Origin of the sequence: Azohydromonas australica DSM 1124, from assembly GCF_000430725.1 — a bacterium.
GTDB classification, from domain to species: domain Bacteria; phylum Pseudomonadota; class Gammaproteobacteria; order Burkholderiales; family Burkholderiaceae_C; genus Azohydromonas; species Azohydromonas australica.
This window is the reverse complement of the sequence record NZ_KE387203.1, coordinates 3,134-60,488: the sequence shown is the minus strand read 5'-3', so window position 1 is coordinate 60,488 and position 57,355 is coordinate 3,134. Positions and strand designations below refer to the sequence as shown.

Annotated in this window: 44 protein-coding genes and 1 tRNA gene (1 of these 45 only partly in view); 23 read left to right on the top strand and 22 right to left on the bottom strand. The window is 69.6% G+C overall.

The window, feature by feature from the left end; genetic code table 11:
* The 4 genes from dnaG to argA all read right to left on the bottom strand — a co-directional run.
* Window positions 1-122: the beginning of a DNA primase gene (gene dnaG, locus H537_RS0119385; protein WP_028999143.1), read on the bottom strand. The gene continues 1,738 nt to the left of window position 1, outside the view; only the first 122 of its 1,860 coding nucleotides appear in the window; its start codon is at window positions 120-122; its stop codon lies beyond the left edge, outside the window.
* Between the two features lie 189 nt (window positions 123-311).
* The gene (locus tag H537_RS0119380) at window positions 312-641 is read right to left on the bottom strand and encodes an H-NS histone family protein (RefSeq protein WP_028999142.1); all 330 of its coding nucleotides are present in this window, start codon (window positions 639-641) and stop codon (window positions 312-314) included.
* A gap of 252 nt (window positions 642-893) precedes the next feature.
* The gene (locus H537_RS0119375; protein ID WP_028999141.1) at window positions 894-1,166 is read right to left on the bottom strand and encodes an oxidative damage protection protein; all 273 of its coding nucleotides are present in this window, start codon (window positions 1,164-1,166) and stop codon (window positions 894-896) included.
* A 25-nt stretch (window positions 1,167-1,191) separates the two neighbouring features.
* Window positions 1,192-2,541, bottom strand: coding sequence for an amino-acid N-acetyltransferase (gene argA / locus H537_RS0119370; protein WP_043459303.1), 1,350 nt, complete (start codon window positions 2,539-2,541; stop codon window positions 1,192-1,194).
* Between the two features lie 203 nt (window positions 2,542-2,744).
* Between argA and hrpA the strand changes: the two genes are divergently transcribed.
* Window positions 2,745-6,794 (top strand): ATP-dependent RNA helicase HrpA, encoded by a 4,050-nt coding sequence (hrpA, locus tag H537_RS0119365; RefSeq protein WP_169517054.1) that lies wholly within the window; start codon window positions 2,745-2,747, stop codon window positions 6,792-6,794.
* Between the two features lie 79 nt (window positions 6,795-6,873).
* Window positions 6,874-7,722 (top strand): archaetidylserine decarboxylase, encoded by an 849-nt coding sequence (gene asd / locus H537_RS0119360; RefSeq protein ID WP_028999138.1) that lies wholly within the window; start codon window positions 6,874-6,876, stop codon window positions 7,720-7,722.
* 22 nt (window positions 7,723-7,744) lie between these two features.
* On the opposite strand, the gene H537_RS0119355 is transcribed toward asd, so the two are convergent.
* The gene (locus tag H537_RS0119355) at window positions 7,745-8,227 is read right to left on the bottom strand and encodes a hypothetical protein (RefSeq protein ID WP_156901861.1); all 483 of its coding nucleotides are present in this window, start codon (window positions 8,225-8,227) and stop codon (window positions 7,745-7,747) included.
* Window positions 8,228-8,915: 688 nt separating this feature from the next.
* Here H537_RS0119355 and nirB point away from each other — a divergent pair.
* From nirB to H537_RS0119330, 4 genes are all read left to right on the top strand, one after another.
* Window positions 8,916-11,465 (top strand): nitrite reductase large subunit NirB, encoded by a 2,550-nt coding sequence (gene nirB / locus H537_RS0119345; RefSeq protein WP_028999136.1) that lies wholly within the window; start codon window positions 8,916-8,918, stop codon window positions 11,463-11,465.
* A 32-nt stretch (window positions 11,466-11,497) separates the two neighbouring features.
* On the top strand, window positions 11,498-11,833 hold the full coding sequence (gene nirD, locus H537_RS0119340; protein ID WP_028999135.1) for a nitrite reductase small subunit NirD: 336 nt from the start codon (window positions 11,498-11,500) through the stop codon (window positions 11,831-11,833).
* Window positions 11,834-11,875: 42 nt separating this feature from the next.
* On the top strand, window positions 11,876-12,688 hold the full coding sequence (locus H537_RS0119335; protein WP_028999134.1) for a formate/nitrite transporter family protein: 813 nt from the start codon (window positions 11,876-11,878) through the stop codon (window positions 12,686-12,688).
* Between the two features lie 73 nt (window positions 12,689-12,761).
* Window positions 12,762-14,495, top strand: coding sequence for a bifunctional protein-serine/threonine kinase/phosphatase (locus tag H537_RS0119330; protein WP_028999133.1), 1,734 nt, complete (start codon window positions 12,762-12,764; stop codon window positions 14,493-14,495).
* Between the two features lie 19 nt (window positions 14,496-14,514).
* Here H537_RS0119330 and H537_RS0119325 read toward each other — a convergent pair whose 3' ends face one another.
* From H537_RS0119325 to mfd, 3 genes are all read right to left on the bottom strand, one after another.
* Window positions 14,515-16,347: a sensor histidine kinase gene (locus H537_RS0119325; RefSeq protein ID WP_028999132.1), complete on the bottom strand. Its 1,833-nt coding sequence runs from the start codon at window positions 16,345-16,347 to the stop codon at window positions 14,515-14,517.
* A gap of 241 nt (window positions 16,348-16,588) precedes the next feature.
* The gene (serB, locus tag H537_RS0119320; protein ID WP_028999131.1) at window positions 16,589-17,308 is read right to left on the bottom strand and encodes a phosphoserine phosphatase SerB; all 720 of its coding nucleotides are present in this window, start codon (window positions 17,306-17,308) and stop codon (window positions 16,589-16,591) included.
* Between the two features lie 52 nt (window positions 17,309-17,360).
* Complete coding sequence (mfd, locus tag H537_RS0119315; RefSeq protein WP_028999130.1) at window positions 17,361-20,807, bottom strand: transcription-repair coupling factor; 3,447 nt, start codon at window positions 20,805-20,807, stop codon at window positions 17,361-17,363.
* Window positions 20,808-20,875: 68 nt separating this feature from the next.
* Between mfd and ispF the strand changes: the two genes are divergently transcribed.
* Window positions 20,876-22,147, top strand: a complete 1,272-nt coding sequence (gene ispF, locus H537_RS56555; protein WP_028999129.1) for a 2-C-methyl-D-erythritol 2,4-cyclodiphosphate synthase — start codon at window positions 20,876-20,878, stop codon at window positions 22,145-22,147.
* A 45-nt stretch (window positions 22,148-22,192) separates the two neighbouring features.
* Here the strand turns inward: ispF and H537_RS0119305 are convergent, their stop codons facing one another.
* Complete coding sequence (locus H537_RS0119305) at window positions 22,193-23,668, bottom strand: sensor histidine kinase family protein (RefSeq protein WP_238446736.1); 1,476 nt, start codon at window positions 23,666-23,668, stop codon at window positions 22,193-22,195.
* The gene (gene ompR, locus H537_RS0119300) at window positions 23,640-24,374 is read right to left on the bottom strand and encodes an osmolarity response regulator transcription factor OmpR (RefSeq protein WP_028999127.1); all 735 of its coding nucleotides are present in this window, start codon (window positions 24,372-24,374) and stop codon (window positions 23,640-23,642) included. The genes H537_RS0119305 and ompR overlap by 29 nt, the downstream gene beginning before the upstream one ends.
* A gap of 177 nt (window positions 24,375-24,551) precedes the next feature.
* On the opposite strand from ompR, the gene H537_RS0119295 reads away from it, so the two are divergent.
* Window positions 24,552-25,265: an SIMPL domain-containing protein gene (locus H537_RS0119295; protein WP_028999126.1), complete on the top strand. Its 714-nt coding sequence runs from the start codon at window positions 24,552-24,554 to the stop codon at window positions 25,263-25,265.
* A 55-nt stretch (window positions 25,266-25,320) separates the two neighbouring features.
* Here the strand turns inward: H537_RS0119295 and H537_RS0119290 are convergent, their stop codons facing one another.
* Window positions 25,321-26,091, bottom strand: a complete 771-nt coding sequence (locus tag H537_RS0119290) for a 3-hydroxybutyrate dehydrogenase (protein WP_028999125.1) — start codon at window positions 26,089-26,091, stop codon at window positions 25,321-25,323.
* 51 nt (window positions 26,092-26,142) lie between these two features.
* On the opposite strand from H537_RS0119290, the gene H537_RS0119285 reads away from it, so the two are divergent.
* The 3 genes from H537_RS0119285 (at window position 26,143) to H537_RS0119275 (ending at window position 29,510) form a co-directional block, all read left to right on the top strand.
* Entirely contained in the window at window positions 26,143-27,012 is an 870-nt protein-coding gene (locus H537_RS0119285) for an alpha/beta fold hydrolase (protein WP_028999124.1), read from the top strand.
* Between the two features lie 68 nt (window positions 27,013-27,080).
* Window positions 27,081-29,261, top strand: coding sequence for a RelA/SpoT family protein (locus H537_RS0119280; RefSeq protein ID WP_238446735.1), 2,181 nt, complete (start codon window positions 27,081-27,083; stop codon window positions 29,259-29,261).
* Window positions 29,262-29,433: 172 nt separating this feature from the next.
* A tRNA-Val gene (locus H537_RS0119275) sits at window positions 29,434-29,510 on the top strand.
* A gap of 108 nt (window positions 29,511-29,618) precedes the next feature.
* On the opposite strand, the gene H537_RS0119270 is transcribed toward H537_RS0119275, so the two are convergent.
* Window positions 29,619-30,482: a lytic transglycosylase domain-containing protein gene (locus H537_RS0119270; protein ID WP_028999122.1), complete on the bottom strand. Its 864-nt coding sequence runs from the start codon at window positions 30,480-30,482 to the stop codon at window positions 29,619-29,621.
* Between the two features lie 267 nt (window positions 30,483-30,749).
* Here H537_RS0119270 and H537_RS0119265 point away from each other — a divergent pair, with 267 nt between their 5' ends.
* Complete coding sequence (locus H537_RS0119265; RefSeq protein WP_028999121.1) at window positions 30,750-32,315, top strand: UbiD family decarboxylase; 1,566 nt, start codon at window positions 30,750-30,752, stop codon at window positions 32,313-32,315.
* Window positions 32,316-32,522: 207 nt separating this feature from the next.
* On the opposite strand, the gene H537_RS0119260 is transcribed toward H537_RS0119265, so the two are convergent.
* Window positions 32,523-33,320, bottom strand: a complete 798-nt coding sequence (locus tag H537_RS0119260; protein WP_028999120.1) for a YdcF family protein — start codon at window positions 33,318-33,320, stop codon at window positions 32,523-32,525.
* A 68-nt stretch (window positions 33,321-33,388) separates the two neighbouring features.
* Between H537_RS0119260 and H537_RS0119255 the strand changes: the two genes are divergently transcribed.
* The 3 genes from H537_RS0119255 to msrA all read left to right on the top strand — a co-directional run bounded on the left by H537_RS0119255 (window position 33,389) and on the right by msrA (window position 39,266).
* On the top strand, window positions 33,389-37,144 hold the full coding sequence (locus tag H537_RS0119255; protein WP_028999119.1) for a DUF748 domain-containing protein: 3,756 nt from the start codon (window positions 33,389-33,391) through the stop codon (window positions 37,142-37,144).
* Between the two features lie 217 nt (window positions 37,145-37,361).
* Window positions 37,362-38,603 carry a PQQ-dependent sugar dehydrogenase gene (locus H537_RS0119250; protein WP_238446756.1) on the top strand — a complete coding sequence of 414 codons (1,242 nt, stop codon included), beginning with the start codon at window positions 37,362-37,364 and terminating at the stop codon, window positions 38,601-38,603.
* Window positions 38,604-38,732: 129 nt separating this feature from the next.
* A complete protein-coding gene (gene msrA, locus H537_RS0119245; protein ID WP_028999117.1) occupies window positions 38,733-39,266 on the top strand; it encodes a peptide-methionine (S)-S-oxide reductase MsrA in 534 nt (177 codons plus the stop codon).
* 95 nt (window positions 39,267-39,361) lie between these two features.
* On the opposite strand, the gene pdxH is transcribed toward msrA, so the two are convergent.
* Window positions 39,362-40,000: a pyridoxamine 5'-phosphate oxidase gene (gene pdxH, locus H537_RS0119240; protein ID WP_028999116.1), complete on the bottom strand. Its 639-nt coding sequence runs from the start codon at window positions 39,998-40,000 to the stop codon at window positions 39,362-39,364.
* Between the two features lie 136 nt (window positions 40,001-40,136).
* Here pdxH and H537_RS44290 point away from each other — a divergent pair, with 136 nt between their 5' ends.
* Window positions 40,137-40,787: a nucleotidyltransferase family protein gene (locus H537_RS44290; protein WP_064736003.1), complete on the top strand. Its 651-nt coding sequence runs from the start codon at window positions 40,137-40,139 to the stop codon at window positions 40,785-40,787.
* Between the two features lie 83 nt (window positions 40,788-40,870).
* Here H537_RS44290 and H537_RS0119230 read toward each other — a convergent pair whose 3' ends face one another.
* Window positions 40,871-41,488, bottom strand: coding sequence for a gamma-glutamylcyclotransferase (locus H537_RS0119230; RefSeq protein WP_028999115.1), 618 nt, complete (start codon window positions 41,486-41,488; stop codon window positions 40,871-40,873).
* 113 nt (window positions 41,489-41,601) lie between these two features.
* On the opposite strand from H537_RS0119230, the gene edd reads away from it, so the two are divergent.
* Both edd and eda read left to right on the top strand, forming a co-directional pair.
* Window positions 41,602-43,410, top strand: a complete 1,809-nt coding sequence (edd, locus tag H537_RS0119225) for a phosphogluconate dehydratase (protein WP_028999114.1) — start codon at window positions 41,602-41,604, stop codon at window positions 43,408-43,410.
* Window positions 43,401-44,033: a bifunctional 4-hydroxy-2-oxoglutarate aldolase/2-dehydro-3-deoxy-phosphogluconate aldolase gene (eda, locus tag H537_RS0119220; protein ID WP_028999113.1), complete on the top strand. Its 633-nt coding sequence runs from the start codon at window positions 43,401-43,403 to the stop codon at window positions 44,031-44,033. Before edd ends, eda begins: the two co-directional genes overlap by 10 nt.
* Before the next feature lie 4 nt (window positions 44,034-44,037).
* On the opposite strand, the gene gloA is transcribed toward eda, so the two are convergent.
* On the bottom strand, window positions 44,038-44,439 hold the full coding sequence (gene gloA, locus H537_RS0119215) for a lactoylglutathione lyase (RefSeq protein ID WP_028999112.1): 402 nt from the start codon (window positions 44,437-44,439) through the stop codon (window positions 44,038-44,040).
* Between the two features lie 68 nt (window positions 44,440-44,507).
* Window positions 44,508-45,296, bottom strand: coding sequence for an SDR family NAD(P)-dependent oxidoreductase (locus H537_RS0119210; protein ID WP_028999111.1), 789 nt, complete (start codon window positions 45,294-45,296; stop codon window positions 44,508-44,510).
* Between the two features lie 397 nt (window positions 45,297-45,693).
* Here H537_RS0119210 and H537_RS44285 point away from each other — a divergent pair, with 397 nt between their 5' ends.
* From H537_RS44285 to H537_RS51400, 3 genes are read left to right on the top strand one after another with little or no spacing between them, the layout of a single operon-like run.
* On the top strand, window positions 45,694-46,911 hold the full coding sequence (locus H537_RS44285) for a cyclic nucleotide-binding domain-containing protein (protein ID WP_169517053.1): 1,218 nt from the start codon (window positions 45,694-45,696) through the stop codon (window positions 46,909-46,911).
* A 56-nt stretch (window positions 46,912-46,967) separates the two neighbouring features.
* Complete coding sequence (locus H537_RS0119200; protein ID WP_028999110.1) at window positions 46,968-47,732, top strand: flagellar motor protein; 765 nt, start codon at window positions 46,968-46,970, stop codon at window positions 47,730-47,732.
* Window positions 47,733-47,776: 44 nt separating this feature from the next.
* The gene (locus tag H537_RS51400; RefSeq protein ID WP_441293980.1) at window positions 47,777-48,583 is read left to right on the top strand and encodes an OmpA/MotB family protein; all 807 of its coding nucleotides are present in this window, start codon (window positions 47,777-47,779) and stop codon (window positions 48,581-48,583) included.
* A gap of 41 nt (window positions 48,584-48,624) precedes the next feature.
* Here H537_RS51400 and H537_RS0119195 read toward each other — a convergent pair whose 3' ends face one another.
* Genes H537_RS0119195 through H537_RS0119175 form a run of 5 tightly spaced genes read right to left on the bottom strand, consistent with a single transcriptional unit; the run spans window position 48,625 to window position 52,106 of the window.
* Window positions 48,625-49,587, bottom strand: a complete 963-nt coding sequence (locus H537_RS0119195; protein WP_051242997.1) for an MBL fold metallo-hydrolase — start codon at window positions 49,585-49,587, stop codon at window positions 48,625-48,627.
* 43 nt (window positions 49,588-49,630) lie between these two features.
* Complete coding sequence (locus H537_RS0119190; RefSeq protein ID WP_051242994.1) at window positions 49,631-50,053, bottom strand: ExbD/TolR family protein; 423 nt, start codon at window positions 50,051-50,053, stop codon at window positions 49,631-49,633.
* Window positions 50,054-50,077: 24 nt separating this feature from the next.
* Entirely contained in the window at window positions 50,078-50,512 is a 435-nt protein-coding gene (locus H537_RS0119185; RefSeq protein ID WP_028999107.1) for an ExbD/TolR family protein, read from the bottom strand.
* An 18-nt stretch (window positions 50,513-50,530) separates the two neighbouring features.
* Window positions 50,531-51,331: a MotA/TolQ/ExbB proton channel family protein gene (locus tag H537_RS44280; RefSeq protein WP_084150823.1), complete on the bottom strand. Its 801-nt coding sequence runs from the start codon at window positions 51,329-51,331 to the stop codon at window positions 50,531-50,533.
* A 58-nt stretch (window positions 51,332-51,389) separates the two neighbouring features.
* The gene (locus H537_RS0119175) at window positions 51,390-52,106 is read right to left on the bottom strand and encodes an energy transducer TonB (RefSeq protein WP_028999106.1); all 717 of its coding nucleotides are present in this window, start codon (window positions 52,104-52,106) and stop codon (window positions 51,390-51,392) included.
* A 186-nt stretch (window positions 52,107-52,292) separates the two neighbouring features.
* On the opposite strand from H537_RS0119175, the gene H537_RS49510 reads away from it, so the two are divergent.
* Entirely contained in the window at window positions 52,293-56,186 is a 3,894-nt protein-coding gene (locus H537_RS49510; protein WP_051242992.1) for a PAS domain-containing hybrid sensor histidine kinase/response regulator, read from the top strand.
* Between the two features lie 56 nt (window positions 56,187-56,242).
* A complete protein-coding gene (locus H537_RS0119165) occupies window positions 56,243-57,190 on the top strand; it encodes a sigma-70 family RNA polymerase sigma factor (protein ID WP_028999105.1) in 948 nt (315 codons plus the stop codon).
* The last annotated feature ends 165 nt before the right edge of the window (window positions 57,191-57,355 follow it).

The following is a 57,355-nucleotide window of genomic DNA, read 5'->3' as shown; positions in this document are numbered from 1 at the left end:
CCGTGGAAGGGACACAAACCGACGTAGTTGGCCCCCGTCTTCCTGAGCTGGACCTGGCGCCCGATGAGCTCCACGAGGTCCACGCGCGACAGCAATTCCTGAACGAAGCCGGGTGGGATCATCCGGCGAGTCTAGCCAAGCCCCGCGGCCTGCCGCCGCGATGGTCTCGCCCGCGCCGCGCGGGCTGCCCGCATATCCGGCACGCTTGTGAAAAATTTATTGCATTTGCGTGAAAAAGCCGCCTCGCGGGCGGCTTTTCAGGCGCAGTGGAACTGCAGCGCGAAGAACTGCAATTAAACGGCGTCGCGTTCTCAGGCCGGCTGGGTAATCAGGAAATCCGACAGCTGCTTGCCTTCGGCGAGCGCGGCCTTGAGCCACTTGGGTTGCAGGCCACGGCCGGTCCAGCTTTCGCCGGTGGCGTCATTGCGGTATTTGGCCGCTACCTTGGCGCGCTTGCCTTCGCCATCATTGGCGGAGCGCAGGCCGCCACGGCCGGCCGTCAGGTCCTGCGCCGTCAAACCATGGTCGCTCATCAGCTGGCGGATCGTGGCAATGGCTTCGTCACGTTCCTGGCGCTGGGTTTCGGCAATTTGGCGCTCCAGCTCGGCGCGCTGGTTCAGGAGTTCCTGCAGGCTGCTCAATTCAAGCTCCTCATTTGAATGATGCTGAGGCCGGAATATATCACTTCCAAACAGTTCGGCGGTTACTGCGCAATTGCCAGGTTATTGAAAGCAAAACCGGGACAAACCGGGTTGCGCGAGATGCAAGGGAATGACCGAGAAAAGCCGGCGCGGTCTTGGCGCAGCCCGGTACGTCTGCACGCCCGGGATATAAGCCCGGCGCCGGCACTATTGGAGCGGGAGAAGGCGGCCGCGCGGCCGCCCCTGGAAAACTCAGGCCGAGGGCGGCACGAAGCCCGTGGGCTGGTCGGCGCCTTCGCCGAAAAAGAAGCGCTCCATCTGCCGCGCCAGGTACTGGCGGGCGCGCGCGTCGGCCAGGTTCAGGCGGTTCTCGTTGACCAGCATGGTCTGGTGGCGCTTCCAGAGCTCGAAGGCTTCCTTGCTGACGTTGTCGTAGATGCGCTTGCCCAGCTCGCCGGGGTAGGGCGCGAAGTCGAGGCCCTCGGCTTCTTTCTTCAGGTAGATGCACTGAACCATGCGTGCCATGTCGGTTCTCCTTGGGGAATGGGTTTCAGGTGAGTTTCTTGACCAGCACGAGCGAGCGCCGGTCCCAGTTGTACTTGCGCTTGCGCGCCTCGGGCAGCCAGTCGGGGTCCACCTGCTGGAAGCCGCGCTTGACGAACCAGTGCTTGGTGCGCGTGGTGAGCACGAAAATGCTCTCCAGCCCCAGCGCCCTGGCGCGCTGCTCCACGCGCTTGAGGATGCGCTCGCCGTCGCCCTGGCTCTGCACCTGCGGCGAGATGGTCAGCGCGGCCATCTCGGCCGTGCGCGCCTCGGGGTACGGATACAGCGCCGCGCAGCCGAAGATCACGCCGTCGTGCTCGATGACGGTGTAGTTGGCGATGTCGCGCTCGATTTCCGTGCGCTCGCGCCGCACCAGCGTGCCGTCGCGCTCGAAGGGCTCGATGAGCTGCAGAATGCCGCCCACGTCGTCGCTGGTGGCCTCGCGCAGGCTCTCCAGCTTCTCGTCCACCACCATGGTGCCGATGCCGTCGTGGGTGAAGACCTCCATCAGCAGTGCGCCGTCCACCGAGAAGGGCAGGATGTGCGAGCGCTCCACGCCGCCGCGGCACGCGCGCACGCAGTGCTGCAGGTAGAACGCGGTGTCGGTGGGCAGCGTCGGGCGCGGCAGCGAGGCCGTCAGCCGCTCGGCCTCGGCCACCGACAGCTCGGTGTCGATGGCGCTCTCCGGGTCGTTGAGGTCCTCGCGGATGCCGGGCATCTCGGTGAGGAACAGCAGCTTGTCGGCCTGCAGCGCGATGGCGGTGGCCGTCGCCACCTCTTCCATGGCCAGGTTGAAGGCTTCGCCGGTGGGCGAGAAGCCGAAGGGGGAGAGCAGCACCAGCGTCTCGGAGTCGATGGTGCGGCGGATGGCGGCGGCGTCCACCTTGCGAACGAAGCCGCTGTGCATGAAGTCCACGCCGTCCACGATGCCCACGGGCCGCGCGGTCAGGAAGTTGCCCGAGACCACGCGCACCGTGGCGTTGGCCATGGGCGTGTTGGGCAGGCCCTGCGAGAACGCGGCCTCGATCTCGAAGCGCAGCTGCCCCGCAGCCTCCTGCGCGCAGTCCAGTGCCACCTCGTCGGTGATGCGCATGCCGTGGCTGAAGCGCGAGGCGTGGCCCTTGGCAGCCAGCTGCTCGTTGACCTGCGGCCTGAAGCCGTGCACCAGCACGAGCTTGATGCCCATGGCGTGCAGGATGGAGAGGTCCTGCACGAACTGGTTGAGCTTGCCCGCGGCGATGGCCTCGCCGGCCAGGCCGATGACGAAGGTCTTGCCGTGATAGGCGTGGATGTAGGGCGCGACCGCCCGGAACCAGGGAACGAAGGTGTGCGGAAAAACGAGGTCCACGGTGGGCATCAGCGGGAGGGCGGGTAGGGGCGGACGGGGCCGGCGTGCAATCCGGAATTCTTGCATGGCGCTGAATCCGGACACCCGTCACGGGGTGCCCTTCATGCCACCGCGCACCGCTTCGGGCGCTTGACAGGGGCGCTTGCGCTTCCAGGGACTTCCGGCGCGCGCGCGGGCCACGACGAGGCGGCTGGGGATAATCCCGCCCCGCGATGCCCCCCATGCCCGATTCCGATACCCGCTCCTCCGCCGCGCCGGCACCCGCCCGCGCTGACGCCCCGGCGCCCGCGCCGGCCCGCGGCGCTGCCGCCGCCCCTTCCGCGCCCGCGGCGCAGCGCCGTCCCGAGGCCCAGCGCCGCCCCGAGACCGGCCCCCGCCGCGGCGAAGCGGCGCCCGGCGGCGCCCGCGCCCCGGCCGCCCCGCGCCCGGCCACGCCGATCCCGCCCATCACCTTCCCGGAGAGCCTGCCCGTCAGCGCCCGGCGCGACGAGATCGCGCGCGCGATGCGCGAGCACCAGGTGATCATCGTCAGCGGCGAGACCGGCTCGGGCAAGACGACGCAGTTGCCCAAGATCGCGCTGGCCCTGGGCCGCGGCCGGGGCAACGGCGGGCGGCTCATCGGCCACACGCAGCCGCGGCGCATCGCCGCCTCCAGCGTGGCCAAGCGCATCGCGCAGGAGCTGAACTCGCCGCTGGGCGACGTGGTGGGCTACAAGGTCCGCTTCCAGGACCGGCTGCAGCCCGGCGCCTCGGTCAAGCTGATGACCGACGGCATCCTGCTGGCGGAGACCCAGGGCGACCCGGACCTGCGCGCCTACGACACGCTGATCATCGACGAGGCCCACGAGCGCAGCCTCAACATCGACTTCCTGCTGGGCTACCTGCGCCAGCTGCTGCCGCGGCGGCCCGATCTCAAGATCATCGTCACCTCGGCCACCATCGACGCCGAGCGCTTCGCGAAGCACTTCGAGTCGGCCAAGGGGCCGGCGCCGGTGATCCACGTCTCCGGCCGCCTGTACCCGGTGGAGCAGCGCTGGCGCCCCTTCGAGGACGGCAAGGACTTCGACCTCAACGACGCCATCGCCGACGCGGTGGACGAGCTCTGGCGCCAGGGCCCGGGCGACGTGCTGGTGTTCCTGCCCGGCGAGCGCGAGATCCGCGAGGCCTCGGAGCACCTGCGCAAGCACCACCCGCCCGGCGTCGAGATCCTGCCGCTGTTCGCCCGGCTGTCGCAGCAGGAGCAGGACCGCGTGTTCGAGACCGGCGCGCGCCCGCGCATCGTGCTGGCGACCAACGTGGCCGAAACCTCGCTGACCGTGCCCGGCATCCGCTACGTGGTGGACTCGGGCCTGGCGCGGGTCAAGCGCTACAGCTACCGCAACAAGGTCGAGCAGTTGCAGATCGAGGCGGTGAGCCAGGCGGCGGCCAACCAGCGCGCCGGCCGCTGCGGGCGCGTGTCCAACGGCGTGTGCATCCGCCTCTACGACGAGGCCGACTTCGCCGGCCGCCCGCGCTTCACCGACCCGGAGATCCTGCGCAGCTCGCTGGCCGGCGTGATCCTGCGCATGAAGAGCCTGCACCTGGGCACGGTGGAGGATTTCCCGTTCCTGGAGCCGCCGCCGCGCAAGGCCATCGCCGACGGCTACGCGCTGCTGGCTGAGCTCAACGCGGTGGACGATCGCAACGAGCTCACGCCCGTGGGCCACGAGCTGTCCAAGCTGCCGCTGGACCCGCGCATCGGCCGGATGATCATCGAGGCGCGCCAGCGCCATGCCCTGACCGAAGTGCTGGTGATCGCCAGCGCCCTGAGCGTGCAGGACGTGCGCGACCGGCCCCTGGAGCAGCAGCAGACCGCGGACCAGCGCCACAAGCCCTTCGACGACGAGAAGTCCGAGTTCAGCGGCTACCTGAAGCTGTGGAAGTGGCTGGAGACCTCGCGCGGCGGCGACGGGACGGCGCACCGGCTCTCCGCGCGCAAGCACGAGGCGCTGCTGCGGGAGAACTTCATCAGCCCGCGCCGCGTGCGCGAGTGGCGCGACATCCACTCGCAGCTGCACACGGTGGTGGCCGAGCACGGCTGGCGGCTCAACGACGGCCCGGCGACCTACGAGCAGGTGCACCTGTCCATGCTGGCCGGGCTGTTGGGCAACATCGGCCTCAAGAGCGACGAGGATGACTGGTACCTGGGCGCGCGCGGCATCAAGTTCTGGCGCCACCCGGGCGCGCACCTGAGCAAGAAGCCCGGGCGCTGGATCGTCACGGCGGAGCTGGTCGAGACCACGCGGCTGTTCGGCCGCGGCATCGCCGCCATCGAGCCGCAGTGGATTCCGGGCATCGCCGGGCACCTGCTCAAGACGCAGCTGCTGGACCCGCACTGGGAGAAGAAGGCCGCCGAGGTGGTGGCGCTGGAGCGCGCCACGCTCTACGGCATCGTCATCTACAACAATCGGCGCGTGAACTACGCCAAGCTCGACCCGCTGGGCGCGCGCGAGATCTTCATTCGCCAGGCGCTGGTGGCGGGGGAGTGGGAGACCAAGCTCCCGTTCCTGGCCCACAACCAGAAGATGGTGCGTCAGGTGCAGGAGCTGGAGCACAAGTCCCGGCGCCAGGACGTGCTGGTGGACGAGGAGCTGATCTACGCCTTCTACGACCGGCACCTGCCCGCCGACGTGCACAGCGGCACCACCTTCGAGCGCTGGTTCCGGCACGCGGGCCGGGCCGACCCGAAGCTGTTGCAGATCAGCAAGGAAGAGCTGATGCGGCACGAGGCCGCCGGCGTCACCAGCGAGGCCTTCCCGAAGGTGATCCGCCTGGGCGGCATCGACTGCGCCGCGGCCTACCTGCACGAGCCCGGCGACCAGCGCGACGGCGTGACGGTGACGGTGCCCATCTACGCGCTGAACCAGGTCAGCGAGGACCGCTGCGAGTGGCTGGTGCCCGGCATGCTGCCGGCCAAGGTGCAGGCGTTGCTCAAGAGCCTGCCGCAGCGCCCGCGCTCGCGGCTGGTGCCGCTGCCCGAGACCTCGGCGGAGTTCGTGGAGCTCACGCCGTTCGCGCAGGGCGGCCTGACCGAGGCGCTCTTGAAATTCGTGCGCGAGCGCACCCAGCTGGCCGTGCAGCGCGCGGACTTCAAGCTGGACATGCTCAGCCCGCACCTGTTCATGAACTTCAAGGTCGTGGACGAGCACGGGCGCCAGCTCGGCATGGGTCGGCACCTGCCCACGCTCAAGGCGGAGCTGGGCGGCCAGGCGCGCTCGGCCTTCCAGAAGCTGGCGGCGCTGAAGGTGCAGAAGGCGCCGGAGCCGGACGCCGGCGCACCGGCGCCCGCGCCGGCGGCAAGCCCGGGCCAGGCGGTGCGCGTCGAGCGCCAGGCCGCCAAGGCCCCGGCGGCCGAGGCCGCGCCGGCCACGCCCGCGGCCTACACCGCCTGGACCTTCGGCGAGCTGCCCGAGCTGATGGAGCTGCGCAAGGGCGGCCAGACGCTGGTGGGCTTCCCGGCGCTGATCGACAAGGGCGCGCACGTCGAGATCGAGGTGTTCGACGAGCCCGAGGTCGCGGCGGCGAAGCACCGGGCGGGCTTGCGCCGGCTGGTGGCGCTGCAGATCCGCGAGCCCTTGAAATACCTGGAGAAGAACATTCCGGACCTGCAGAAGATGGCGGTCCAGTTCATGCCGCTGGGCACCCAGGAGGAGCTGCGCGCGCAGATCATCGACGTGGCGCTGGACCGCGCCTTCCTGGGCGAGCCGCTGCCCACCGACGAGGCGGGCTTCAGGCGCCGCATCGACGAAGGGCGCAGCCGCTTGAACCTGATTGCGCAGGAAGTGGCGCGCCAGGCCGGCCTGGTGCTGACGGAATACGCCGCCGCCCTGCGCAAGCTCAAGGACGCGCGCAACCTGCCCAAGGAGGCGGCGGACGACGTCCAGGCGCAGCTGCAGCGGCTGGTCGACAAGCGCTTCATCGCGCGCACGCCCTGGACGGCGCTGCAGCACCTGCCGCGCTACCTGAAGGCCGTGGTGCTGCGGCTGGACAAGTGGCGCGCCGATCCCGCGCGCGACGCGCAGCGGCTGGCGGAGCTGCGCCCGCTGGAGCAGCGCTACCTGCGCCGCGTGGCCGATCTCAAGGGCCAGCACGACGCGCGGCTGGACGAATACCGCTGGCTGCTGGAGGAGCTGCGCGTGAGCTTCTTCGCGCAGGAGCTGCGTACGCCGCAGCCGGTGAGCGTCAAGCGGCTGGACAAGGCGTGGGGGCAGCTGTCGAGCTGAGGCAGGCCCGAAGGCTGCTCCTGGGCCAACCGAAACCCCTCGCTACACTTTCCGGTTTGCCTGCCAAGGGACCATTGCCTTGATCGACCGCCTCTCCGTCCTCATCCAGTACCTGCTGCCCAAGCGCGCGATGACCGTGTTCGGAGGGCGGGTCGCCTCATGGGAGGGCGGGGCGGCGACGACGCGGATCATTCGCTGGTTCGTCAAGCGCTACGGCGTGGACATGTCCGAGGCGGTCAACCCCGACATCACCAGCTACCGCAGCTTCAACGAGTTCTTCACCCGGCCCCTGAAGCCCGGCGCGAGGCCGCTGTCGGTGGCGGACCTGATCTGCCCCGTGGACGGCGCGGTGAGCCAGTTCGGCGACGTCAACCAGGGCCAGATCTTCCAGGCCAAGGGCCACGAGTACAGCGCCACGGCGCTGGTGGGCGGCGACGCGGCGCTGGCCAGGACCTTCGAGAACGGCAGCTTCGCCACGCTGTACCTCAGCCCCAAGGACTATCACCGCATCCACATGCCCTGCGACGGGCGCCTGGTGCGCATGGTCCACGTGCCCGGCGACCTCTTCTCCGTGAATCCGGTGACCGCGCGCGGCGTGCCGGGGCTGTTCGCACGCAACGAGCGCGTGGTGTGCGTGTTCGAGGGCGCGCACGGCCCGTGGGTGCTGGTGCTGGTGGGCGCCACCATCGTGGGCAGCATGGCCACCGTGTGGCATGGCGTGGTCAACCCGCCGCGTCCGGGCCAGGTGCGGGAATGGAGCTACCGCGACGGCGCGCCCATCGAGCTCAAGCAGGGCCAGGAGATGGGCCGCTTCCTGCTCGGCTCCACCGTGGTGATGCTGTTCCCGCAGCGCGGGCTGACATGGAACCCCACCTGGAAGCCGCTGCACTTCATCAAGCTGGGCGAGCCGATGGCGGCTCGGCGCTGAAGCCGGCCAGCGGCAGCCGCGCTCAGCGGTTGGACAGCCGGGGGTCGTGCTTGACCGCCGCGCCGTAGGCGCCGCGGTGCGCGTGCCGGCGCGCCTGCTTGAAGGTCTCGCGCACCGCCCGGACGGCCAGCACCAGGCCGCTGAAGCCCTGGAACATGATCAGCAGGTTGGCTGCCAGCGTGTGCTCTTCCAGTGCCCCCAGGGAGTAGTGGGCCAGGCTCGACAGGCCAAGCAGGCCGTACAGCGCCAGGACGAACGCCGCCATCACGCCCAGGCTCAGCATGTAGAAGGGCACGACAGCCAGCCCGACCACGGTCAGCCCCATCCACGCCAGATAGACGACCTCGTGCGTCATCTCCTCCGGCATGTTCGGGTAATAGGCCAGGAACTCGGCGTTGTGTACGCACAGCCCGAAAGTGGCCAAGCCGTACACCGCCGTGAGGGCCCAGAGGTACTTGGGAAACTGCAATTCCCGGAGAAGGAAGGGCCGATGTTTGTGGTTCATGGAAATGACGGTTCCCCGCTGCGAAAAGCGCCTTTCCGCGCGTGGCCCGCCGGCAAGCAAATGAAGGGTCGAACCAAGGGGCAAAGCTCCCGATCTCACAAGGTTCTTCGGGAACGCATCTTTTGGTTTTACACGGGCAGCTGTCTCCATAACGTGACGGATTTCACGATTCGTCGTGTTTGCTGAACCCGCCAGCCGGCTTGGCCGAAGCACTTGCCATCAGCGCGCGCCAGGGGCCCGGCGCGGCGTCGCGGTGCCTTGGGCTGAAGCGGGTCCGCGCGGCGCCATGTTCGTGCGTGTCCCGTCGGCTGCGCGGACGCCGCTTGCGTCGCATTGGTGCGTTGCGGGCGGCATTGGTGCGCTTGAAGCGGGTTTCACAGGGATCTCCCCCTTGAATCCTGCTGGCATGGCTATTGCGAAAGGTTGAGCACTCTCAACGCAATGCACCGGGGCGCGGCATTTGTCAGCCGGTCAGCCCCCAGGCCACAACGAGGTGCGCCTGCTGCAGCGTCACGACGACGCGAGGCATTGCAATTCCCCAACCCCCAATTCCCTCCATGACCGGCCCGGATGGGTCGTCAGGCCGCTGCATGGGCTGTTTCCGGAATTGGCGCGTTCGGGGCCTTATTCCCTTTTCGCAGTGCCTGCCCCAGGCGGGTGCACTTGAAACCCTCGCATCGAGAAGCCCATGAAGATCCTCGTTATCGGCCACGGCATGGTGGGACAGAAATTCCTGGAAAGCCTGTTCGACGCCGGCATTCACCACGCGGAAATCACCGTGCTGTGCGAGGAGCCGCGTCCGGCATATGACCGCGTGCACCTGTCCGAATTCTTCGCCGGCAAGGCCGCGGAGGAGTTGTCGCTGGTGCCGCCCGGTTTCTTCGACCGCGACAACCTGCTGCTCAAGCTCAATGCCCGCGCCACCGCCATCGACCGCGAAAACAAGACGGTGACGGTGTCCAGCGGCGACGTGCTGCCCTACGACAAACTCGTCATCGCCACCGGTTCCTATCCCTTCGTGCCGCCCATTGCGGGCAAGGACCGCGACGACTGCTTCGTCTACCGCACCATCGAGGACCTGGAGGCGATGCTCGAATGCGGACGCCGTTCCACCAGCGGCGTGGTGGTCGGCGGCGGTTTGCTGGGCCTGGAATGCGCCAAGGCGCTGCGCGACATGAAACTGCAGACGCACGTGGTCGAATTCGCGCCGCGCCTGATGGCGGTGCAGGTGGACGACGCCGGCGGGCGCGTGCTGCGCAACAAGATCGAGGACCTGGGCGTGCAGGTGCATACCCAGAAAAGCACGGTGGAAATCATCGCCGGCGAAAACGCCCGGCACCGCATGGTGTTTGCCGACGGCACGCACCTGGAAACCGACATGATCGTGTTTTCCGCCGGCATCCGTCCGCGCGACGAGCTGGCGCGACAGTGCGGCCTGAATATCGGCGCCCGTGGCGGCGTCGTGATCGACAACCAGTGCCGCACCAACGACGCGGACGTTTTCGCCATCGGTGAGTGCGCCTCCTGGAACGGCCAGGTTTTCGGTCTGGTGGCCCCGGGCTACGACATGGCGCGCGTGGTCGCGAAAACGCTGGCCGGCGAAGAGGCCGATTTCAACGGCGCCGACCTGAGCACCAAGCTGAAGCTCATGGGCGTGGACGTGGCCAGCGTGGGCGATGCCCTGGGCAATACCAAAAACAGCCGCGCCTACCAATTCACGGACGAGCGCAAGCAGGTCTACAAGAAAATCGTCGTGTCCGAGGACGGCAAGCAGCTGCTGGGCGCGGTGCTGGTGGGCGACGCCGGCGAATACGGCACCCTGCTGCAGATGATGCTCAACCGCATCGAATTGCCCAAGGACCCGGAATTCCTGATCCTGCCGCAATCCGACGGCCAAGCCAAACCCGCCCTGGGCGCGGACGCGCTGCCGGATTCCGCGCAGATCTGCTCGTGCAACAGCGTGACCAAGGCCATGCTGTGCCAGGCTGTGGCCAGCGGCGTGAATACCATCGGCGAGCTGAAAAGCTGCACCAAGGCCGGCATGACCTGCGGCGGCTGCGTGCCGCTGGTGACCCAGGTGATGAAGGCCGAGATGAAGAAACTCGGCGTGGCGGTGAACAACCACCTGTGCGAGCACTTCGCCTATTCGCGCCAGGAGCTGTTCCACCTCATCAAGGTTGGCAAGATCAAGACCTTCGAAGAGCTGCTGGCCAAGCATGGCCAGGGGCTGGGCTGCGACATTTGCAAGCCGGTGGCCGGCAGCATTTTTGCCTCGGTCTGGAACGATTTCGTGCTGAAGAAGGAGCACGCCAGCCTGCAGGATTCCAACGACTATTTCCTGGGCAACATCCAGAAGGACGGCACCTATTCCGTCGTGCCGCGCATGGCCGGTGGCGAGGTCACGCCGGACGGTTTGATTGCTGTGGGCCAAGTGGCCAAGAAATACGGTCTCTACACCAAGATCACCGGCGGCCAGCGTGTGGACCTGTTTGGCGCCCGCGTCGAGCAGCTGCCGCTGATCTGGGAAGAGCTGATCGCCGCCGGCTTCGAATCCGGCCATGCCTACGGCAAGTCGCTGCGCACGGTGAAATCCTGCGTGGGCTCGACCTGGTGCCGTTATGGCGTGGACGACAGCGTCGGCCTCGCGGTGGAATTGGAGAACCGGTACAAGGGCCTGCGTGCGCCGCACAAGATCAAATTCGGGGTTTCGGGCTGCACGCGCGAGTGTGCCGAGGCCCAGGGCAAGGACGTGGGCGTGATTGCCACGGACAAGGGCTGGAACCTTTATGTGTGCGGCAACGGTGGCATGAAGCCGCGCCACGCCGAATTGCTGGCCTCCGATTTGTCCAAGGCCGATTTGATCCGCTATATCGACCGTTTCCTGATGTTCTACGTGCGTACCGCGGACCGGCTGCAGCGCACCAGCGTGTGGCGCGACAACCTCGAAGGCGGGCTGGATTACCTGAAGCAGGTCGTGCTCCAGGACAAGCTCGGCATTGCCGCGGAGCTGGAGGCCGACATGCAGCACGTGGTGAATACCTACCAGTGCGAATGGAAGAGCGCGGTCACCACGCCTGAAACCCGCAAGCGTTTCCGCCAGTTCGTCAACAGCGAGCAGGGCGATCGCAACGTGATTTTCATCCAGGAGCGCGGCCAGATCCGTCCGGCCACGCCGGAGGAGAAGTGGGAAAAATTGTCCAGCCGCTCCGAAAATGCCGCGGCGGGCGAGACGGCTTGAGCCACGAATCTGAATACTTGAGGAACCAGAAAATGGAAAACACCACCTGGACCCCCGTGTGTGCCGTCGAGGACATCGTGCCCAATACCGGCGTCTGCGCCCTGGTGCAGGACCGGCACGTGGCGGTGTTCCGCGTCGAGGACGACGTTCAGCGCCTCTACGCCATCGACAATTTCGATCCCAATTCCCAGGCCAGCGTGCTTTCGCGCGGGCTGGTGGGCAACCTGGGGGCGCGCATCGTCGTGGCCTCGCCCATCTACAAGCAGCATTTCGACCTCGCCACCGGCGAGTGCCTGGAAATGCCCGAAAACTCCGTGAAAGCCTATCCCGTGCGCCTGCAGGGCGGCACGGTCTGCGTCGCCGCCTGAGCGGGCGCCTGGCACAAATATTGGACAGCCTGAGGAAGTACCATGGCTTATATCGTTCCCTCGGAATTCGTGACCAAGATGGTCGATGCCGGTGAATCCAAGATTCACATGGCGACGCGCGATGCGCTGATCCGCGCCTACATGGCCGGCGCCATTCTGGCGCTGGCAGCGGTGTTTGCCGTGACTGTGTCGGTGCAGACGGGCTCGCCAATTTTTGGCGCCATGCTGTTCCCGGTGGGTTTCTGCATGCTGTACCTGCTGGGCTTCGACCTGCTCACCGGCGTGTTTGTGCTCACGCCGCTGGCGCTGATCGACAAGCGCCCGGGCGTCACGCTTAAGGGCGTGCTCAAGAACTGGGGCATCGTGTTCCTGGGCAATTTCCTGGGTGCGCTGACCGTGGCGGTGCTGATGTCCATTGTCTTCACCAACGGATTCCAGACCGAGCCCAGCAAGGTGGGACATACCATCGGCGTGATTGGTGAAAACCGTACGCTGGGTTATGCCCAGTACGGTTTCTACGGCATGCTGACCCTGTTCGTGCGCGGCATGCTCTGCAACTGGATGGTGTCCACCGGCGTGGTCGGCGCCATGATTTCCACCACCGTGGGCGGCAAGGTCGTCGCGATGTGGATGCCCATCATGCTGTTCTTCGCCATGGCTTTCGAGCATTCGGTGGTGAACATGTTCCTGTTCCCCACCGGCCTGCTGCTGGGCGGTCATTTCTCGCTCATGGATTATCTGATCTGGAACGAGATTCCCACCGTGCTGGGAAACCTGGTGGGCGGCCTGGCCTTCACCGGCCTAACGCTGTACGCCACCCACATCAAGACCGCACCGAAGCGCAAGCTGGCCTGACCGTTCATCAAAAGAAATATTCCACACCCCACGCATGAAGCCTCAACCCGGCCCGGGTTGAGGCTGTTTTTTTATGCAAGCACAGCTCCAGGTCGCCATCGGCCAGTATTCGGACAAGGGCCGCAAGCCCACGAACCAGGATTTCCACGGCGCCTGCCTGCCGCGCGAAGCGCAGCGGGCGAGCAAAGGCGTGGTGATGGCGATTGCCGACGGCATCAGCAGCAGCGAATTTAGCCAGATTGCCAGCCAGACGGCAGTGCGCAGCCTGCTGGAGGACTATTACTGCACGGCCGACGCCTGGTCCGTGAAAACCTCGGTGGAGCGCGTGCTGGCCGCCACCAATTCCTGGCTCTATGCGCAGACCCAGCAAGGGCAGGGCCGCTACGACAAGGACCGCGGCCATGTCTGCACGCTGAGCGCGCTGGTGCTGAAATCCACCACGGCGCACCTGTTCCACGTCGGTGACTGCCGCGTCTACAAACTGCACGCCCAGGCGCTGGAGCAATTGACGCAGGACCACCGGGTCCACATTTCGCCCCAGGAGAGTTACCTGGGCCGAGCGCTGGGCATCGGCGGACACCTGGAGGTGGATTACCGCAGCTTCTCGCTGGAGCCGGGTGATACCTTTTTACTCGCCACCGACGGCGTCTACGAGCACGTGCCGGATGAATTCATCCTGGCGGCCGTGGCGGGCGATTCCAGCCTGGACCTGGCCGCCCGGCATATTGTCGAGGAGGCGCACCGGCGCGGCAGCCCGGACAACCTGACGGTGCAGCTGCTGCGGGTGGAGCAATTGCCCGATCCGCAGGCTGGCGACCTGCAGCGACAGGCGGCGGAATTGCCGGCCCCGCCGATTCTGGAGCCGCGCATGGTGCTGGACGGCTACCGCATCCTGCGCGAAATCCATGGCAGCAGCCGCAGCCATATCTACCTGGCGCAGGACGAGCAGACCCAGGCCCTGGTGGCGCTGAAAACCCCGTCCATCGACCTGCAGTCCGACCCGGCCTACCGAGAGCGTTTCCTGCTCGAAGAATGGATCGCCCGCCGCATCCACAGCGCCCACGTGCTGAAACCCTGCACCACAGCGCGTCCGCGCCGGCACCTGTTCGTGGCCATGGAATATGTGGAGGGCAACACGCTGGCGCAGTGGATGATCGACCACCCGCGCCCGGACCTGGACACCGTGCGCGGCCTGGTGGCACAGATCGCCAAGGGGCTGCGCGCCTTTCACCGCCTGGAAATGCTGCACCAGGATTTGAGGCCGGAAAACGTGCTGATCGACGCCACGGGCACGGTGAAGATCATCGATTTCGGCGCGGTGCGGGTGGCGGGTATCGTGGACGGCGCCGCATCGGACCGCGGCCACGAGATTCTGGGCACTGCGCAATACACGGCACCCGAATATTTCCTGGGGGAGGAGGGCACGTCACGCGCGGACTTGTTTTCCCTGGCCGTGCTCGCTTATCAAATGCTGGGCGGGCGATTGCCTTACGGGCTGGAGGTGGCCAAGACGCGCAGCCTCGCAGCACAGAAGAAACTGGACTACGCCCCGCTGCGGGAAATCCGGCCCGAGTTGCCGGCGTGGGTCGACGAGGCCATCCGCAAGGCGGTGCAACCCGAGCCGGCGTTGCGGCAGGGCGACGTGGACGAATTTGTGCACGACCTGCACCACCCCAGCCCGGAATTCCTGCACCAGCGCCGCCCGGCGCTGATCGAGCGGCATCCGGTGGTGTTCTGGAAGGGGGTGTCGCTGCTGCTGTTCGTGGCGCTGGTGGGCGTCTTGGGATTGCAGGCCGGCATGCGCTGAGCCGGCGCAGCGGGGCGGGTCAGTGGACGGCCGCTTCGGACGGGCGTGCGGGAACGCTTTTGTCGAGCACGGCGGCTTCCTTCTCCACCGCCGCCAGCGGCAGCTCGCACCACAGCTCCGCGCCTCGGCCCGGCGTGCCGCGCGCGTCCAGCGTGCCGCCCAGCAATTGCACCAGGCGCCGCACCGCGTGCAGGCCCAGCTCCGGCCCGCCGGGGTGAGCGGCGTCCGCCGCCTCGTCTCCCGGCTTCAGCTCGGCCAGCTGGACGCGCTGCTGCAGCGCAAGGCCGACGCCGGTGTCGCGCACGCCGAAGGTCCAGCGCCCCGGCATGCCCTGGACGATGCGCAGCGTCACGCTGCCCGCGGCCGTGGACTTCACGGCGTTGAACAGCAGGTGGTTGAGCACTTGGCTCAGCCGCAGCGGATCGACCAGCACCTGCGTGTCCTGCGCGGGAGCGTCCACCTCGAGGTGCAGGGCCAGGCCCTTGAGGCGGGCCTGCGGCTCGAACAGGGCGATGCAGTCGCGCGCCAAGCGGGCCAGGTCCACGTGCACCGGCTCCAGCGCCAGCCCCATGGCGCCGGGCTGCGAGATGTCCAGCACCTCGTCGATCACGCCCAGCAGCAGCCGCCCCGAGCGCTCGATGATCTGCGCCTGCTGGCGCTGACCCGGCTGCAGCGGCGACTCCAGCAGCCGGCGCGTCATGCCCAGCATCCCCTGCAGGGGCATGCGCACCTCGTGGCTGAGGTTGGCCAGGAAGCGCGACTTCAGCGCCGCCGCAGCCTCGGCGGCGTTGCGCGCGGCGTCGAGCTGGCGCAGCTCGGCGCGGCGCCGGCGCAGCAGCCAGTGGATATAGAGCGTGGCCGCGGCAATGGCGCCGTCGAGCACCAGCAGCGCGATGCCGCCCAGCCACGCCGTCTCGTGCCACTGGCTCAGCATCAGCTTTTCCCGGGTGGTGATGCTCACGGCCAGCGGAAAGCCGTCCACCACGTGCGCCGTGACCATGCGCGGCTCGGTGTCGCTGGGATCGGAAGTGCGCGGCGCGCTGGTGCTGACGGTGGCCGCCTTGCCGCCCTGTGCCGCCGCCTCGGCCAGCGCCCGCATGGACGGCGCGTTGCGGTAGGACATGCCCAGCGCCTCGGGCCGTGGCGGGTGGCGCGCCAACAGTTGGCCGTCGTTGCGCAGCAGCAGGATGGCGGTGTCGCTCTCGGAGAGGTTGATCGAGCGGTAGAACTGCTCGAAGTAGCTGGACTGGATGCCCGCCAGCGCCAGCCCGATGGGCTGGCCCGAAGGCGAATGGATCTTGCGCGCCAGGTAGAAGGTCCAGCGCCCGGTGCCGCGGTTCTTCACCGGCACGGAGACGTACAGCAGCAGCGAGGGGTCGGCGACGTGGGCCTGGTGGTAGTCGCGGTCGGCGAGGTTGATGTCCGGCGGCGGGAAGCTGCGGCTGAAGCTCAGCACCTGGCCGTCCAGCGCCACGATGGTGGCCACGTCCAGCAGCGGCAGCTCGGCGGCGCGCTCGTGGATGAAGTCGTACAGCGCCCGGGAGCGCGCCAGCTCGCGCAGCGCCGCCTCGCTGTCCACGCCCTTGGACTGCACGTGGTCCACGATGCTGCCCAGCGCGTAATCGGCGGTCTTGAGCGTCTGCGTGGCGTGCTCGGCCGCGGTGGCCGAGAAGTTCTGCATGTACAGCCGCCAGGTCGCGAGGCTGTCCTCGCGACCGCGCCACAGCATCAGCGCCGCCGCGGCGGTGAGCGCCACGATCAGCAGCGCGCCGAAGGCCAGCACCAGCGCTTCGCGCCGAGGCTCGGCCGGGGTCGGTGCGTGCGGGACGGCGGAGGGGAACTCGGTGGACATCGGCGCGGCAGGCGGCCGTGTGCGCAATGCACACGGCGGCGGTAGGGTCCAGCGCATCGTAGCGACGCCTTTTTCCGCACCGCCCCGGCGCCGTCAAGGTGCCGGGCCCGGGCCCGCACGCGGCGGCAAGTGGCGTGAAGACTGTCACGCCTGGCACGGTCCCAGGCTGCCGCCAAGTGCCGATGGCAGCCGGATGAAGGCCGCGTTGCAGGCGGGCCGCGAGTGGCCCGCGAAGGCGGCGTCAGGGCCGGACCAGCTCCAGCAGCCGGTCCAGGCCGCCTTCCTCGATGGAAACCATGGCCTGCTCGCGCACCTTGGGCTTGGCGTGGTAGGCCACCGACAGGCCGGCGGCGCCCATCATGGGCAGGTCGTTGGCGCCGTCGCCCATGGCGATGGCGCGCGAGGGCGCGATGCCCAGCTGCTCGCAGGTGGCCAGCAGCATGCGGCGCTTCTCGGCGCCGTCGCAGATGTCGCCCCAGTCCTGGTCCACCAGGCGCCCGGTGAGGTGGCCGTCCACGATCTCCAGCACGTTGGAGCGCGCGTAGTCGATGCCCAGCAGCGAGCACACGCGCTCGGCGAAGAAGGTGAAGCCGCCGGAGACCAGCAGCGTCTTCAGGCCCGCGGCGCGGCAGGCGTCGATGAGTTCCTTGGCGCCGGGGTTGGGCTTCAGGCGCTGCTCGAACACCTCGTGCAGGAACTGCGCCGGCACGCCCTGGAGCATGGCGACGCGGCGGCGCAGGCTTTCCTTGAAGTCGGTGATCTCGCCGCGCATGGAGGCCTCGGTGATGGCCGCCACCTCGGCCTTGCGCCCGGCGGCGTCGGCCACCTCGTCGATGCACTCGATGTTGATCAGCGTCGAGTCCATGTCAAAGGCGATCAGGCCGAAGTCGCGCAGCTGCAGCGGCGGCGTGAAGCCGCGGACGGTGAGGCCGGGGGCGAAGGCGAGGGGAGCAGTGGACATGAGGGCTTCGGCGTCGGTCAGGCAAAACCCGCGATTATCCGGGCTGCCCCGCTCACGCCTCGGCCCGCACCGGCGTCCCCAGCGAGCGCAGCACGTCGCGGATGAACTGCGCGCGGTCGCGCGGCTCGGGCGTGGCGCGCTCGATGCGCAGCTTGTCGTTGCCTGCGAGCTTGATGTGCCGGTTCTTCTGCACCAGCTCGATGATCCGCATCGGGTCGATGGGCGCGTCCGGCCGGAAGCTGATCACCATCGCCGCCGGCGCGGCGTCGATCTTCAGCACGCCGTAGGGCTTGGCCAGCACGCGCAGGCGGTGCGTGTCGAACAGGGTCTGGCCCTGCGGCGGCAGCTTGCCGAAGCGGTCCGTCACCTCCTCCAGCAGCGTGTCGATGGTCTCGGCCTTCTCCGCCGTGGCCAGGCGCTTGTAGAGGTTCAGCCGCGTGTGCACGTCGCCGCAGTAGCTGTCCGGCAGCAGCGCGGGGGCGTGCAGGTTGATCTCGGTGGTGGCGCCGAAGGGGCTGAGCAGGTCCGGCTCGCGCCCGGCCTTCAGCGACTTCACCGCCTCGGAGAGCATGTCGTTGTAGAGCTGGAAGCCCACCTCCTGCATGTTCCCGCTCTGGTTCTCGCCCAGCACCTCGCCGGCGCCGCGGATCTCCAGGTCGTGCATGGCAAGGTAGAAGCCGCTGCCCAGCTCCTCCATGGCCTGGATCGCCTCCAGGCGCTGCGCGGCCTGCTTGGTCAGGCCCTCCAGGTCCGGCACCATCAGGTAGGCATAGGCCTGGTGGTGGCTGCGGCCCACGCGGCCGCGCAGCTGGTGCAGCTGCGCCAGGCCGAACTTGTCGGCGCGGCTGATGACGATGGTGTTGGCGCTGGGCACGTCGATGCCGGTCTCGATGATGGTCGAGCACAGCAGCAGGTTGTGGCGCTGGGCCACGAAGTCGCGCATCACGCGCTCCAGCTCGCGCTCGGGCATCTGGCCGTGCGCCACGGCGATGCGCGCCTCGGGCAGCAGCTCGGCCAGCTTGGCGCGGCGTGCCTCGATGGTCTCGACCTCGTTGTGCAGGAAGTACACCTGCCCGCCGCGCTTGAGCTCGCGCAGCACGGCCTCGCGGATCACGCCCTGGCTCTCGCCGCGCACGAAGGTCTTGATCGCCAGCCGCCGCTGCGGCGCCGTGGCGATGACGGACAGGTCGCGCAGGCCCTCCAGCGCCATGCCCAGCGTGCGCGGGATCGGCGTGGCGGTGAGCGTGAGCACGTCCACCTCGGCGCGCATGGCCTTCATCGCCTCCTTGTGGCGCACGCCGAAGCGGTGCTCCTCGTCGATGATCAGCAGGCCCAGGCGCTTGAACTTCACGTCCTGGCTCAGCAGCTTGTGCGTGCCGATGACGATGTCGATGGTGCCGTCCGCGAGGCCCGCCATCGCCGCCTTGATCTCCTTGGCGGAGCGGAAGCGGCTCATCTCCGCCACGCGCACCGGCCACTTGCCGAAGCGGTCGCTGATGTTCTGGTAATGCTGCTCGGCCAGCAGCGTGGTGGGCGCCAGCAGCGCGACCTGCTTGCCGCCGGTGACGGCCACGAAGGCGGCGCGCAGCGCCACTTCCGTCTTGCCGAAGCCCACGTCGCCGCACACCAGGCGGTCCATCGGCTTCGGCGAGATCAGGTCCTGGATCACCGCGTGGATGGCGGCGCGCTGGTCCGGCGTCTCCTCGAAGCCGAAGCTGGCGGCGAAGGCCTCGTAGTCGTGCGGCGAGAAGCGGAAGGCGTGGCCCTCGCGCGCGGCGCGGCGGGCGTAGAGGTTGAGCAGCTCGGCGGCGGTGTCGCGCACCTGCTCGGCGGCCTTGCGCCTGGCCTTGTCCCACTGGTTCGAGCCCAGCTTGTGCAGCGGCGCCTCGTCCGGGCTGACGCCGGTGTAGCGGCTGATCAGCTGCAGCTGCGACACCGGCACGTACAGCGTGGCCTTGTCCGCGTACTCCAGGTGCAGGAACTCCGAGGGGCCGTCGCCCAGGTCGATGTTCAGCAGCCCCTGGTAGCGCCCGATGCCATGGTTGGCGTGCACCACCGGGTCGCCGACCTTCAGCTCCGACAGGTCCTTGATCAGCGCGTCGACGTTGCTGACCTGCTCCTGCTTGCGCCGCCGCCGCGCCCCGCCGCCCGCGGCGGCGAAGAGCTCGGTCTCGGTCAGGAACTCCAGCAGCGTGCCTTCCGCGGCTTCGTGCCATGTGAAGCCCGCGGCCAGCGGCGCGGCGGTGATGGCGACCTTTTCCTTGCCGGCCTCGAACTCGGCCAGCGTGGCGACGCTGGGCACCTCGATGCGGTGGTCGCGCAGCAGGTCCAGCAGGCTCTCGCGCCGGCCCTCGCTCTCGGCCACCAGCAGCACGCGCGCGCCGGTTTCGCGCAGGTGGGCTTCAAGCCGCGCCAGCGGCTCCGTGGCGCCGCGGTCCACGCTGACGTCGGGGGCGGGGCGGGCCCAGTCGGTCTCGTCCGTGCCGCGCAGCGCCAGCGTGGCGTGCGTGTTGGCGCGCCCATAGAAATCCTCGACGCGCAGGAAGAGGGTTTCGGGCGGCAGCAGCGGGCGCTCGGCGTCGTGCTGCAGGAAGCGGTGGCGCTCGCGGGTGTCGGTCCAGAAGCGCTGCAGCGCGGCATCGACCTCGCCGTGCAGCACCAGTGCGGCCTGCTCGCCCAGGTACTCGAAGATGTCGGCGACCTGGTCGAAGAACAGCGGCAGCCAGTACTCGATGCCGGCGCTGGCGACGCCGGCGGCGATGTCCTTGTAGATGCGCGAGCGCGTGGGGTCGCCTTCCAGCCGCTCGCGCCAGCGGGCGCGGAAGGCGGTGCGGGCCGCATCGTCCATCGGGAACTCGCGCCCGGGCAGCAGCCGCACTTCCGGCACGGGGTACAGGCTGCGCTGGCTGTCGGGGTCGAAGGTGCGGATGGAGTCCACCTCGTCGCCGAACAGGTCCACCCGGTAGGGCACAGCCGAGCCCATGGGAAAGAGGTCGATGAGCCCGCCGCGCACGGCGTACTCGCCCGGCGACACCACCTGGCTGACGTGCTGGTAGCCCGCCAGCGTCAGCTGCGACTTGAGCGAGGCCTCGTCGAGCTTCTGCTTCTGCTTGAAGTGGAAGGTGTAGGCGGCCAGGAAAGAGGGCGGCGCCAAGCGGGCCAGCGCCGTGGTGGCGGGCAGCAGCACCACGTCCACGTCCTTCTGCAGGATGCGCCAGAGCGTGGCCAAGCGCTCGGAGATCAGGTCCTGGTGCGGGCTGAAGCTGTCGTAGGGCAGCGTCTCCCAGTCCGGAAACACGGCGACGCGCAGCCCCGGCTCGAAGAACACCAGTTCGTCGGCCAGGCGCGGCGCGTCGGCGGGGTCGGCGGTCACGATGCCCAGGAGCTGCTTCGCGTTGGCGAGCCGGCGCGCGTGGCGTGCCAGCAGCAGAGCATCGGCCGAACCTGGCGGGCGCGGCAGCGTGAATCGTTTGCCGGGGGCGATGGCGGGCAGTTGCATCGTGAGGGGGCTTGCAGCAGGAGGCGCGCCCGGGGCGGGCGGGGGGCAAATTCTAGAATCCGCACCCGATGACCTCCCTCGTTCATGGGCCAGCGCCGCGCTGCTACGCGCTCGTGCCCTGCGCCGGCACCGGTAGCCGCTCCGGCGCCGACCGTCCCAAGCAGTACGTTTCCATCGCCGGCCGCACGCTGGTGGCCCACACCCTGCACGCGCTCGCGCGCGTGCCGCGCCTGACGGCCACGCTGGTGGTGCTGGCGCCCGACGACGGCGACCAGTTCGATGCCGCCGTGCCGGGCTGGCGCGGCGATGCCCGCATCTGGAGCGCCCATCGCGGCGGCGCCACCCGCGCCGCGACCGTGGCGGCCGGGCTGGAAGAACTGCTCGCGCGCGGCGCCGCGCCAGACGACTGGGTGCTGGTGCACGACGCGGCGCGCTGCCTGGTGCGACCGGCGTGGGTGATGAGCCTGATCGAGTCCTGCGAACAGGACGAGGTGGGCGGGCTGCTGGCGCTGCCGGTGGCCGACACGCTCAAGCAGGAAGAGGGCGGGCGCGTCGCCGCCACCATCGACCGGCAGGCGAAGTGGGCGGCGCAGACGCCGCAGATGTTCCGCATCGGGCTGCTGCGCCGCGCGCTGACCGAAGCGGGCGATGCCGTCACCGACGAGGCCAGCGCGATCGAGTCGCTGGGCCTGCGCCCGAGGCTGGTGCCGGGGGCGCTGGAGAATTTCAAACTGACCTGGCCGGCCGATTTCGGGCTGGCGGAAAGACTGCTGCAGACCATGACGCCCGCATCCGACCCCTCCCTGGCGCAAGCCGCTGCCGTTGCCGCCACTGAGCCGAGCGACAGGCGCGCGGTGATCCCTCTGCTTCGCATCGGCGAGGGCTGGGACGTGCACCAGCTGGTGGAAGGCCGCCCGCTGGTGCTGGGCGGCATCACCGTGCCGCACACGCACGGGCTGCTGGGCCACTCGGACGCGGACGCGCTGCTGCACGCGCTCACCGACGCGCTGCTGGGCGCGGCGGGGCTGGGCGACATCGGGCGCCACTTCCCGGACACCGACGCCGCCTTCAAGGGCGCCGATTCCGCCGTGCTGCTGGCCGAGACCACGCGCCGGGTACGGGCCGAGGGCTGGGAGATCGTGAACGTGGACTCGACCATCGTGGCCCAGGCGCCCAAGCTCGCGCCGCACATCCAGGCCATGCGCGAGCGCGTCGCGCAGGTGCTGGGCATCGGGGCCGAGCGCGTCAACGTCAAGGCCAAGACGGCCGAGAAGCTGGGGCCGGTGGGGGAGAAGCGGGCGATCGAGGCGCGGGCGGTGTGCCTGCTGTGCAAGGCCTGAGGCGCCGGGCGGCGTGAGCCGCGGGCCGGCGCCCCAGGCGCGGGCTCAAGGCGCCCGCTTCAGCCGCACGTGCGCGATGAGCCCGCCTTCGGGCGCATTGGCCAGCTCCAGCCGGCCGCCCATGCGCTGCAGCGACTTGTCCACGATCGCCAGGCCCAGGCCGGCGCCGGTGGCGGCGGTGCGGGCGGTGTCGCCGCGGTAGAAGGGCGTGGTCAGCTGCGCCAGGCGCGCCGGCGGCACGCCGGGGCCGTGGTCGCGCACGCTCACGATCACCCAGGGACCGCTGCGCGTGTAGCTCACCATCACCAGCGCGGGGCCGCCGCCCTCGCCGCGGCCGTAGCGGCGTGCGTTCTCGAACAGGTTGGCGAAGACGCGGCCGAGCTCGGTGTCGTCGGCCAGCACCATCAGGTCGATCGCCACGCGGGCGCTGATGCGGATCTGCGTGGGATCGCGGAAGGCGGCGGCCTCGCGCTCGATCAGCGCCGACAGGTTCACCGGCACCAGCGGCGCGTCGCCCGGGCGGGCGTAGTCCATGAACTTGTCGATGATCGCGTCGAGCTGGTCGATGTCCATGGCCATGTTGCGGCGCGCTTCCTCGTCCTGCACGCTCATCTCGGCCTCCAGCCGCAGCCGCGCCAGCGGGGTGCGCAGATCGTGCGAGATGCCGGCGAGCATCACGGCGCGGTCTTCCTCCACCTTGGCCAGCTCGCGCGCCATGCGGTTGAAGCCCATGTTCACCTCGCGGATCTCGCTGGTGAGCGTGTTCTCGTCGAGCTGCGACTCGTACTCGCCCTCGCGGATGCGGCTGGCGGCGAAGGACAGGTCGCGCAGCGGCTGGTTGATCAGCCGGGCGATGGCCGCCGAGCCCAGCAGCGTGGCGATGAAGGCGATGCCCACCCAGACGAACCAGGTGCCGCCGGTGAGCGGGTACACGCGGTTGGCCTCGGCCTGCAGCCAGTAGGCGTCCTTCTCGATGGTGAAGCCCACCCAGAGGCCGTCCACGCCGTTGACGCTGCGGGCGAGGATGGTGTCCTCGTCCAGCCGCGCGCGCAGCTCGCGCCCGATGCGGCGCGTGAAGCGGTCGGTCTCGAAGGGTTCCCAGCGGTGGCCGGGCTCGCGCGGCAGGACCTTGACCGCCTCCTCCTCGCTCATCGTCTTGACGACGGCGACGCGGTGGATGCTGTCGGAGTAGCGCAGTGCCGCGCGGGAGAGGTTGACGAGGCTGGCGATCTGCTGCGCCGACTGCACCGCGCGCGGCTCCAGCTCCAGCGCGCGCAGCGTCTGCACCCAGGCGAAGATGCCGCCGCCCAGCAGCAGCGCCAGCAGGAAGAAGGTGCGCCAGAACAGGCTCAGCGCCAGGGATTGGCGCTGGCGCCGGGTGGTGGTTCGCGGCAGCAGCCGGCGCAGGCGGCGGCGCAGGCTGCTTTGCTTGGCGGACGGCGCCGGGGGCTGCCGCGTCGTGCCCTCGGCCTCGGGCGTGGATGGACCGATGTCAGCTTGCGCCATCGGGGACGAAGACATAGCCCACACCCCAGACCGTCTGGATGTAGCGCGGCTGCGCCGGGTCGGGTTCGATCATCTTGCGCAGGCGCGAGATCTGCACGTCCAGGCTGCGGTCGAAGGGCTCGAACTCGCGGCCCCGCGCCAGCTGCGCCAGCTTGTCGCGCGACAGCGGCTGGCGCGGATGCCGCACCAGCGCCTTGAGCATCGAGAACTCGCCCGTGGTCAGCGCCATCTGCTCGCCGTCCTTGGTGAGGCGGCGCAGCGAGAGGTCGAACTCGAAGGGGCCGAAGTTCACGACCTGCGGCTCCTTGGACGGCGCACCCGGCGCTTCCAGCGCGGGGCGCCGGCGCAGCACGGCGTGGATGCGCGCGAGCAGCTCGCGCGGGTTGAAGGGCTTGGGCAGGTAGTCGTCGGCGCCGACTTCCAGGCCGACGATGCGGTCCACGTCCTCCACCTTGGCGGTGAGCATGATGATGGGCGTGGAGTCGTTGGCGGCGCGCAGGCGCCGGCAGATCGACAAGCCGTCCTCACCGGGCAGCATCAGGTCCAGCACGATGAGGTCGATGGTTTCGCGCGTGAGCACGCGGTTGAGCGCCTTGGCGTCTTCGGCCAGCAGAACCTCAAAGCCTTCCTGCGTCAGATAGCGGCGCAGCAGATCGCGGATGCGCGCGTCGTCATCGACGACGACGACACGGTCCGGACGAGGATTTGCAGGGGTGTTCATAACGGACTCCCTATTTGTAACGGCGGCATTGTGAACAAGTTGACGCCGGGGTTTCGGCGCGTTTCGCACCTCTGTTACAACTCTTTCGGCCTTCAAGGCGGGCCCAGAAGCGTTACAGAGTGTCGTTCCGCCATCCTTCGATGCGATTTTCTACCCCCCTCTTTGGAGTGTTCCCACATGATCAGAGATTTTGTCCTTGCTTCCTGGCTGGGCCTCGCAGCCCTGAGCCCGGCGCTGGCGCAGGCGCAATCGCAGCCGCTGCTGCCGACGCCGCAGCGCGTGCTCACGCTCAGCGCCGCCGCCAGCATGGACGTGCCCAACGACTGGCTGACGCTGAGCTTCAGCACCACGCGCGAGGGCACCGACGCCTCGGCGGTGCAGTCGGCGCTGCGCCAGGCGCTGGACGCCGCGCTGGCCGAGGCGCGCAGGGTGGCCAAGCCCGGGCAGGTCGAGTTGCGCGCGGGCAACCTGTCGGTCTACCCGCGCTACAACCCCAAGGGCGGCATCAACGGCTGGCAGGGCAGCACGGAGCTGACCGTGGAGGGCCGCGACATGACGGTCATCGCGCAGCTGGCGCCGCGCATCAGCAGCATGAGCATCGCGCGGGTGGGCTACTCGCTCTCGCGCGAGGCGCGGGAGCAGGTCGAGTCCGAGGTCGGCGCGCGCGCCATCGAGCGCTACAAGAAGCGCGCCGATGAGGTCACGCGCCAGTTCGGCTTCAACCGCTGGAGCCTGCGCGAGGTGCAGCTCAACACCGACGCGCCGATGCCGCCGGTGCCGATGATGCGGGCCAAGACCATGGCCGCGTCAGCGGCCGACGAGGCGCTGCCGGTGGAGCCGGGGCGCGGACAGGTCAACGCCATGGTCACCGGCTCGATCCAGATGGAGTGAGCGCGGGCCGGCGGCGCGGACGCCTTGCAGTCGGCGCCTCGCGCGCCGGCATCATTTATTGAGCGACCCAGCCGCCGTCGACGTTGAAGGCCACGCCGCGGATGTTGTCGGCCGCGCGCGAGCACAGGAACACCGCCAGCTCGCCGAGCTGCTCGGGGGTGGTGAACTGCATGGAAGGCTGCTTGTCGCCCAGCAGTCGGCGCTTGGCCTCCTCGAACTCCACGCCGTCGGCCTGTGCGCGGGCCTGCACCTGCTTTTCCACCAGCGGCGTCAGCACCCAGCCCGGGCAAATGGCGTTGACGGTCACGGGCGTGGTGGCCGTCTCCAGCGCCACGGACTTGGTGAAGCCCACCAGCCCGTGCTTGGCCGCCACGTAGGCCGACTTCTGCGCCGAAGCCACCAGGCCGTGCACGGAAGCCAGGTTGATGATGCGGCCCCAGCCGCGCTGCTTCATGCCCGGCAGCGCCAGCCGCGTAGTGTGGAAGGCCGAGCTCAGGTTGATGGCCAGGATGGCGTCCCATTTCTCGGTCGGGAAATCCTCCACCGCCGCCACGTGCTGGATGCCGGCGTTGTTGACCAGGATGTCCACCGCGCCGAACTCGGCCTCGGCCGCTTTCACCATCGCCTCGATCTCCGCGGGCTTGCTCATGTCGGCACCGTGGTACGACACCCGGGTGCCGAGGGCGCGAACCTCGGCCAGCGCTGCCTCGCTGTCGCCGAAGCCGTTGAGCACGATGTTGGCGCCTTGTTGCGCCAGGCACTTGGCGATGCCCAGCCCGATGCCGCTGGTGGATCCGGTGACGAGGGCGGTCTTTGCCTTGAGCATGAATGGCCTCCTTGGGTTGATACGATGGTTCAAAGACAAACGGGAGCCATCATGAACGATTCGCCGAGGCTGATTCACGTGCCCTGCCTGCGCCCCGGCGCGCTCTACCGCATGGCGTGCTGGGAGTGGGGCGACCCGGCCAACGAGCGCGTGCTGGTGTGCGTGCACGGCCTCACGCGCCAGGGGCGCGACTTCGACACCCTTGCGCGCGCCCTGTGCCATGAATACCGCGTGGTGTGCCCGGACGTGCTCGGCCGCGGCCACTCCGACTGGCTGCAGGATCCGGGCGGCTACAGCGTGCCCTTCTACGTTTCGGACATGGTCAACCTGCTGGCGCGGCTGGATGCACGCGAGATCGACTGGGTGGGCACGTCCATGGGCGGGCTCATCGGCATGGGCCTGGGCTCGCTGGCGGGCGCGCCGCTGCGGCGCATGGTGCTCAACGACGTCGGCCCGTCGCTGGAGTACGAAGGCCTGCTGCGCATTGCCGACTACGTCGGCGAGAAGCGGTACTGGGACAGCGAGGAGGAGGCTGCGGCGTTCCTGCGCAGCATCGCTGAGGGCTTCGGCCCGCACACGGCCGAGCAATGGCTGGCGCTGTGCCGGCCGCAGCTCAAGGCCGAGGGCTCGGGCTTCACGCTGCACTACGACCTGAGCATCGCCGAGGTGTTCAAGACGGTTACGCCGGAGTCGGTCGCGGCCGGCAACGCGGCGCTGTGGCATGCCTATGAGGCACTGCGCTGCCAGGTGCTGCTGCTGCGCGGCGCGGAGTCGGACCTGCTGTCGCATGCCGCCGCGCAGGCGATGACGCAGCGCGGCCCGCGCGCGAAGCTGGTCGAGTTCGAGGGCGTGGGCCACGCGCCGATGCTGGTGCAGCCCGACCAGGTCGAGGCGGTGCGCGATTTCCTGTTGTCCCCATGAGAAGCCTGCAATCGGAATGGGTCACGGCGCGGCCGGCGACTATCGTTGAGTTGGCGGAGCTGCCGGAGATGCCGGCCTCCGCCGAAGGGGCGCTGTCGCCCGAGGACGCCGGGCTGCTGGCGCTGCAGCGCGCGCGGGCCTTCGCCGAGCCGCTGCTGTGGCAGCGCGCCCTGGACACCGGCGAGGACGTGCTCGCGCACGCGGACGGCGTGTGCGCGGTGCTGCGCAGCATCGGCGCGGCGCCGGCGATGCAGGCCGCCGCCTACCTGGTCTACGCCAGCGACTACCTGCAGAAGCCCGAGGAGGTGCTGGAGAAGGCCTTCGGCGCGTCCTATGCCGGGCTGGTGAGCCACACGCGGCAGCTGGTGCAGATCCAGCGCGCGGCGCGCCAGGCGCGCGTGGAGGAGCCCGCGCGCGCGCTGCAGACCGAGCGCGTGCGCAAGATGCTGCTGGCCTTCTCGCGCGACCTGCGTGTGGTGCTGCTGCGCCTGGCCTCGCGGCTGCAGACGCTGCGCTGGTACGCCGCGAGCAAGCTGCCGTGTCCGCAGGACCTGGCGCTGGAGTCGCAGCACGTGTTCGCGCCGCTGGCCAACCGGCTGGGCATCTGGCAGATCAAATGGGAGCTGGAGGACCTGGCTTTCCGCTTCCTGCAGCCGGCCGAGTACAAGCGCATCGCCACGCTGCTGCACGAGAAGCGCAGCGAGCGCGAGCAGGGCGTGGAGCGCTTCCGCGCCGAGCTGGCGCAGGAGCTGGCCGAGGTCGGCATCCACGCCAGCGTGCAGGGGCGGCCCAAGCACATCTACAGCATCTATAAAAAGATGCAGGGCAAGCGGCTGGGCTTCGAGCGCGTGCTGGACCTGCGTGCGCTGCGCGTGGTGGTGGACGACGTGCCGCAGTGCTATGCGGCGCTGGCGCGCGTGCACGAGCGCTACCGGCCGCTGGAAGGCGAGTTCGACGACTACATCGCCAAGCCCAAAGCCAACGGCTACCAGTCGCTGCACACGGTGGTGCTCGACGACGAGGACCGGCCGGTGGAGGTGCAGATCCGCACCCGCGCCATGCACGAGCATGCCGAGTACGGCGTCGCGGCGCACTGGGCCTACAAGGAGGCGGGTGCGCGCGGCTACGCCGGTGTCAGCGCCGCGGGCGAGTTCGAGGAGCGCGTGGCCGAGGCGCGCAAGGCCGTGCTGCGCCAGCTGCTGGCCTGGGAGCGGGACTTCGTGCAGGCCGGCGAGCCCGGCGCCTTCGACCGCATCTACGTCTTCACGCCGCAGGCCACCGTGGTGGAGCTGCCCGCCGGCGCCACGCCGGTGGACTTTGCCTACGCGGTGCACACCGACCTCGGCCACCGCTGCCGCGGCGCGCGCGTGGACGGGGCGCTGGTGCCGCTGAACACGCCGCTGCGCAGCGGGCAGACGGTGGAGGTCAGCGCGACCAAGGAGGGCGGCCCGTCGCTGGACTGGCTCAACCCGGAGCTGTGCTATCTCGCCAGCCCGCGGGCGCGCTCCAAGGTGCGCGCGTGGTTCAACGCGCTGGCGCAGCGCGACACCATCGCCCGCGGACGCGAGGCGGTGGAGAAGCTGCTGCAGCGCGAGGGCCGCACGGCGCTCAAACTTGAAGACTTGGCCTCGCGGCTGGGCTTCAGGAGCGCCGACGCGCTGTTCGAGGTGGTAGGCAAGGACGAGTACTCGCTGCGCAACATCGAGCAGCTGCTGCGCCCGGCCGAGCCGGCGCCGCCGCTGGAAGAACTCGTCACCAAGCGCGCCACCGCGCCCGAAGGTGGCCCGCGCGGCGGCGTGCTGGTGGTGGGCGTGGAATCGCTGCTCACGAACCTCGCGCGTTGCTGCCGCCCGGCGCCGCCGGATGCCATCGCCGGCTTCGTCACCCGCGGCAAGGGCGTGGCGGTGCACCGGGCCGACTGCGTGAACTTCCGCCACGCCGCGCAGCAGGCGCCCGAGCGCGTCATCGCCGTGGCGTGGGGCAAGCCGCGCGGCGACAAGGCCGCGCTGTACCCGGTGGGCGTGACCGTGGAAGCCGCGGACCGTCCCGGGCTGCTGCGCGACATCTCCGAGCTCTTCGCCAAGGAGAAGATGAAGGTCACGGACATGCAGATGCAGTCGGTGCGCGACGTGCACGGCGGCAGCACGCGTATGAACATCACCGTCGAGGTCAACGACGCGGCGCGGCTGGCGCAGGTGCTGCAGCAGGTGCAGCGCATCGGCGGCGTGCGGCGCGCGGCGCGGCGCTGAGCGCAGGTACTGGAGACGGGTGTGGGGCAGGGCGTCGAGCCGTCGAACCGCACCCGTTTTCAGCTTCGGCCAGCTTCAGGAAGTGGGGCGAAGCAAATTCTTCAAATTTTTCGCCAAAGGTGCTTGCACAGGTGACAAAAGTGCGTCTAGAATAGCGGCTTCAGCAAACGACAGGCGCGTAGCTCAGCTGGTTAGAGCACCACCTTGACATGGTGGGGGTCGTTGGTTCGAGTCCAATCGCGCCTACCAATCGCAAGCCCTTGACGAGTGATCTCGTCAAGGGCTTTTCGCTTTTGGTGCCGCAAAAAAACCGCTGCGAATGCAGCGGGTCGGAAGCTGGAGAAGGTTCGTCGCGCTTCAGCGCAGTGCGATCACCTGGTTGCTCGCCGCGGCGGCGGTCTGCTCGGCCGCGTTGACGTTGGCGGGCGCCGGACGCGCTGCCGGGGCCGGCATCGGGGCGTTGACCGGCACGCCGCGGCCGCTGGCCACCTGGCGCAGATAGCTCTGCTCCGCCAGCACCTTGCCCACGTAGCCACCGTCCTCCTCCAGATTGGCCGCGCCGACGTAGTGGCGCAGCCCTGCTTCCAGGCCGCCGCCGGCGCGGGCGATGCACTCCTTGAGCACCTGCACGCCCACGCGCAGGTTCGTGACCGGGTCGAAGGCCGCCAGCGTGCCGCCGAAGCGCTCGTACTTGTCGTCGTGCACCCGCGTCATCACCTGCATCAGCCCCTGTGCGCCCACGGCGCTTTGGGCGAAGGGATTGAAGCTGGACTCCACGGCCATGATGGCCAGGATCAGCGTAGGCTCCAGCCCGGCCTTCTGGCCGACCTGCCACGCTTCCTGCACCAGGCGGCTGATCGGCTCCGGCGCCACGCGGTAGCGGCGCGACAGCCACTTGGCGACGGCCGCCTGCTGGCGGTCGAGCTCCTTCGGGTTGGTCGCGGTGGCGCGGGCCACGCCTTGCGGATCGGACAGCGTCACCAGCAGGTCGCCGTCGCGCTCGGCGCGGGCCTCGTGGCGGGATTGCAGCCAGTCCAGCGCTGCGCGTTCGACCTCGTGACGCAGGTCGGCGTGGCTGCTGCCGAAGGCCAGCACCGCCACGACTGCGAGCCCAACCAGGGCCAGGGTGTTGTGGCTGACTTGAAGCAGCCCGGAAAAGACGTCGCGCAGGAAGACGGCGACCGAGGCGCGCAGGGCGCGCAACATGACAAGCGCTGTCATTGCTCTCCTTTCGTCCACCGGCGCGGCGTCCGCGTGCCCAGCTTGGGGCTGGCACGGACGCCACAAGAGCGGCGGCGATAATGGTTCGGCAGCAGGCCCGCACTGGTCGGGCCCTTCCGCAGCGCCATGGACGCCACGGGCTGCAAGGCAGCGTTCCCCCTGAATAGGGGATCGGGACAACCCTGGTCTCCGCCAGGTGGACTCATTCTAGGAACGGTTCAAATAACCGGTCAAGAATATCAATCCACTCTCTTATAGCTACAGGTAATGAAATACCGCGACCTGCGGGACTTCGTCGCGCAACTTGAACGCCTGGGCGAGCTGCGTCGCGTGAGCGAACCGGTGTCGCCCCGGCTGGAAATGACGGCGCTGAGCGACCGCGTGCTGCAGGCCGGCGGGCCGGCGCTGTGGTTCGAGAAGCCCATCGGCCACGACATGCCGGTGCTGGCAAATCTCTTCGGCACGCCGCGCCGCGTGGCGCTGGGCATGGGGGCGCAGGACACCGCCGAGCTGCGCGAGATCGGCCGGCTGCTGGCCAGCCTCAAGGAGCCCGAGCCCCCGGGCGGGCTCAAGGACGCCGGGCGGCTGCTGCACATGGCCAAGGCACTGTGGGACATGAAGCCCGCGCGCGTGTCCTCGCCCGCGTGCCAGGCGCAGGTGCTGCAGGGCAACGAGGTGGACCTGCACCGGCTGCCGATCCAGCTGTGCTGGCCCGGCGACGCCGGCCCGCTGCTGACCTGGGGCCTGGTGATCACGCGCGGGCCGCAGTCGGTGGCGCAGCCGCGCACGCGCCAGAACCTGGGCATTTACCGCCAACAGCTCATCGGGCGGCGCGAGCTGATCATGCGCTGGCTGGCGCACCGCGGCGGCGCGCTCGACTTCCGCGAGTTCGCCCGCGCCAACCCTGGTAAACCGTTCCCGATCGCGGTGGCGCTGGGCGCCGACCCGGCCACGCTGCTGGGCGCGGTCACGCCGGTGCCGGACACGCTGTCGGAGTACCAGTTCGCCGGCCTGCTGCGCGGCAGCCGCACCGAGCTGGCCGAAACCTCGGTGGGCGAGGGCGCCTTGAAGTTGCAGGCGCCGGCCAGCGCCGAGATCGTGCTGGAGGGGCACATCCCCACGGCCGAATCGGGCTACGAGGGCGTGAGCGAGGACGGCGTGCCGCTCAAGGAGCGCGGCGGCTACCTGCACGCGCTCGAAGGCCCCTTCGGCGACCACACCGGCTACTACAACGAGCAGGACTGGTTCCCCGTGTTCCGCGTGGACCGGCTCACGCAGCGCAAGGACCCGGTCTACCACTCCACCTACACCGGCAAGCCGCCCGACGAGCCCGCGGTGCTGGGCGTGGCACTGAACGAGGTGTTCGTGCCCATCCTGCAGAAGCAGTTCCCGGAGATCGTGGACTTCTACCTGCCGCCCGAAGGCTGCAGCTACCGCCTGGCGGTCATCTCGATCCGCAAGGCCTACCCGGGCCACGCCAAGCGGCTGATGTTCGGGCTGTGGAGCTTCCTGCGCCAGTTCATGTACACCAAGTTCATCGTGGTCACGGACGAGGACGTGAACATCCGCGACTGGCGCGACGTGATCTGGGCCATCACCACGCGCATGGACCCGGTGCGCGACGCGACGCTGGTGTCGGACACGCCGATCGACTACCTGGACTTCGCTTCGCCCGTGAGCGGACTGGGCGGCAAGATGGGCCTGGACGCAACCAACAAGTGGCCCGGCGAGACCAGCCGCGAGTGGGGCCGCACCATCACGATGGAGCCCGCGGTGCAGTCTCGAATGGACGCACTTTTTGAGCGTCTCATGTCTCGCGGTCCCGGCGCGTGATGTCCCTGCCGCAGCCGTCGCCAAGCTTGTAGCGGTCCCGGCGCTGCGCTACCTTTGCCTCGCCTGCTGCGGCAGGTTCATGCAAGTGGCGCAGTCTTCTGCGCAACAGGAGCCCCGGACCGCCTACCTCCGGAGCCCCATCGGCGGTGGCAATCGCCCGTCCCCTCCGCGCCCTGGCGCGGAGGGGTTCGCTTTTCTGGGGCCGCCTCAGGCGCCCATGAGCAGGCCGATGCGCTCGCGCAGCACCTGGCGCATCAGCGTGAAGCCCTCGCTGCTGGGCAGCCAGCGCAGCAGCGGCTGCTCCACGCGCGGCGCCAGGCCGATCGGCGCCGGCGTCACGCGCAACGTCATGCCCGCCGCCGCGGCGGCCTGCTCGAAGGCGCGCTGCGCGCGCGGCATGTGCCAGTCCTGTGTCACCAGCACGATGTCGGTGATGCCCTGCGTGCGCAGCAGCGCCAGCGTGCGCGCGGCGTTCTCGCGCGTGTCGCGCGAGCCGCTTTCCGTCCAGCGCAGCGGGTGCCTGAACTCGTCGCGCGCGATGCGGGCCGCCACTGTGGCCTCGGCCTCGCCGGGCAGGCCGGCGTGGCCCACGCCGCCGCTGAAGCCCAGCCCCAGGCCACTGCCGCGTGACAGCCAGATGCCGTAGCGCAGCCGCTCCAGCGACCACGGGCTCAGGTTGGACGTGCCGTACTCCGGCGCCAGGTTCTCGCTGCCACCGCCGAGCACGACGATGGTGGCCTGCGCCGGCTGCAGCGCCTTCAGCGCGGCCGGGTTCACGGCCGGCGGGGGCGCCAGCAGCCGTTGCCGGGCCCATTCCGCCGCCCCCGCGCAGGCCCCCAGCCACAGCGCCAGCACCGCCACGCCCATCAGCAGCGTGCCCAGCGCGCGCCGGCGCAGCCTGAAGCCCAGCAGCACCAGCAGCAGCGCCGGCACGGGTGGCAGCAGCAGCGTGCCCAGCGCCGGCTTCCAGGCCTCCAGGCCCAGCCGCATCACAATCTCGTTCATTGGTTGTTCCCTCACCCCGGGTGGCGCGCATTGTGCGCAGGCCGCCCGCACTGATCCGCAATAAACAAATGTTCAAGGGCAAGCGTGCGGCGCGATGGCTGGCCGCGCTGGTGATCGCATTGGGAGTGCTGTGGCTGCTGGGCGCGCTGGCGCTGCCGCCACTGTTGAAATGGCAACTGCAGCAGCGCGGCAGCGAGCTGCTGGGCCGCGAGCTGCGCGTGGACAGCATCCGCTTCACGCCCTGGAACCTGCGGCTCACCGTCGAGGGCATCACGCTGGCCGGCGCGCCGCAGGCCGAGGGCGCCGCCGCGCCGGCGCCGCAGGCGCAGGTCGAGCGCCTGCTGCTCAACCTGGAGGCCAGCTCGCTGTGGCGGCGCGCCCCGGTGCTCAGCGCCATCGAGCTCACCGCGCCGCGGCTGCGCGTCACGCGCCGCGCCGACGGCGGCACCGACCTCGACGACATGCTGCAGCGGTTGAGCGCTCAACCGAAGACCGAGAGCACCGAGGACGCGCCGCCGCCGCGCTTCGCGCTGCACAACCTGCGCCTGGAGCGCGGCGAGCTGATCTACCAGGACGAGACGCGCCACGTGCGCCACGAGCTGCGCGAGCTGAACGTGGAGCTGCCCTTCATCTCCAGCCTGCCCGCGGACGTGGAGACGCAGGTGCAGCCGCGCCTGGCCTTCATCCTCGACGGCAGCCGCTTCGACAGCGGCGCCCGCGCCACGCCCTTCTCGCGCCACCGCGACAGCACGCTGGAGCTGAGCCTGGAGGCGCTGGATCTCGCGTCCCTGAGCCCGTACCTGCCCAGCAGCCTGAACCTGAAGCTGGAGCGCGGCCGGTTCGGCACGCGGCTGCAGCTGCGCTTCCGCCTGGCCGACGACGGCACGCCGGAGCTGGACGTGCAGGGCCGGCTGCAGGCGCAGGACCTGGCGCTGGCCGACAGCCGCGGCGAGCCGCTGCTGGGCTGGAAGTCACTGCAGGTGGAGGTCCAGCCCTCGCAGCCGCTGCGTCGGCGCATCGCGCTCGGCCCCGTCAGCCTGGAGGGGCTCGACGTGCACGCAGGGCGGGATGCGCAAGGGCGGCTGCTGCCGGCCCTGGGCGGCTCCGGGGCTTCCGGGGCCGGCGCGACGGCGAAGCCCGCCACGGAAAGCGCCTCGGCGGCCTCGGCCGCGGCGGCCGGCGCGGCGTCCGAGGCCGCCTGGAAAGTGTCGGCGCAGGCGCTGGAGATCAAGGGCGCGGCGCTGCACTGGCGCGACGACGCGCTGAAGCTGCGCTGGCGCGTGGAGGCGCTCGACGCCCAGGCGCGCGAGCTGCAATGGCCGCTGCAGGCCGCCATGCCTTTCGAGGCCTCGGCACGGCTGCGGCCGGAGGAGGGCGGCGCCGACGTCCCGGCCGGGGAGCTGAAGCTGTCGGGCAACGCCGCGGCCGAGGGCGGCACGCTGAATTTCGATCTGAAGGCGCTGCCGTTGCGCCCGCTGGCGCCGCTGCTGGCGCAGGCGCTGCGTCCGCTGCCGGAAGGCCAGCTCGGCGTGCAGGGCCAGCTGGCCTGGACGCCCGCCGGGCTGCAGACGGTGGAGCTGGCGCAGGCGCGGCTGGACCGGCTGCGCCTGCTGGACCCGGCTGCCCCGTCCGCGCCGCCGCTGGTGGCCTGGGACGCGCTGGCGCTGGAGGCCGTGCGCGTCGCGCTGCCGGGCCAGGCGGTGGAGATCGGCCGGCTGCGCCTGCAGGCGCCCGCGCTGCAGCTCGCGCGCGATGCCGAGGGCCGGCTCAACGCGCTGTCGTGGTTCCCGTCGGCCGCGGATGCGCCGGCTGCGGCCACGCCGGCGCCGCCCCGCAACGGCGCGGCGGCCGGTCCCGCCTGGCGCGTGCGGCTGGGCCAGCTGCAGATCGACGACGGCCGCGTGCGCTGGCGCGACGCGCAGCCGCTGCCGCAGGCGCCGGTGGCGCTGGAGCTGTCGAAGCTGCAGCTGGCGCTGCAGGACCTGCAGTGGCCCCTGGCCGGCGGCGCGCGGCGCGCCAGCCTGGGCCTGCAGCTCATCGACCCGGAGGACAAGACGCCCGGCCGCGTGCAGTGGAACGGCCGGCTGCAGCTGGAGCCGCTGGCGCTGGACGGGCGCTGGCGCATCGAGCGGCTGCCGATGCACCTGCTGCAGGCCTACGCCGGCGGCGCGCTGCCGCTGCACCTGCTGCACGGCGAGGCCGGCTTCGACGGCGACGTCAGCCTCGCGCTCGGCACGGACGGGCCGCGCGTGCAGCTGCGCGGCGACGCGCTGCTGGGCGGCGTGCACGTGGTCGCCGCGCGCGGGCAGACCGAGGACGACGAGCTGCTGAGCTGGCAATCGCTGGCGTTCAAGGGCCTGAATGCCTCGGTGTTGCCCGGCAATAAACCGCGCGTGGAGCTGCAGGCCACGACGCTGTCGGACTTCTTCGCCCGCCTGGTGGTCACGGAGCAGGGCCGCTTCAACCTGCAGGACCTGCGCGGCCGTCCCGTGCTTGACACCGACGGCGCCGCGGCCTCGGGCGCGCCCACCGCCTCGGCACCCGCGGCGGATGCGTCCGCCTCCGCTGCCAAGCGCGACGGCGTGGCGATCGGCGAGCCCTTGCCCAAGCGCACGCGCGAGCTGCCGCTGGACCTGGTGCTGGGCAGCACCACGCTGCTCAACGGCCGCATCGACTTCAACGACCGCTTCGTCCGTCCCAACTACAGCGCCGAGCTCACCGAGCTCAACGGCATGCTGGGGCCGCTGCGCTCGGACAGCCCGGGCCTGGCGCCGTTGTCGCTGCGCGGCCGGGCCGCGGGCAGCGCAGCGCTGGACATCCAGGGCACGCTCAACCCGCTGAACGACCCGCCGGAGCTCAACATCGAGGCCCACGCCACCGGGCTGGAGCTGCCGCCGCTGTCGCCCTACGCCGGCAAGTACGCCGGCTACGCCATCGAGCGCGGCAAGCTCAGCGTGGACCTCAACTACCGCATCAACAACGAGGGCCGGCTGCAGGCGCGCAACCGCCTCACGCTCAACCAGCTCACTTTCGGCGAACGCGTGGAGTCGCCCAGCGCCACCAAGCTGCCGGTGCTGCTGGCGGTGTCGCTGCTCAAGGACCGCCACGGCAACATCGACCTGGACCTGCCCGTCAGCGGCAGCCTCGACGACCCGCAGTTCAGCATCGGCGGCGTGATCCTGCGCCTCATCGGCAACCTGCTGCTCAAGGCGCTGACCTCGCCCTTCGCGCTGCTGGCCGGCGCCAGCGGCCCCGACCTCAGCCGCGTGGCCTTCGACCCCGGCAGCGCGTTGCCGGCCGCAGACGGGCGCGAGGTGCTGCAGCAGGCGGCCAAGGCACTGCAGGACAAGCCCGAGCTGCAGACCACCCTTACCGGCGAGGCCGACTTGCAGGCCGAGGCCGAGCCCATCCGCCGCGCGCAGCTGGAGGCGCGCATCCGCACCGAGCAGCGCCGTCAGGCGCTGCGCGCCGGCGCGGCTGCGCAGGCCGAGCTGCCGCCGCCCACGCCCGCCGAACGCGAGGCGCTGCTGCGCCGCATCTATGCCGACACGGCGCTGCCCAACAAGCCGCGCAACCTCATCGGCCTGGCGCGCGAGCTGCCGCCGGCTGAGATGGAGCAGCGGCTGCTGGCGGCCATCGCCGTCACCGAGGACAGCGCGCGCCAGCTTGCGGTGCAGCGCGCGCTGGCGGTGCGCGACGCGCTCATCGCGCAGGGCGTGCCGGGCGAGCGGCTGTTCGTGGCCGCGCCGCGGCTGCACGAGGCCAAGGCGGATGGCGAGAAGGCGGCGGCCTGGGCGCCGCAGGTGGAGCTGTCGCTGCGCTGAAACGGCACGCCTGCCGCCATCCGGGGCGGCGTGCCCTAGGGACTTGCCCCATCTGCCTGCGTGCCGGGGCCGCGCTCACAGTGCGCGAGCCCGGTGCCAAGGCGGTGCCGGACTGGCCGTGCCGCCCCCGTTGCGGCGGCAACGGCACAACGGTGAAGGAGACAAGCCTGTGAAGCCCCTCAACCGACCGTTCGCCCTGAGTCTGCTGGCCGGCGCGCTGCTGCTGGCCGGTGTCGCGAGAGCGCAACCCGCGGCGCCCGGCGCGTCCGCCAACATCGAGAAACTCAAGCAGTTCAAGGTTTCGGGCACCGACCTCAACATCCCGCCGGTGCCGCAGGAAGGCAAGAACGCCAACGCCATCCGCGAGAACCTCAAGCGCGTGAAGCTGCCGCCGGGCTTCAAGATCGATCTCTACGCCGTCGTGCCCGATGCGCGCCACATGGCCGTGGCGCCCACCGCCAACATGCTGTTCGTGGGCACGCGCAAGACCACCGTCTGGGCCGTCACGGACCGCAACTCCGACGGCACGGCCGACGAGGTGAAACCCTTCGCGCCCAGCCTGAACTTCAAGAACCCCAACGGCGTGTGCTGGACCCGGGACGGCTTCCTCATCGTCGCCGAGCACAACCGGGTGCTGAATTTCCCCGCAGCCGAGTTCTTCTACGAGGGCCCCGACGTGGCGGTGGCCGAGGTGGTGCCGCAGGGCGGGCTGATCCCGGTGGAGGAGGAGTCCTTCAACCACGGCGCGCGCACCTGCCGCATCGGCCCGGACAAGAAGCTCTACGTCACGCTGGGCCAGCCCTTCAACGTGCCCCCGCGCGAGAAGCTCGACCTCTACAACAAGTGGGGCATCGGCGGCATCGTGCGCATGGAGCTCGACGGCAGCAAGCGCGAGGTGTTCGCCACGGGCGTGCGCAACTCCGTGGGCATGGACTTCAATCCCAAGGACGGCACGCTCTGGTTCACCGACAACCAGACCGACGGCATGGGCGACGACATCCCCAACGGGGAGATCAACCGCGCCACCAAGGCGGGCCAGTTCTTCGGCTACCCGTGGATCCAGGGCAAGACGCGCATCACCGAGCACAAGTACGACAAGGACCCGCTGCCGCCCAACGTCACCGCCGCGCAGGTGCTGACCGAGGCGCACGCGGCCGACCTGGGGCTGGTCTTCTACACCGGCCGGCAGTTCCCGGCGAAGTACCAGGGCGGCCTGTTCTCGGCCCAGCACGGCTCGTGGAACCGCACCAAGCCCAACGGCGCGCAGCTGCTGTTCACCTCGCTCAAGCCCGACGGCACGGCCGACAAGACCGAGGTCTTCGCCAGCGGCTGGCTGGACGACGAGACCGGCACGCTGCGCGGGCGCCCGGTGGACGTGGCGGTGATGAAGGACGGCTCGCTGCTGGTGTCCGACGACTACGCCGGCGCGATCTACCGCATCACCTACCAGCAGCCCTGAGCCGCGGCGCGGGCCGCCTGGCGCTTTGGCCCGGCGCTTCGACCTGCGCGGCGGAAGGGCTGATCCGCCGCGCCGCAGAATCGCCGCGTCGCGGCCGCGCTGGGCGGCCGCATGCGAAAGGAGGCGCAGATGGCGTCCGAGACGATCACCCTGGGCGGCGGCTGCTTCTGGTGCACGGAGGCGGTGTACGAGCTGGTCGACGGGGTGCTGGCGGTGGAGTCCGGCTACACCAACGGCCACGTGGTGCGGCCGAGCTACGAGCAGGTGTGCCAAGGTGACACAGGCCACGCGGAAGTGGTGCGTGTCACTTTCGATCCGCAGCGCATCCCGCTGCGCGAGGTGCTGGAGATCTTCTTCACCATCCACGACCCCACCACGCGCAACCGCCAGGGCAACGACGTGGGGCCGCAGTACCGCTCCGGCATCTACACCCATGACGAGGCGCAGGCGGCGGTGGCGCGCGAGGTGCTGGCCGAGGTGAACGAGGCGCTGGGCGGGCGCGTGGTCACGGAGCTGGTGCCCGAGGAGAACTACTCCCGGGCTGAGGACTACCACCAGCACTACTTCGCCAACCACCCCGGGCAGGGCTACTGCGCCTTCGTGGTGGCGCCCAAGGTGGAGAAGTTCAGGAAGACGTTCAAGCAGCGGGTGAAAGCTTCCTGAGCTGCAGGCGCCGTTCGCCCTGAGCTTGTCGAAGGGCTTGCCGCCGGAGTGGGCGGCACGGCTTCGACAGGCTCAGCCCGAACGGGTTCGTGGATTCACGGCGCCAGCCGCTCGCGCACCCACAGGCCGTCCTGCAGCCGGTAGCGCAGCCGGTCGTGCAGGCGCGACTTGCGGCCCTGCCAGAACTCCCAGCGGTCGGGCACCAGCCGGAAGCCGCCCCAGTGCGGCGGGCGCGGCGGGTTGAGTCCGAAGCGCACGCCGGCCTTGGCGGCATTGGCCACCAGCACCGTGCGGCCGCTGATCACCTCGCTCTGCGGCGAAGCCCAGGCGCCCAGGCGCGAATCCAGCGGGCGCGAGTTGAAATAAGCATCCGACTCCTCGGCGCTGGTCTTCTCCACGCGGCCCTCGATGCGCACCACGCGCTCCAGCTCGACCCAGTGAAACTGCAGCGCCGCGAAGGGGTTCTGCGCCAGCTCGCGGCCCTTGCGGCTGTCGTAGTTCGTGTACCAGACGATGCCGCGCGCATCGCAGCCCTTGATCAGCACCACGCGCGTGGAAGGCCGGCCATCGGGCCCGACGGTGGCCACGGTCATGGCATTGGGCTCGGGCAGCTGCGCTTCCAGCGCCTGCTGCAGCCACAGCTCGAACTGCCGCAGCGGGTCGGCCTGTGAGGCCTCTTCATCGAGTTCGGCGCGCTCATAGCTCTTGCGCAAATCGGCGAGTCGGGTATCCATGGACCAAGGATAAACCCTGGACCAAGGGGGATCTCTTACTCGGTGCGCCCTAGGGACAGTTCCCACTTTGATTCTTGCTGCGGTGCAACGAGACTGCCGCCCTTGGGGCACCCGGAGGTGTTCGCGGAGGTCAAGGATGGTGCTCGATATGGCTTTCTGCCCCACGGTGATCGTGCTGGCCGCTGGTCGCGGCAGCCGCTTCTACGGTCCGCTGCGCGCTCCGCGCCAGCTTGACGATGCCGACATGCTCGATGCCACGCTGCGCCAGGCTGTCGCTAGTGAGCTGCCGGTCCTGGTGGTGACCACGCCCAGGCTCGAAGCCAGCGCCCGTGCCCACGTGGCCGCGCGCGACGTGGTGGTCCTGCCCGAGGTGAAGCAGCCCGACGGCGGCACGGCGGTGCCGAGCTTGAGCGACTGCATCGCGGCCGGTGTCGGCACGCGGCCAGGCGCCTCGGGCTGGGTGGTGCTGCCGGCCGACATGCCGCTGGTGCAGCCCGGCACGCTGGTGGCGGTGGCGCAGGCGCTGCGCGTGCACGCGGTAGCCTATGCCCAGCACGCCGGCCGGCGCGGCCACCCGGTGGGCTTCGCCGCGGAGCTGTACTCGGAGCTGGTCCAGCTGCCCGACGACAGCGGCGCGCGCCGCCTGGTGGCGCGCTACCCCTCCTGCGGCGTGGACGTGGACGATCCCGGCACGCAGCTGGACCTGGAATCGCTGCGCGACCTGGCCGAGCCGGTCGCCCCGCCGCCGGGGCCGCGCGCCTGGGCGCCGGCGCCGCCGGCCTTCTGATCCTCTCGGGGCGAGCCCGCCGGCTCGTCCCTCCGGCCCTTGCAGGGCTTGAAGGCCGCCTCCCGCAGGCGGCCTTTTTTGTTTCAGCCGCCTTCGATCAGCCGATGCCGGCGCGCCAGCGCCAGCAGCTTCTCGCTCTCGCGGTCCGGCATGCCGTGGCGGCGCAGCGCGGTGGCGGTGTGCACCAGGTAATCCAGCGTGCTGCCGAAGCGCCCGCGCGCGTGGCGCAGGACCTCCAGCAGCTCCTCTTCCGACAGCCGCCCGGTGTAGCTGGGGCTGCGCCGGCTCAGCGTGAAGGCCAATGCCCGCACCGGCCCGCCCGGCGTGTGGCACTTGAGCCAGCGCGGGTCGTAGACGCCGGTGGGCATCTCGCGCGCCCACAGCCGCGTCAGCTCCTCCTCCACCCGTGGCTGCGCCACGCGGTACACCACGCCGCGGCAGGAGCCGCCGGGCAGCAGCGCATAGACCAGCCCCGGCCGCTCCGGCGTGCCGCGGTTGACGCGCGAGCGCATGCGCAGCGCCCGGTGGTAGCCATGCACCTGCGCCGGGCGCTGCTCCTCGGCGTCGAACTCCGGGCGCCAGATCAGCGAGCCGTAGCCGAACACCCACAGGTCGCCGCGATCCCATTGCCGCAGCACCTGCCGCAGCAGCGCCAGCGGATCGCGCAATTGCAGGCTCTCTTGCAGCAGCGTCGGGTCCATGCCGGGCAGCGTAGCGGGTGCAGCGCTTGCCGCGCCTGCGGGTCCGGACCCATTGACGCTGTAACTCGGTTACTTCAGAATGAGTAACCGAGTTACATGAAGCCGCCACGCCCATGAAGACCGCCATCCTCGACATCACCGACCGCATTCGCGAGCGCAGTGCGGCCAGCCGCGGCGCCTACCTGGCGCAGGTGCGGCGCCTGGCCGACCGCAAGCGCGGCAGCGACCGCCTGGGCTGCGCCAATGTCGCGCACGCCTTCGCCGCGCTGCCAAGCAACGACAAGCTGCGCATCGTGGCCGAGCGCGCGCCGCACATCGGCGTGGTCACGGCCTACAACGACATGCTGTCGGCGCACCAGCCCTACGAGAACTACCCCGCGCTGCTGCGCGACGAGGCCCACCGCAACGGCGCCACGCTGCAGGTGGCCGGCGGGGTGCCGGCGATGTGCGACGGCGTCACGCAGGGCACGCCGGGCATGGAGCTGAGCCTGTTCTCGCGCGACACCATCGCCATGGGCACCGCCATCGCGCTGACGCACGACGTCTTCGACGCGGCGCTGCTGCTGGGCATCTGCGACAAGATCGTCCCGGGACTGCTGATCGGCGCGCTGAACTTCGGCCACTTGCCCTGCGTCTTCGTGCCTGCCGGGCCCATGAGCAGCGGCCTGTCCAACACCGAGAAGTCGCACGTGCGCGAGCAGTACGCGCAAGGGCAGGTGGGGCGCGACGAGCTGCTGCAGGCCGAGAGCGCCGCCTACCACGGCCCCGGCACCTGCACCTTCTACGGCACCGCCAACAGCAACCAGATGCTCCTGGAAGCCATGGGCCTGCACGTGCCCGGCGCCGCCTTCATCCACCCGCACGACGGGCTGCGCGAAGACCTCAGCCGCGAGGCGGTGCGCACCGCGCTGTCGCTGGTGCAGCGCAAGCGGAACATCGGCGAGCAGGTGGACGAGCGCGTGATCGTCAACGCCATGGTGGCGCTGCTGGCCACGGGCGGCTCCACGAACCATCTCATCCACTGGGTGGCGGTGGCGCGCGCGGCGGGCATCCGCATCAACTGGACCGATTTCGCCGAGCTCTCCGCCGTGGTGCCGCTGCTGGCGCGGGTCTACCCGAACGGCAGCGCCGACGTGAACCAGTTCCAGCAGGCCGGCGGCCCCGGCTTCGTGCTGCGCGAGCTGCTGGAGGCGGGCTGCCTGCACCCGGACGTGCTGACCGTGGCCGAGGGCGGCATCGGCGCCTACACGCAGGTGCCGGTGCGCCAGGAGGGCAAGCTGGCCTGGAGCGCGCTGCCGCCGTCGCCCATCGACCCGTCCGTGGTGCGCACCCACGGCGCGCCGTTCTCCGCCAGCGGCGGGCTTAAGCTGCTTACGGGCAACCTGGGCCGCTCGGTGATCAAGGTCTCCGCGGTGCCGCAGGACCGCCACGTCGTCGAGGCGTCGGCGCGGGTGTTCGACTCGCAGGAGGCGCTGATGGCCGCCTTCAAGGCCGGCGAGCTGGAGCGCGACTTCATCGCCGTGGTGCGCTTCCAGGGTCCGCGCGCCAACGGCATGCCCGAGCTGCACAAGCTCACGCCGCCGCTGGCGGTGCAGCAGGGCAAGGGCTTCAAGGTGGCGCTGGTGACCGACGGGCGCATGAGCGGCGCCTCCGGCAAGGTGCCCGCCGCCATCCACGTCACGCCCGAGGCCTTGGACGGCGGCCCGCTGGCGCTGGTGCGCGACGGCGACCTGATCCGCCTGGACGCCGAGGCCGGCACGCTGCAAGCGCTGGTCGACGACGCCACCTGGGCTGCGCGCCAGCCTGAAACCATCTCTCCGGAACAGGCCGTGGACAACGGCCACGGCCTGGGCCGCGAGCTCTTCGGCGGCATGCGCCGCAACGTCAACAGCGCCGAGGAGGGCGCCTGCACATGGCTGTAACCAACCCCATCGAGCTGGCCGGTTTCGGGCCGGTCATCCCCGTGATCGTCATCCAGCGCCTGGAAGACGCCGTGCCCATGGCGCAGGCGCTGGTCGAAGGCGGCGTGCGCGTGCTGGAGGTGACGCTGCGCACCCCGGTGGCGCTGCAGTGCATGGAGGCCATCGCGCGCGAGGTGCCCGACGCCATCGTGGGCGCCGGCACCGTGCGCACGGTGGCCGACGCCCGCGCCGCGCGCGACGCCGGCTGCCAGTTCGCCGTCACGCCGGGCTACGTTTCGGAGATCGGCCTGGAGTGCCGCGAGATCGGTCTGCCGCTGCTGCCCGGCGTGGCCACGGCGACCGAGGTGATGGCCGCCAACGCCGACGGCTTCAGTTTCCTGAAGTTCTTCCCGGCGACGGCGGCGGGCGGCATTCCGATGCTCAAGGCGCTGGGCGGTCCCTTCGCGGACGTGGCCTTCTGCCCCACCGGCGGCCTGACGCCGCAAAACGCGCCGGACTTCCTGGCGCTGCCCAACGTGAAGGTCTGCGGCGGCTCCTGGCTCACGCCGGCCGACGCGGTCGCCGCGGGCGACTGGGCGCGCATCACGCAGCTGGCTCGGGAGGCGCAGGCGTTGAGGGGATGAGTCTTCAGGTCCCCCGCTGGATCAGCTCGACCTTGTAGCCGTCCGGGTCCGTGATGAAGGCGATGACGGTGTTGCCGCCCTTGACCGGGCCAGGCTCGCGCGTGATGGCGCCGCCCAGCGCGGCAGCCTTCTCGCGCACCGCGGCGCAGGTGGCGGCCACGTCTTCCACGCCGATGGCGATGTGGCCGTAGGCGCTGCCCAGCTCGTATTTCTCGACGCCGTAGTTGTAGGTCAGCTCGATCTCGGCCTGCCCCGGGTTGCCGCCGCCGTAGCCGACGAAGGCCAGGTCGTACTGCTGCTCGGGCCGCTTCGTGGTGCGCAGCAGCTCCATGCCCAGCACCTGCGTGTAGAAGTCGATGGAGCGCTGCAGGTTGCCCACGCGCAGCATGGTGTGAAGGAATCGCATCGGAGAGTCCTGCTCTGGTGTTGCCAAGGGAGCGGGCGAGTGTGCCAGCCGGCTCCCGCCCCCGGTCCTCAGGCGGGCATCGTGTAGTTCAGCGCCATGCGCCCGCCGTCCACCACGACGATCTCGCCGGTGACGTAGCTGGCCGCGTCGCTCAGCAGGTACGCCACCGTGTCCGCCACCTCGTCGGGCTCGCCCAGGCGGCCCATGGGCGTGCGGCTCAGGATGCGCGCCTTGGCCTCCTCGCTGGTCAGCACCGCCTGGCGCGCCAGCTCGGTGGCGATGGTGCCCGGCGCCACCGCGTTGACGCGGATGCGCTGCTTCACCAGCCCCAGCGCCATGGCGCGCGTGAGCTGGTCGATGCCGCCCTTGCTGGCGTTGTAGCTGGCGATGGTCGGGATGGCGGTGCGCCCGTTGACCGAGCTCATGTTCACGATCGCCCCGCCCGTGCCCTGGCGCACCAGCTCGCGCGCCACCGCTTGTCCGACCAGGAAGGCGCCCTTGAGGTTGACGCCGATGACGGCGTCCCAGTCCGCCTCCGTGATGTCCAGGAACTCCGCGGCGCGGAAGATGCCGGCGTTGTTCACCAGCCCGTCCACGCGCCCGAAGAAGGTGAGCGTTGCCGCCATGGCGGCCTGCACCTCGGAGGCACTGGACACGTCGCAGCGCTGGTAGAGCGCCCGGGCGTCCTCGCTGCCCAGCTCCGCCGCCAGGGCACTGCCGGCCTCGTCGTGCAGGTCCCACAGCGCCACGCGCGCCCCGTCCCCCGCCAACCGCCGCGCGCAGGCCGCGCCGATGCCCTGCGCCGCGCCCGTGACCACGAACACCCGTTCATCCAGTCCAAAGCCGATGTCTGCCATGTGAACCGCCTCCCGTGATGGATCGGAAAGCCAGTCTAGGCGCTGCCGGGGAAGGGTTTCGGCCAAAGGCCTGCGGCCTGCGCACGGGCGCGGTCGCTGCAGGGTCGCGTGATTCCCGCCTTTTATTGAGCTGGAAATCAGCTGGCGGCGGCCCCTCTGCCGCAGTCCTCATGCCACTCATGCTGCGCGGAAAAATTAAAGTCGTGAATTAATGCCGAAATTAATTTCGTGGCGCTGCGGGTGCTATGCATTACCCTTAACCTGCCTCAACTTGTCGGCAAATGTGCCGATACGCACGTCGTGTGGTTGTGACCAGACTGATGATGCCGTCACTTATAAGCATCTTGGCACTGCCATCTTGTCCGCTGGCTTTCTGGAGTTTCGTAGGGGTTTAATGGTGAAACAAGTTTCGGTGCGCTTGAAAACTGTGTCGCCTGGAGAAGTTATTTTTTCGGAAGGCTATGTCGGCGTCCCTGCCATGTACGTGATCAAGGACGGGACAGTCGAAATGTCGGTCAGCCGTGGGGACGCAAGAATTGTGCTGGCGACCTTGGGCAAAGGGCAGTTTTTCGGTGAAAGCTCCCTCGTGTCATCCGGTCCCCGCCACTGCACCGCCAAGGCATTGAGCTATTGCGAACTGCAAATTGTTGAGCCGTCTTACCTCCAGGACATGATAGACAGCGCTCCGGCAATCTTGAAGCATATGCTGCGCTCTCTGATCCTGTCCGGTACGAAAAAGGACGAGCTGCTTGCTACTCACGAGAATATGCAGGCACGTCCGGACATCCTCAGCTATGCCCATATTCTCACGTTGATGGCAACGTCTGACGCTCGAGTCAGGCAGTCCAGCGATTACCGGGAAGCAGTAACCACACTTCAAGTTGCCGAGGTGGTACGGAAATGCCGAGACATTACTGGTCATACTCGTCACCATGTGGTGGCCACTCTCAAGCGCATGGCCATGCTCAACCTTGTCACCTTGAGCGGTGCCTATCATGAGGCAGCCCTGAATGAGGTGCTGAACGGGGCGCAAACATTGTCTTTCAATATGGCGAATATTGTGCTAAGGGCAGAGGAGCTGACCAAGCACAATTTGGAAGACAAACTCCACGCCGAGCAGGAGATGATAGAGATCGTTGATCTCGAAGCGCTGACCGGCGTGAGTCGAGACCTGCTGCTCAGAAAGCTGGCTCACGGGGAAATCGCTGACGAGATATTTGCTTTTCGGCGCTCCGAAGTGCTGCGGGTCATTGCTGAAAAGGGAAAAACCTACTTTTCAAAGCGGCAGTCCAATCATGAGATGTACTCGGTTGACGATTTGATCACGGTCGACAAGAGAATTCTTTTCGAGGCATTGAGCAGCTTCGATGATTTCGACTTGGCCAGGCTGTTCCAGCACATCACGGACCGCGCCGTGCGCGATAGATTGTTTTCCTGCATGGCCAAGGCAAAGCGGGAAGAGATCGAAACGCTGATGCAAGAAGGCGCAGGCGGCGATGCGGAAGAGATAGAGCACATCGAGCAGTCCCTGCTTGAAACGGTGAAGGCCTTGCGCCGCCCGGTCGGTACGCCGGCAGGGTTTGGGATGGATGACGGTAGTACCGCATCGAACTGATGCAAGCCTTCAATTGCTGAACGCAAGATCAATCTGAACAGCGGGGTCACAAGGCCATGGATTTTTTGACGCTTGCCGGAGCCCTTGTTGCCCTGGCTGCAATTGGGCTGGGCTTTGCTTTGGAAGGCGGCCAAATGGCCGTTCTGTTTCAAGCACAGGCTTTCCTGATCGTGGTGGGAGGCACCATAGGAGCCGTGATGATCCAGAATACCTGGACACGTTTCCTCGACGGGTTGAAGCAGCTTCGCTGGGCATTCTCCACTCCCAAGCCGGTGGATCAGAAAGATCTGACCCGGCTCCTCGAATGGGGCCGCAAGGCCAAAATGGAAGGGTTGCTGGGGCTGGAGTCCATCAATACGAAGGGCATCAGCGGGTTTGCAGCCCGGGGAATACAGTTGCTGGCCAATGGAGTCCCCAGCGTCGTCATTGACGACGCCCTGAACAGGGAGCTCGAAGCCTATGAACGCAACCAGATGGCCGCTGCGAAAATATGGTCGCAAGCGGGCGGTTATTCGCCGACGTTCGGCATCGTCGGTGCGGTGCTAGGTCTTATTCAAGTTACCAGCCATATCGCCGAGCCGACGGAACTGGGCAAGGGTATTGCAGTGGCATTTGTCGCCACGTTGTACGGTGTCGGTTTTGCCAATCTCGTCTACCTGCCGCTCTACGGAAAAGTCAAGGCGCAGATCGACAATGAGATCCTGTATCGAAGGCTGTATCTTGATGGGATCATGGCCATATCCCGCAAGGAGTCGCCGAAGACCATAGAAACTCGTCTCCTTGGAGACATAAGGCAGCGGGCCAACGAAGTGCTGACCTGAGCAAGTGCCTGTGCATTGGCGCGTGGGATGCCCCTGTAGATCATTTGCCTTTCTCGCAAAATACCGTGTCAGACAATAGTCAAACATCGCCGGTGTCTTCGGCCCAGGCGGCCCCGCCAAAAAGGGTGCCTGCGCAGGCGCCCTTGGCAGGGCCTGAGGCGGCGTCGTCCTACAGCACTATCTTCGATCGACGCCGGCTCCGGTCCCAACGCGAGAAGGATCAGGAAGAGTCCAATTCGGAGCGCTGGCTGGTGTCTTATGCAGATTTCATCACCTTGGTGATGGTGCTGTTCATGATGCTGTACGCGCTGCAGTTGGTGAAGGCCAAAGGCGCGGTGTTGAGCGAGTTGCGTAACCGCGACAGCGGCCAGGTGGCATCAGAAACTCAAAAGATTGCCCCTGGCCCATCACCGAGAGAGAAGGCAGCGGATCTCATGGCGCATTTGCGCGCGCTGCGGGATGGTGGCGAAATCAAGTTGTCTGAAAGTGCAAAGGGCGTGGAAATAGAGATCAACGCCCGGATGCTGTTCACTTCCGGAGATTCGCGCCTGTTGCCCCAAGCGGTTCCTGTCTTGAAGAACATCACCGCAGCCCTGGGCCGGTTTTCTCCCGGCAATATTCTGGTCGAAGGGCATACAGACAGCGTGCCTATTTCAAACGGCCGATTCGAATCGAATTGGGAACTTTCTTCTGCACGGGCAGGGGCCGTTGTGCGGTATTTTGTTGACCATGGCATAGAGCCTTCGAGGCTCATCGCGATGGGACGCTCCGACAACGTCCCCGCTGCCTTGGGAACCGATCCTGAATCCTTGGCCGCCAACCGGCGTGTCACCATATTGGTGCAATATTGAGGCGCCCGGCCACGACCAAGGCAAAGGCTGAGCGCTGGTTTTCAGCCCACCGACTTGGCTTCCTTGTCGAGCCAAACCTCAATTCCCTGCGCATTCAATTCCAGATCCATTTCCAGCAACTGATGGATTTGCGCGTCTGAAAGCGCGCACCCATGCGCCCGCAGGCTGCCCAGGTAGAGGTCGAAGAGGCCGGCCTTGAGCGCCTCATGCCGCCCGGCCCCCGCCGGCACCTGGTGCGCCAGCGCCACCATCCCGTCCAGCAGTTCCAGGAAGAGCGATTGCAGCCGCGGCACCTCCCGCACGGCGGCGAAGTGGGTGAGGTAGAGCTTTTCGGGCTGCAGCGCCGCGATGCGGTTCACCGAGTCGCGCAGCGGCCCCGGCTCGAACTGCACCGGCGTGGAGGTGGGAAACACCCAGGCCTTTCCAGCCACGTCGAATTCCCGGTAGCTCAGCCCGAAGGTGTCGCCGGTGAACACGCCGCGGCTGGCTTCGTCCCACAGGCAGTGGTGGTGGCGCGCGTGGCCCGGCGTGTCCAGCACGCGCAGCGCGCGGCCGGCCAGCTTCAGCGACATGCCTTCTTCGGTGGTCTTCACGCGCGCGGCGTCCACCGGCACCAGGCGGCCGTAGGAGCGGTCCATCTCCTCCTGCCCGTAGACGGCCAGCGCGCCCTGGTACAGCACGCGCGGGTCGATCAGGTGGCGCGCGCCGCGCGGGTGCGCCCACAGCGTGGCCGCAGGCAATTCCTGCATCAGCAGTCCCACGCCGCCCGCATGGTCCAGGTGCACGTGCGTCGGGATCACCATCTCCACCGCCTCGCGCGCCACCCCCAGCGCGTCCAGCGCGCCCAGCAGCCGCGGCACCGCGAAATTGGTGCCGGTGTCGACGAAGGCGGCGCGGCCGTCCTGCACCAGCAGCCAGGCGGCATCGAAACCCTCGCGCTGGAATCCGGTGTCGATGGCGTACACGCCGTCGCCGATGGGCTGGATGTAGGAGGGCAGGCTCATGGAATACGTCTCGTCGGGTGTTCGGGGTCGTGCGCGCGGCGCCTCAGGGCAGGAACTGCTCGTTGCCCACCAGCGCGATGCGCGTGGCGCGCTGGCGCTGCGCCGCGGCCAGTACGCCGGCCACCGCTGCGTAGGGCACGGCGCGGTCGGCGCGCAGGTGCAGCTCGGGCTGCGGCGTCTGCGCCGCCGCGGCGCCCAGCCGCGCCTCCAGCGCCGCGTGGTCCAGCACTTCGCCGTTCCAGCTCACGCTGCCGGCGGCGTCCACGTCGATGCGCACGATGGTCGGCGGCGTGGGCGGCGCCGATGGGGCGGCCACCGGCAGCTCCATCTTCACCGCGTGGGTCTGGATCGGGATCGTGACGATGAACATGATCAGCAGGACCAGCATCACGTCGATCAGCGGCGTGGTGTTGATCTCGGCCATCAGGCCGTCGCCGTCACCGTCGTCGCGAAACTGCATCGCCATCGGCGTCTCCTTTAGGGGCCGGTCTCAGCGCCCGCCCGTCGGCGTGGGCTCGGTGATGAAGCCGACCTTGCGGATGCCCACCTTCTGGCACACCGCCACCAGCCGGCCCACGGCCTCGTAGCGCGCGGCCATGTCGCCGCGGATGTGCACCTCGGGCTGCGGGTCCTGCGCCGCCACGGCGCGCAGCCGCGCCTGCAGCGCGTTGACGTCCAGCGGCTCCAGGCCCCAGTACAGGGCGCCGTCGCGGTCCACCGCCAGCACGATGTTCTCGGGCTTGGTCTGCGTGGGCTGGTTGCGCTCCTTGGGCAGCTCCAGCTTGATGCTGGCCGTCACCACCGGCACCGTGATCAGAAAGATGATCAGGAGCACCAGCATCACGTCCACCAGCGGCGTGGTGTTGATGCTGGCGATCACCGCGTCCTCGTCGCCGCCGTCCTGCGGCGCCACGCCCATGGCCATGGCCGCGCTCCGTAGCGGTCAGCGCTTGCCGGCCAGCAGCACGCTGTGCAGGTCGCTGCCGAAGCCGCGCACCCGCTCCATGGCCGCCTTGTTGCGCCGGATCAGCCAGTTGTAGCCCATGACCGCGGGCACGGCGACCGCGAGGCCGATGGCGGTCATGATCAGCGCCTCGCCCACCGGGCCGGCCACCTTGTCGATGCTGGCCTGGCCGCTGATGCCGATGGCGGTGAGCGCGTTGTAGATGCCCCAGACAGTGCCGAACAGGCCCACGAAGGGCGCGGTGGAACCGACGGTGGCCAGGAAGGCCAGCCCGTCCTGCAGCCGGCTGGCGACGTTGTCGATGGCGCGCTGGATCGACATGGAGATCCAGGTGTGGCGGTCGATCTGCTCGGTGAGCTTGCCCTCGTGGTGCTCGCTGGCCTTCAGGCCCGCCTCGGCGATGAAGCGGAAGGCGCTGCCGTCCTGCAGCGTCTGCGTGCCGGCGTGCACGCTGTCGGCGTTCCAGAAGCTGCGCCCCGCGGCCTCGGCGCTCTTCATCAGCCGGTGCTGCTCGGCGAGCTTGGTGAAGATGACGTACCAGCTGCCCATGGACATCAAGAGCATCAGCACCAGCGTGCCGCGCGCCACCACGTCGCCCTGGCGCCACATCGCCTGCAGCCCATAGGGGTTCTCCACCACCTCCTGTTGCACGGCGCCCGGCGTGGCGGGCGCGGCGGTGGCCGCCGGGGCCGACGCCGTTTGCGCGCCGGCGTGCAGGCACACGGCCAGCAGTCCCGCGCTCAGCAGCCGGGGCCAGAAGGATCGGTTCTTGGAAGGCATGTTCGGGAGACGGGTGCGAAGGAGATAGGGGAATCGGATCGGCGCGTCGGCGCGGGGCTCAGTCCAGCAGCTTCCACACGTACTCGACGCGCGACCAGGAGCGCTCGGGCTGGCCGTTGACGGTGCCGGGCTTGAAGCGGCACTGCGACAGCGCCTCCACCGCCAGCCGGTCGAGCATCTTGTGCTCGCGCGTGCCGCCGGAAGAGCGGTCGATGCGGCTCTCCAGCACGTGGCCGTCGGTGTCGATGAGGAAGCTGATCAGCGTCGAGCCCTGGGCCTCGGCGCGGCGCGCCGCGGCGTTGTATTCAGGCTTGGCGCAGCCGGAGAAGTTGATGACGGGCGCCGTGCGCTGCACCGGCGCCGGCGGCGCGGGCGGGGCCTCGGCCGGCGGGGCGGGGGGCGCGGGCGGGGCCGGCGGCGGCGCCACCGGCACGCTGGTGATGGCCGGCGCCTGCGGCGCGGGGCGCTGTACTTCAGGCACCGGCACCACCGCGGGCGGCGGCGGCGCGGGCGCGGGCCGGGGCGGGGCGGCACGCGGCGGCGGCGGGGCCGGGCGCGGTGGCGGAGGGGGCGGGGGAGGAGGTGGTGGCGGCGGTGGCGGGACGGGCTTCGGCTCGTCCAGCAGCACGGCCATCACCGGCGCCTTGACCACGTCCACCACCTTGCGCGCAAGGCCCGTGACCAGCGCGTAACCCAGCAGCAGGTGCATCAGCAGCACGGCGGCGATGCCGGCCAGGTGGCGTGCAGGGTTGCGTTGCTGGCGGGCGAAATCCACGGGTCGGGCGGCTTCGGGGGCCGAATCGGTCGGGTCAGGCGGGCGCGGCGGGCGCGCGGCGAAAGCGCGGCACTATAGCTCGCGCCGCCAGAGGGGCATGGCAACGCGCTTGTCGTTGGCTTGCGCCGTCGCGCATAGTCGGTTGCATTCATAAGAAACCCGGACGCCTCCGGGAGAAACCCAGACATGGCTGAACGCACGAGCGTCGAGACGACCCCTGATGCCGACGCCCGCGCGGCCCTGTGGAAGCCCCTGCTGCTGCTGGCGGTGCTCACGCTGGCGCTGACGCTGCTGGGCGTGTGGGCGCTGTACCGCCAGGACGAGGCGCGCGAGGCGGCGCGCCTGGAGGCCGTGGCCGAGCTGCGCGCCAACCAGGTGCTGAGCTGGCTGGACGACACGCGCCGCGCCGCGCGCTTCCTGGGCACCAGCCGCCCGCTGGCGGAGCTGTTCCTGCAGTGGCGGCAGGAAGGCAGCGAGGCGGCCCGGGACACCTTCCGCGAGCGGGTGCTGAGCTACCGCGAGGTCATCGCCGCGAGCGACGTGCTGGTGGTGGATCCGCGGGGCCAGGCGCTGCTGCACCAGGATGACGGCGCCGGGCCGTTGCCGCCGCCGGCGCCGCTGCGCTCGGCCATCGAGCGCGCGCTGGGCAGCGGCGAGGTCCAGCACAGCGGCCTGTACTTGCACGAAGGCGCGCCGCAGCCGCTGCGCCTGGACATCGTGATGCCGCTGGTCTTCAGCGGCTCGCCGGCGCCGGCGCTGCTGGTGTTCCGGATCGATCCGCATGCCCAGCTCTACCCGCTGCTGGCGCGATGGCCCGTGCCCAGCGACACGGCCGAGACGGTGCTGTGGCGCCGCGTGGGCGACCAGGCCGAGGCGCTGGCACCGCTGCATGCCGATGCCCAGGCGCCGCTGCGGCTGCGCCGCCCGCTGCGGCAGGCGGACTGGGTGCTGGGCCGGGCGATGCAGGGCGGCGGCGGGCCGCAGTCCGCGCCCGATCTGCACGACTACCGCGGCGTGCCCGTGCTGGCCGCCTGGCGCGTGGTGCCCGGCACGGACTGGCTGCTGGTGGCCAAGATGGACCGCACCGAGGCGCTGGCGCCCACGCAGCGCCTGGGCGCGAGCATCGGCGCGGCGGCCGCGGCACTGCTGGCCGCCGCCGCGGCGGCGCTGTTCCTGCAGCGCCAGCGCCGCACGCTGGAAGGGTCGCGGCGCCTGGCCGCGGCGCAGCACGAGCGGCTGCAGGCGCTGGCGCTGCTGGAGGCGGTCTCCGAGAACTCCACCGATGCCATCTTTGCCAAGGACCTGCAGGGCCGCTACCTGATGTGCAACCGCGAGGTGGCGCGCGCGCTGGGGCATGAAGCCGACCAGGTGATCGGCCGCGACGACCGCGCGCTGCTGGCGGCCGAGGACGCGGCGCAGGTGCGCGCCAACGACGCGCGCGTGCTGGCGGAGGGCGCCGTCTCCACCTGCCTGGAGCACGTCGCCACCCCGCACGGCGCCCGCACCTACCAGTCCACCAAGGGGCCGCTGCGCGATGGGGCGGGGCATGTCATCGGGCTTTTCGGCGTCGCGCGCGACATCACCGAGCTGCACGCGACGCAGGTCCGGCTGCGCCGGCTGTCGCTGGCGGTGGAGCAGAGCCCCAACGGCGTCGTCATCACCGACGGCGCGGGGCTGGTGCGCTACGCCAACGCGGCCTGGGCAGCGCTGGCGGGCAAGCCGGCCGAGGCCTTTCTGGGCCGCGGCCTGCGCGAGTCCGGCCTGCGCCTGGCCGGCGAGGCGCTGTGGGTGGCGCTGGAGACCGGCGAGCCCTGGACGGGCGAGGTGCGGCTGGACGTGCGCGCTGGCGAGCCGCGCGACCTGGTCGTGCGCCTGGCGCCGATCCAGCATCCCGAGGAGCGCGAGCGCGAGCTGCTGTTCGTGTTCGAGGACGTGACGGCGCTGCGCCGCCAGGCCGCCGAGCTGGCCCAATCCCGCGACCTGCTGGAGCGGCGCGTGGCCGAGCGCACCCGGCAGCTGGCGGACGCCAACCTCTCGCTGCGCGTGCAGGCCGAGGAGGTGGCCACGCTCTACAACCGCGCGCCCTGCGGCTACCACTCCACGGACGGGGACGGCCTCTTCGTCGCCATCAACGACACCGAGCTGGCCATGCTCGGCTACCGGCGCGAGGAGTTGGTCAACCGGCTGCGCCTGGTGGACCTGATCACCCCGGCGCAGCGGCCGCTGTTCGCCCAGTACCGCGCGCAGCTGGAGCGGCTGGGCACGCTGCGCGGGCTGGAGTACGACCTGGTGCGCAAGGACGGCAGCGTGCTGCCGGTGGTGGTGGACGTGGCCTGCGAGCTCGACGCCCAGGGCCGGCTGCTGCGCACCCGCGCCACCATGTTCGACAACCGCGAGCGCAAGGCGCGCGAGGTGGAGATCCAGGCGCTGACGGCGCGGCTGGCGCAGCGCGCTGACGAGGCCGAGGCGGCCAACCGGGCCAAGAGCGCGTTCCTGGCCAGCATGGGCCACGAGATCCGCGCCCCGCTCAACGGCGTCAACGAGCTGATCCACCAACTGCGCCGCGACGAACTCACGGCCGCGCAGGCCGACGCGCTGACCCGGATGGAGGGCGCCGCGCGGCACCTGCTGGGCGTGATCGACGGCGTGCTGGACCTCTCCAGGATCGAGGCCGGCAAGGTGGAGCTGGAGCGCGCGGACTTCCGCCTCGACGACCTGCTGGCGCGCAGCTGCGCGCTGGTGGCCGAGCGCGCGCGGGAGAAGAACCTGGAGCTGGTGGTGGACAGCACCGGGCTGCCCGATGCGCTGCACGGCGACCCCGCGCGGCTGTCGCAGGCGCTGGTGAACCTGCTGGGCAACGCCGTGAAGTTCACGCACCAGGGCATGGTGCTGCTGCGCGCGGAGCAGCTGCGCCGCGAGGACGAGGAGCTGCTGGTGCGCTTCGAGGTGCGCGACACCGGCGTCGGCATCGCCCCCGAGCCGCAGGCGCGGCTGTTCCAGGCTTTCGATCAGGCCGAAAGCGGCGGCACGGGGCTGGGGCTGGCCATCACGCGGCGCCTGGTGCGGCTCATGGGCGGCGAGGTGGGGCTGGACAGCGTGCCGGGGCAGGGCAGCCGCTTCTGGTTTGCGCTGCCGCTGCGCGTGGCGCGCGGCGTGCCCACGCCGCTGCTGCCGCCGGGGCTGCAGGGCCGGCGCGCGCTGCTGGTGGACGATTTGCCCGAGGCGCGCGAGGCCATGGAGCAGATGCTGCGCGTCATGGGATTGCGCGTGGATCAGGTGGACTCGGGCTCGCAGGCGCTGCAGGCCATGCAGGCCGCGCAGCAGCGGCACCAGCCCTACGAGCTGCTGCTCATCGACTGGCAGATGCCGGGCATGGACGGGCTGCAGACCCTGCAGCAGCTGCGCCGCCTGGGCGGCGAGCTGCCGCCGAGCCTGCTGGTGACGGCGCACGACCCGGAGATGGTGGAGCCCGCGGCGCAGCGCGCGGGCTTCTCGGCGGTGCTGATGAAGCCGGTGACGGCCTCCACGCTGCTGGACCGGCTGGTGCATCTGCCGCTGCCGGCCCCCGCGGCGGCGCCGCCCTCGCTGCCGCCCGTGCCGCGCCCGGTGCCTGCACCGGCGACGGTGGCCCCGGCCGCGCCGGCCGACGCGCCGCCCGTGCCGGTGGCGGGCGCGGCGGCGGCGCTGCGCGCGCGCTTCGGCGGCACGCCGGTGCTGCTGGTGGAGGACAACCCCGTCAACCGCGAGCTGGCCATGGAGCTGCTGCGCTACGCGGGCTTCGAGGTGGATTACGCGGAGGACGGCGCGCAGGCGCTGCAGAAGGTGCGCGAGCGGCCGCACTACGCGCTGGTGCTGATGGACATGCAGATGCCGGTGATGGACGGGGTCGAGGCCGCGCGCGCCATCCGCGCGCTGCCCGAAGGGGAGCGCTTGCCGATCCTGGCCATGACGGCCAACGCTTTCGCCGAGGACCGCGCCGCCTGCATGGCCGCGGGCATGAACGACTACATCTCCAAGCCCGTCAACCCGTCGCTGCTGTACGCCACGCTAGAACGGTGGCTCGATCCGGCCAACTCCTGACGTTCCTCATGACACATCACCGCCTTCCAAGAGGATGCGGGGCCTAGAATCGGCTCATGGTTCTCCCTATGCATGGCGTGCCGTCGGCGCTGATCGCCCGCAACGAGTCCTGGGTGCGCAAGCAGGCCCAGGCCCTGGTACGTCACCTGCCGGCCAACGTCGAGAAAGCCGACCTGATCCAGGTCGGCCTCATCGCCGTGGCGCAGGCGGCGATGAGCTTCGAGTGGGAGGGGGACCGCGACACCGAAGAGGCCAAGGAAGCCTTCGTGCGCTATGCGCGCATGCGGGTCAAGGGCGCGATGCTCGACGAGCTGCGCCAGATGGACCACCTGGGCCGCGGCCAGCGGCGCAAGGTCAAGATCATCCAGATCGCGCGCGAGCGCTGGCGCGCCACCAACGGCGGCGAGCCCACGCTGGCGCAGTTGAGCAAGGTGTGCGGCCTGAGCGTGGAGGAGATCTCCGCGCTGGAGATGCTGGACCAGGCCGGGCGCATGCGCAGCAGCAGCGGGCCGGATTCGGAGTACGAGGAGCACCACTACGAGTTCCACCCCGCCACCGAGAAGGAAGAGGTGGAGGCCCGGGTGGACACCAGCATCGTGATGCGGCACCTGGAGAAGTTCTTCGCGCAGCTGCCCGAGCGCGACCGCCAGGTCATCGACTCCTACCTGGGCGTGGGCATGTCGCCGGTGGAACTGGCGGCTTCGCTCAAGGTCACGCCCTCGCGCGTGTCGCAGCTCTACAAGTCGGTGCTGCAGCGCATCTCGACGCATTTCGGCCACCAGCCCGGGCAAAGCCGCGCGGCCGACCGCGTGCCCGCCGTGGCGGCCAAGCAGTTCGAGGAGCTGGTGGTGCAGCGCGAGAAGGAGCTGGAAACCCTGCCCACCGACGGGCCGTGGGGCGAGCTCATCGAGAACGTGCTCACCAAGCCCAAGGAACAGTTCGGCGCACCGCCGGACGACGACGACGGGCGCATCTCCGTCAGCAGCTCCACGCGCTGGGGCTGACCCAAAGCAAAGGGGCCCTTCCGGGCCCCTTGTGCTTCATGGGAGCGTCCCGGCGCGGGGACGTCCCTCAATGCGTCAGCAGCGCTCGAAGATGGCCGCGATGCCCTGGCCGCCGCCGATGCACATCGTCACCAGCGCGTAGCGGCCCTGGATGCGCTGCAGCTC

What these genes read in the sequence shown, in the direction of transcription:
- H537_RS0119325 (WP_028999132.1), bottom strand. Translation starts at nt 16,347, where the DNA reads ATGTCCACCGAGTTCCCCTCCGCCGTCCCGCACGCACCGACCCCGGCC.
- eda (WP_028999113.1), top strand. Translation starts at nt 43,401, where the DNA reads ATGGCTGTAACCAACCCCATCGAGCTGGCCGGTTTCGGGCCGGTCATC.
- H537_RS0119295 (WP_028999126.1), top strand. Translation starts at nt 24,552, where the DNA reads ATGATCAGAGATTTTGTCCTTGCTTCCTGGCTGGGCCTCGCAGCCCTG.
- nirD (WP_028999135.1), top strand. Translation starts at nt 11,498, where the DNA reads ATGGAAAACACCACCTGGACCCCCGTGTGTGCCGTCGAGGACATCGTG.
- edd (WP_028999114.1), top strand. Translation starts at nt 41,602, where the DNA reads ATGAAGACCGCCATCCTCGACATCACCGACCGCATTCGCGAGCGCAGT.
- pdxH (WP_028999116.1), bottom strand. Translation starts at nt 40,000, where the DNA reads ATGGATACCCGACTCGCCGATTTGCGCAAGAGCTATGAGCGCGCCGAA.
- ispF (WP_028999129.1), top strand. Translation starts at nt 20,876, where the DNA reads ATGACCTCCCTCGTTCATGGGCCAGCGCCGCGCTGCTACGCGCTCGTG.
- H537_RS0119330 (WP_028999133.1), top strand. Translation starts at nt 12,762, where the DNA reads ATGCAAGCACAGCTCCAGGTCGCCATCGGCCAGTATTCGGACAAGGGC.
- H537_RS0119190 (WP_051242994.1), bottom strand. Translation starts at nt 50,053, where the DNA reads ATGGCGATGCAGTTTCGCGACGACGGTGACGGCGACGGCCTGATGGCC.
- H537_RS0119355 (WP_156901861.1), bottom strand. Translation starts at nt 8,227, where the DNA reads ATGAACCACAAACATCGGCCCTTCCTTCTCCGGGAATTGCAGTTTCCC.
- H537_RS0119285 (WP_028999124.1), top strand. Translation starts at nt 26,143, where the DNA reads ATGAACGATTCGCCGAGGCTGATTCACGTGCCCTGCCTGCGCCCCGGC.
- H537_RS0119280 (WP_238446735.1), top strand. Translation starts at nt 27,081, where the DNA reads ATGCCGGCCTCCGCCGAAGGGGCGCTGTCGCCCGAGGACGCCGGGCTG.
- hrpA (WP_169517054.1), top strand. Translation starts at nt 2,745, where the DNA reads ATGCCCCCCATGCCCGATTCCGATACCCGCTCCTCCGCCGCGCCGGCA.
- H537_RS0119290 (WP_028999125.1), bottom strand. Translation starts at nt 26,091, where the DNA reads ATGCTCAAGGCAAAGACCGCCCTCGTCACCGGATCCACCAGCGGCATC.
- gloA (WP_028999112.1), bottom strand. Translation starts at nt 44,439, where the DNA reads ATGCGATTCCTTCACACCATGCTGCGCGTGGGCAACCTGCAGCGCTCC.
- H537_RS0119165 (WP_028999105.1), top strand. Translation starts at nt 56,243, where the DNA reads ATGGTTCTCCCTATGCATGGCGTGCCGTCGGCGCTGATCGCCCGCAAC.
- H537_RS0119260 (WP_028999120.1), bottom strand. Translation starts at nt 33,320, where the DNA reads ATGAACGAGATTGTGATGCGGCTGGGCCTGGAGGCCTGGAAGCCGGCG.
- H537_RS0119270 (WP_028999122.1), bottom strand. Translation starts at nt 30,482, where the DNA reads ATGACAGCGCTTGTCATGTTGCGCGCCCTGCGCGCCTCGGTCGCCGTC.
- H537_RS0119210 (WP_028999111.1), bottom strand. Translation starts at nt 45,296, where the DNA reads ATGGCAGACATCGGCTTTGGACTGGATGAACGGGTGTTCGTGGTCACG.
- argA (WP_043459303.1), bottom strand. Translation starts at nt 2,541, where the DNA reads ATGCCCACCGTGGACCTCGTTTTTCCGCACACCTTCGTTCCCTGGTTC.
- H537_RS44280 (WP_084150823.1), bottom strand. Translation starts at nt 51,331, where the DNA reads ATGCCTTCCAAGAACCGATCCTTCTGGCCCCGGCTGCTGAGCGCGGGA.
- nirB (WP_028999136.1), top strand. Translation starts at nt 8,916, where the DNA reads ATGAAGATCCTCGTTATCGGCCACGGCATGGTGGGACAGAAATTCCTG.
- H537_RS0119335 (WP_028999134.1), top strand. Translation starts at nt 11,876, where the DNA reads ATGGCTTATATCGTTCCCTCGGAATTCGTGACCAAGATGGTCGATGCC.
- H537_RS0119200 (WP_028999110.1), top strand. Translation starts at nt 46,968, where the DNA reads ATGGATTTTTTGACGCTTGCCGGAGCCCTTGTTGCCCTGGCTGCAATT.
- msrA (WP_028999117.1), top strand. Translation starts at nt 38,733, where the DNA reads ATGGCGTCCGAGACGATCACCCTGGGCGGCGGCTGCTTCTGGTGCACG.
- H537_RS0119265 (WP_028999121.1), top strand. Translation starts at nt 30,750, where the DNA reads ATGAAATACCGCGACCTGCGGGACTTCGTCGCGCAACTTGAACGCCTG.
- H537_RS0119305 (WP_238446736.1), bottom strand. Translation starts at nt 23,668, where the DNA reads ATGTCTTCGTCCCCGATGGCGCAAGCTGACATCGGTCCATCCACGCCC.
- H537_RS44290 (WP_064736003.1), top strand. Translation starts at nt 40,137, where the DNA reads ATGGTGCTCGATATGGCTTTCTGCCCCACGGTGATCGTGCTGGCCGCT.
- H537_RS0119195 (WP_051242997.1), bottom strand. Translation starts at nt 49,587, where the DNA reads ATGAGCCTGCCCTCCTACATCCAGCCCATCGGCGACGGCGTGTACGCC.
- H537_RS0119255 (WP_028999119.1), top strand. Translation starts at nt 33,389, where the DNA reads ATGTTCAAGGGCAAGCGTGCGGCGCGATGGCTGGCCGCGCTGGTGATC.
- H537_RS0119230 (WP_028999115.1), bottom strand. Translation starts at nt 41,488, where the DNA reads ATGGACCCGACGCTGCTGCAAGAGAGCCTGCAATTGCGCGATCCGCTG.
- H537_RS0119185 (WP_028999107.1), bottom strand. Translation starts at nt 50,512, where the DNA reads ATGGCCATGGGCGTGGCGCCGCAGGACGGCGGCGACGAGGACGCGGTG.
- ompR (WP_028999127.1), bottom strand. Translation starts at nt 24,374, where the DNA reads ATGAACACCCCTGCAAATCCTCGTCCGGACCGTGTCGTCGTCGTCGAT.
- serB (WP_028999131.1), bottom strand. Translation starts at nt 17,308, where the DNA reads ATGTCCACTGCTCCCCTCGCCTTCGCCCCCGGCCTCACCGTCCGCGGC.
- mfd (WP_028999130.1), bottom strand. Translation starts at nt 20,807, where the DNA reads ATGCAACTGCCCGCCATCGCCCCCGGCAAACGATTCACGCTGCCGCGC.
- H537_RS49510 (WP_051242992.1), top strand. Translation starts at nt 52,293, where the DNA reads ATGGCTGAACGCACGAGCGTCGAGACGACCCCTGATGCCGACGCCCGC.
- H537_RS0119375 (WP_028999141.1), bottom strand. Translation starts at nt 1,166, where the DNA reads ATGGCACGCATGGTTCAGTGCATCTACCTGAAGAAAGAAGCCGAGGGC.